The following is a 57,671-nucleotide window of genomic DNA, read 5'->3' as shown; positions in this document are numbered from 1 at the left end:
GATGTGAATATATCAAGCACAAAGACTGATAATACAACAAAGAATTTTTATCTATATAGATTATTAATGTTAGAAATATTGCTCTAGTACTACAGTTCTGTTTTTTTCAGTACCAGAGTACGTCGATTTTAGGGTTGACTTATTCAAGAATGTGCGTATCCCTCAAGACATCGTTCAGGAGAACGAAAGCAGATGCGTACTGACTACGGATGCCCAGATTTTGCTGCTTCAGCAACAGCAACACTTTTACCTGACTCTAAGAATGACAGGGCAAAAAAAGGCACACTTACACTCATGAGTGTGACTGGTGTGTTGATGATAGCAGAGATGTCCGTCCACAATATATTGATGGGTGGATTTATGATTGCGTCTGCCATCGTCATTGCCTTGCCGAAACAGTCACAAGCATTATTTACTAACTTCGATAAACTACAACGAAAGTATGGAGTTAATCTCTATGCTGTCTTGTTTGCGCTGTTAGCAGTAATTTGTCTAATTGATTTTGCGGCGGCTCCAGCTAATGCTCAGTTTTTCAATAATGCTCAAACTTGGATGACCAACACTTTTGGTAATGTCAGCAATGGACAAACATCAGCAGTTATCGCACTTTTTTTCAATGTATTGAGAGCTTTATTCCTATTATATGTTGGTATCAGTCTAGTTCGGATTATTCAATCTGCCCGGAATGATGAAGACTGGCAGACACTAGCAAGAACTCCATTAATCATAGTTATGGCAGTTTTTGTTGGAGATTTAATTACTGGTTTGATTGTTCAGTAAAAAAAGCTCTTTGGGTTATCAGTTATTGATAAATACGCATTTGGATTAATAGCTGATAACTCTTTATTAAATCGATAAATATGTCAGAGAAGCATGATTTTCGGACAGTAAATCGGATTTTAGGAGAAAGACCAAGACTAGGGCCATTCCCTGCCGACCAAATATTTCCCTGGACATTAATAGCAGTAGTCAATGTATTTATCTTTAATTATCTACTGAAAACAAGTTGGTTAGGTACAGGATTAAGTATTGCTTGGGGATGGGCAACATGGTGGACAATTTCTACAAATAAAGACTTTTTCGGTAAATTCGTCAGCGTCCCTCGGATTAGTAGGGGATATATGAAATTTCAATCAATACAACAGAAGTCGTCAGAAAAATAAGTTCTAAGTTCTAGTTAAATTTCAGTTATTGGTAAAGTTATGCCAAAATCTTCTAATCAGGCTAAAGATAAATTAGGTAAAGTCGCATTAGAAAACGAGCAGATTAGTGTTGTGAAAATGCTCACTCCCTTTGAAGATATTATCCATTTAGCGGGCATTTGTGACCTAAAGTTAGGAGGTAGGCAGGGCGTAGGCGCATTAATTCTCAAAAAAGGTGAAAATATTCAAATCAAATTCTGCTTTGATTGTTTAGGGATTCATCCGAATTTACAATCATCGCAAATGCTGCCTATCTTTGAGGGGATAGAAGCGGGGCTAAAAGAAATTCCCGAAGGGGAAAACTTAACAATACATTTAGGTTCTTTTACCTCGGATTATCACCGACAACAAGAACTGTCCAAGCTAGAGAGTAATTGTCATATTGACCAATTAAAATTGTTAATACGTAGTGAAAGATTAAGGACTAAAAAACTAACGCAAAGTGGAGCTAGAAAGAATAAGTTTTTGAGACTATGGTGTACTTACACTGTTATTGATGACGATGAACGGTCTAAGGATTTTATAGAATCTATTATTAGAAAATTAGAAAAGGGCTGGTTTCGCTTTACAGGTGAAATTCACGCCCATAACAATACTAGAATTGAAAATATTCTGCAAAATTCATTTAACGATGGATTTTTACAGTGGTCAGCTATCCTGGGCAACAAGATGAAGTTGGGGATTAAGGTTTTAAGTGCTGAAGAAATCTGGGAGACAATTTGGCAACAGTTTAATCGCTCTACTCCCCCGGCAATCCCTAATCCATTAAAAATTGACCCAATAGATGGAATAGTAGAAACTCAGACGAGTGATTTTCACATCCGTCACCAGATGTTAGAGAATGAGGAGTCTGTGCCATTTTTCGATAGAAAATGGGTAAGGCTACAAAATAAATATATTGGGGCGCTCAACTTCAGCCAAAAGCCAGGGGGATGGTATGACGAACAAGCCCAATTACGTTATTTGTGGGAATTAATCTCTAGAGATAGTATTTATGATACAGAAATTATTTGTCAGGTAACAAAGGCAAATCAAACTATCTCTAAAACAAATCTTCAACGCATTACCAAACAATCAATTACCAGCACTTCTTTATCTACAGATAAAGGAAATATTGATGTCTTGTCAGGGATGAATATTGAAGAAGCGGTAGAGGCGCAGAAGACAATATATAAAGGTAGTGTTGTAGTGCATACCGCAGTTGCTTTCCTCGTCCACCGCCCAACTATTAGGGAATTAGACGAAGCTTGCCGATATCTTGCCAGCTATTTCTTGCGTCCGGCGGTAGTTGACCGAGAAATAGAATACGCTTGGAAGACATGGTTGCAGTGTTGTCCATTTGTTTGGGAGCCGTTGTTAACCAAGCCTTTTAACCGCCGACTGCCATATTTTAGTTCCGAAGCACCAGGGCTGATGCCGTTGATTAGGACTGCCACAGGCGATTGCAGTGGCTTTGAGCTAATCGCAGAAGAAGGTGGCACACCAGTACATCTAGACTTATACCAGAATCATAAGAATTTGGCAGTCTTCGGCGCAACTCGTTCAGGTAAATCTGTGCTGGTGGCAGGTATTCTTACCCCGGCGCTTGCACAAGATATTCCGGTGGTGGCGCTAGACTATCCCAAACCAGATGGTACTTCTACATTCACCGACTACACAAATCTGCTGGGTGAGGAAGGGGCATACTTCGATATTTCCTCTGAATCAAACAATCTCTTTGAACTACCTGATTTGCGCTCTTTGGATGCAGAACTAAGAAATGAGCGATTGAACGATTTTAAGGAATTTCTCAAATCAGTGCTGATGACAATGGTGATAGGAACGAGCATGATTGGTGTCAGCCCAACGATTACCACCAATATTGAGTCAATCATTGCTCTGAGTTTGAAAACATTTTTTAATGATGACGAAATTAAATTGCGCTACAAGTTAGCAATACATTTTGGATTTGGAACTCAATATTGGAGCGAAACTCCGACGCTCAAAGATTTTTATAATTTTTGTTCTCCAGCTTTCATACAATTAGATTCTATTGCTAGTAAGAGTCAAGAAATTTCCGAAGCCTTGCAGCAAATCAGGCTGAGAATAAATTATTGGTTGAGTACCAGGGTAGGACAATCAATCTCACGCCCATCCAGTTTTAGAACTAATGCCAAATTGTTAGTATTCGCTTTACGTAATTTATCAAGTGAAGCTGATGCTGCCATACTCGCTCTTAGTGCCTATGCTGCTGCATTACGTCGTGCATTATCATCAAAAGCCAGCATCTTCTTCCTTGATGAAGCGCCAATCTTATTTCAATTCGATGCGATCGCCTCGTTGATTGGGCGATTGTGTGCCAATGGTGCTAAGTCTGGTATCCGCGTCATCATCTCTGCCCAAGAACCAGAGACTATATATCAGAGCAAAGCTGCACAGAAGATATTTGCCAATATCACTACACGTTTAGTAGGCAGGATTCAATCATCAGCCGTTGACCCGTTTATTGTTCGCTTTAAATATCCTACTGAAATCATCAGGGTCAACAGTACTGAAGCTTTTTATCCCAAAAAGTCGGGAATTTATTCACAATGGTTGCTTGACGATAATGGCAAGCTAACTTTCTGTCGCTATTATCCTGCTTACTGTTTATTAGCCTCAGTTGCAAATAATCCAAATGAGCAGGAATTGCGTACTCTGTTTCTTAAGGAATACAAAGATAATCCTCTGCTCGGTTTAATCAAATTTTCTGAGGATTATATCAGGATGATTCGGGGAGAAGAGTTGTCAGAATTGGCTAAAACATTGCTCTCAAATTTACATTTAAAGCAGGTGGCGTAAGATGAAACCAATCATGAAGAAATTGACTCTTAGTGCGATAGCTTCTGCGACTTTTGTCAGCTTATTTATTGCTGCACCTAGCTATGGCATCAGCATCAACGATTTTTTTAGTTCTATCGTATCGGATCTTCAAGGAGAAGTTTCGGAAATTCAAGCATGGGCTAAGGATGAGATTAACAGTGCTTGGGCTGACCTGACGGAAAATGCTAATGCGGCAATTGATAGTTCTATCGGACAATTGGGTGCGCCTGACCCAGTTGCTTCAGCTGATCAATTGAAGGATTCACTTAAGGACGATTATTCTTATCCTGTTGCTCAACAGAACGCACAAGAACTAGAGCGTCAACTTACTTTGGCTTCTGTCGCTAGCGTCGTCAGCCTTACGGGGCAACAAAAAACTCAAGCCAAGATTGATACTACTGCACAAATCGCCCAGCAAGCAAAAGATATTTCTGATGAAGCTCAGAACATGGATGCCTCTCAAAACGTTCTCAAAGCGATCGCCGCTCAGAACGGCTTAATTGTGTCAATGTTGGCACAGCAGCGTACTGATTCTTTATCAGCCCGACAGGACAATGCTTACTCTAACCTGATGCTGACGCAAGTGGCAGATCATCTTGACTCCCAACGGAAAAAGGAGAACTCCGAAGAAGATGGCAGATTGTCTCTACTACATGAAGTCGTACTTAATGCACGGCTAGATCCTACTTCTGCTGACTGATTAAAAGGGTATAGAACCACAGTAAAAGGTAAAGTTACAAGAGCTTTTCCCTCCTATACAAACAATCAATTAGCGTTCAAATATCAGACAAAATTACTGTATTGAGCAAGGATTCAAATCATGTTTTTACTAGCCAAACTCTTAGGGGGCGATTTAGCTGATTTAGCAAAAGAAAATGCAGCTTCAATAGCGCAAGGATTTGATGAGCTTTGGAACGAAACTATTACAGGTGGTGTTTATTCAGCAATTTGTACAGTCGGAGCTTTATTCGCTATAGCAACACTAACTTTCTTCGTCGTTGAATGGACAAAAAAAATGATGGCGGGGGAAGAACAAAGAGCTTATACAGACTTGATTTGGCCGTTAATAGTAATTGTTTTACTCAGCAATAAGGGGAATGTACTAGGAAAGTCAACTTTGGGGATTAGAAACTATATTAATAATGTAAATAATATAGTTCTTAGCGAAGCGGCGGCAGGAATTGACCTCAAGCAAGCATTTGAAAGTGCATTGGGAACTGAAGCAGCACGTAGCGCTATTGGTATTGCTGTAAATAAATGTAGAAATTCATCTTTAAGTCAACAAGAACAAATAAACTGTTTGGCTCAAGCTAAAGAAGATTTAACCAAAAAATATCCAGATAAATTTTTAAAAAATGATGGAGTTTTTTCTTGGTTTATAGATGCGGTTGATGGCGCTATCGATGCTTTTAATGATGTTAAAGATGGTCAAGCAAATGGAATTGATTTAATTTTATCTCCCATTAATGCTTTTGTTGGGTCTGCTGTTACTGACATAGTTACGATAATTTTAGTCGGGATGAATGGGGCTTATCAATGGGGAATTGAACTGACTATGCTCGTAACAGCACTGCTGGGGCCTGTAGCTGTTGGTGGTTCTCTGCTACCTTACGGAGCTAAATCAATTTACAGTTGGTTAGTAGGATATTTCAGTGTAGGTTTTGGCAAGCTCTGCTTCAATATCATTGTTGGTTTCGCCGGGCAACTAGTCGCTGATTCTAAATCTTATCAGCCAATGTTCTTCCTATTTACAATTGGTATAATTGCGCCATTTTTAGCTACAGGTTTAGCGGCTGGTGGTGGCGTTTCTGTTTTAGTTCAAATTAATAAAGCTGCTGAAAATTACAGTGGGATTGCCATTGAGGTTGCTAAAGGGGTTGCTACTAAAGGTGGTAGTTTAGTCGGGAAATTAGCTAAATAAAACCTATGCTGAATCAAAAAAATAAAACTCAACCAAAAGAACCATTACAATTACTTAGTTACAACAAATATGTAACAACACGAGTAGGAATAATCTCTTTAGTTGGGTTTTCAATGGCGGGATTTTCCCTCTTATTACAATTCCTGAATTATGGGGCAATCAGCATACTAAATCAAAAGCAATTAGCCCTGGTACAACTCTCATCAGGAGAGACAATTGCCGCTAGAGCAGTAGACCCAAAAGAACGGTCTGATGAAGTAATTAAAAAATTTGTATCTGATACGTTTATTACTATGTTTAATTGGGATGGATTAGTAAAAACATTTAATGAGAAAGGAGAACCTATCACTAAGCAAGATACTGGGGTAGAAATAGGTAGACTTAATAATAAATCTAATAGTAAGGTTACGACTAGAGCCTATGATGCTGCATTTGCTTTAAGTGAAAATGAAGGATTTCGCCCCGCCTTTCTCAAGAAATTAGCATCAATCACTCCGACAGGTGTATTCAATGGTGATACTCAAGTATCTTTAATTCCCAGATTCATATCCCAACCACGCCAAATTAAATCAGGGAAATGGGAAATAGATTTTATTGGTACACTGGTAACTTTTGAGCGTGAGTATAACTCAGGTAAAGGAATTGCTTTCAACAAAACCGTTACAGTTTCTTCAATTTCTAATCCAGAATATATCCCAGCTAATACCACTGAGTTAGCTAAGAAGATTTATGCAGCCCGTCGCGCCGGATTAGAAATTACAGAAATTGTAGATTTAAACTTCGGGAGAAAGAAATGAGTGAAGAGAATAATAAAAATGGGTCTGTATCGACTTTAGAGGATTTGCTTAAAATAGATGATGCTAATAAAACTAATGGTAATAAAGCACCAGAACCGGAAAGTTTATTAGTACCGACTAAGCACACATTTGTCACTTCTCCTTGGTCAAGACTAGCAATAATTGCTGTCCCTTTTGGAGTTGGATTTTTAGCTATATTTTTGATGCTCAATGGTGTTTTCAATCCCGCACCAGCACCAAAGATTGCTCTGAAAACGCAGGAAATACCCACCACTGAACAAGCCCAAGAAAGTGATGAGGGAGACGGTGATGCGCGTGCAAAACTCGCTCTGTCGGATCTTGAATATGAGTTAGGTCGCATTAACAAAAATAAAAAAGACCAACCAGCGCCAGTACCAGTTTCAGTAGACCAAAAGGTCGTGCCATCTAGCCCACCATCTCCACGACCTGCGCCACGTCCTGTTCAAAATACACAACCACGTCGCGTAACTCAGACTGCACCACAACCTAGAAGAACCTACACTCAGCCACCAGCACACACGAGTTTTTCTCCAAGACCCTCTATAGCAGCACGGACACTCACGCCCCAAGATCCACTTGAGCAATTGAACAAACTCCGTACCATCGGTTCTTATGGCAAAATCGCTTATGCCGAAACTAGCACCACCCCTTCATTAGACCCGGCACAAAATCAACCAAGTGTATCTGATCAAACTGATTTTCAGAATGTAGAGAATGATACTCCTCTCCAAAGCACACTGCAAAACTCAACCGACTCAATTGAAAAAATCCGCCCCAGGTGGCAAGCCCAAACTCAAGCTAAGTCGGGTAAATATCTAGACCAAGAAATACAAATACTTGACGGTCAACAAACTCGTTACTTGAGAGTAGGTGAATTTGCGAGCGGGATTTTGATAACCCCAGTAATAGGACAACAGCAACTTGCACCTCAGGGTCAGCAAAGACAAATTCCATCTAATAAACGATTCGTCGCTAAACTGACTCAAGATTTGCATGACAATGAAGGTGAAGTAGCGATCGCTGCTGATAGTTTATTAGCGGTAGAGTTAGTTTCAGTAGATGGCGGCGGCTATGCAAATATTCAAGTCACGAGCATCATTAAAGACAACAATGAATATCCAATTGCTCTAGGAGCAATTTCAGTATTAGGAGATGGGGCCAAACCTTTGATTGCGAAGAAATACCAAAACAAAGGGGGGGAGGTGTCCAACGATATAATGTTGGGTCTGTTTAGCGGCTTAGGTAAAATTGGTGGGGTCTTGAACCAATCAGATACCACCAGTATCATCAATTCTTCTAGCAATAGCTACAACACCTCAAGTAGTTCATCATCTAGACGTGATATAGGGGGGGCATTCTTAGAGGGTGCATTTGGGAAACTGAGTGACATTCAGGGGAAACGTACCGAGACTGCCAATACAGAAATTGCTGCTGGGAGCAATATTTTGTATATACCCAAAGATACTAAAGTCACGATTTTAGTGAATCGCACTCTGGAGTTGCCATGAAAAACTTTTTGATTGGTATACCGTTGGCTCTCGCAGTTGTTTGTGTACCACTATCCATAATTGCCGCACCTGCCGCACCAGTTGTTCGCACCATCAAACAAACTCAAGCTAGTGGCCAAGGTGCAATTTTACAAACTATCAACGTTTGGAATGGTCACGGTGTAGCAATTTCATTTTACGAGCTTGGCGAAACTATCAAAAAAGTCTGGTTAGACGACCCATCGCAAATTCTGCTTGACACAGATGGTTGCTTAGAGGGACTGGATCAGAATTGCTCTAACCCCGGCGCTGGGCTGATTCATCTGCGGCGGATCGAGAGAGTGAACATTCCCGGAATTCCGCAAACATCTACCACTTTGTTAACAGTAGTTACACAATTATCCTCTGGTGAACGCAAGACTTACAGTTTTCGGCTAGCAACAAGTAATGGCACTCCTAAATATAGTCAGGTAACGATCCTTCTTGATGTGGCACGAGAACAAACAGCCCCGAAACCTCAATTGCAATCATTAGTTAAAACACAGCAAACAATTAACCAAATTCGAGGCGGTATTGTTGTCGCTATTAAAAGTGGATGGATGAATCAGCAAGATGAACTACACCAACGGTTGCAAAAGTTAATCGGTTATTTACAAGCAGGTGATGACATTTCTACTGCTACTAATAAGGCTTCTGTATCTCAAGACTTAGTTAATAAATTAATTGCTTTGAGTAATAGTTCTGATAATTTAACACAAGGTAATGGCTTATGAAATCATCTTTACGACTCAATGATAACGCTTTACGTTACTTCATTTTTTTTGGTTTAGTAGGTAGCTTATTGATTCATAGTTTCATAAGATATGGGCTATTGAACTCTTTTGTAGGCTTTTTGCTGCCCAAGGCTTCTGCACAAGTACCCGTTATCAATTCCCCTAATGGGTTTACTCCTGATTGGTCGCGTTTCAAATTCAGCGACATGATTATTTCTGAAAGTGGCAGTGTTACCTACCCAGGCACAAGAGATACAGAAACTAGAACCTGGACGGCAGGACAAAGCATTAGCGAGTTTATGGAACTAGGAGATTTTGAAACACCTCAATTAGCAATAGAAAATTTAAATCTCTCAACCATAGCTTTAGTACAAGGAATCAATTTAAATAGGTTAACATTAGATGATTTCCAATTAACTCAATGGCAAACTTTACCATCTTTAACCAAAGCGATCCCTAGCTTAGGTAATAGAAATGTCATAAGTGTTAAACCTGTCAGCGATTTTTTGAGAAGATTTGGAATTACTGGGGGCACAATAGGTAACGCCAGCCGAAATTCTCGTTTACGTGACGTTCAATTAGGAAGAGTAATAAATTTAAAAAATTACTCACTAACATCTATTTCCGACATTCAAAACACATCTATTAATCGATTTGAGAATTGGCAAGACTCCAAAATTAATGGAGTACCTGGATTGTCCACTCTCACTTGGGATAATTTGCCAGGGCTGCAAACACTCGACCTTTCATTCATCGGGAAAGTTGACATTGTACTGCGAGACATAGAAGCAAACCGGACTCGCTCAATTTCTGGTAGTTATCAACAAGGTTTTAATGTCCCTTGCCTACAGAATAATTGCGCTCATGCAGAGGTGGCAGGTATCGGCAGGACTACAGGTACTCAATGGATTTCTGGCAAAGTACAGAAGGTAACAGGTGGCTTTGGCATCTTGAAAGCGCTTAACGATGGTCAAGAACCAACTGGTAGAAATCCTTTTGGCTCGGCATTTAAACAAGTGATTTGGGATATTGATGAAGCAAGCGGTTCTATGGAAACTGCCATGTTCTTCCGTATTTGCAAAACCATTCCCTTTGTTGGTCGCACCTGTTCGCCATACTTTATCGGGCCTGTTCCGTTTATCGAATACAAAGAAAAAGACCCCATTATTTTCGGTCAACCCTCAACACTTCCAGATTAATTAATAGGTTTGCCGTTAACAAGCGTGCCATTTGTCACTGTAATGTCCAAAAATGAAGAGACATTTTTACTTCAAGAATTTTCGACTAGAGCAAAACTTGTAGACCTTCGATTTCCAATACCTTTATGAACAAGTTTTTAGCGACAACTAACACAACTACTAGTCAAAGATTTCGATTTGAGCAATTGCAGAACCCTCATGACAGCATCGGCAAATACACTCATCATTTATTTACCCCCAATGGGCTAACAGTTTTGTCCTTACTTGGTGCTTATATTCTGACGAGGGTGTTTTTTGGCGATGGTAACAAAAAGAAAATCGCTACCAGTTATTGGGGTGGTGGTAAAGAAACTGCTACTGCTCAGAAAAAAGCCATCTTGCAAATTGCCAATCCCCAATGTGATAGTGCGGCACTTTACATTGGTAAGCATCAGGGAAAAGGTGCTAATACTACTTTTTATATTCCTGATGTGCAACGAGGTACGGCAGTCATCGGCGCTCCCGGTAGTGGAAAAACATTTAGTGCCATTAACCCGATGATTTACTCGGCAATTGATCAGGAATTTCCATGTATAGTTTATGACTTTAAATACCCTTCTCAGGCGAAAGTTGCTGCCTATGCTAAATATAAGGGCTATGATGTTCACATCTTTGCACCTGGATTTCCTGAATCTGAAGTTTGCAATCCTCTAGATTTTCTCCGGGATAGTAGTGATGCCGAATCGTCCCGACAAATTTCCACTGTTATCAATAAGAATTTCCGACTTCTGGGCAATTCAACTGAAGATGGTTTCTTCGGGCCTTCAGGGGATCAGCTGACTCAGGCAATTCTGATGTTAGCTAAAGAGTTCGGTCAATTCGCAGATGTTATGACTTGCGCCGCGATACTTTCTAGTGAGCAAATGGTCAAACGCCTCATGGCTGCTTCTCTCAATCCTTGGGTAAAAATTGCCTTTGGGCAACTGTTCAGTTCTGCTGCATCTGAAAAGACTGTTGCAGGCATTGTTGCTACCGCCAGTATTATGTTTACCCGATTCATGGCGAAAAACACATTAGGATGCTTCATCGGCAAGACAACTTTACCTTTGGAAATTAGAGGAAAGCAAATGATTATTTTCGGGTTGGACAGAGAGCGCCGGGATGCAGCAGGGCCTCTCATGACAAGCATCTTACACATGACCATCGCTCGAAATATTGCTTCTAAACGGAAAGATCCACTCATCGTTGCACTGGATGAATTACCCTCGATTTACTTACCTGACCTGTATAGATGGCTCAACGAATCACGCTCTGAGGGGTTCTGCGGTATTATCGGCTTCCAAAATATGGGGCAGCTTGAGAAAAATTACGGTAAGGATATTGCTAAGGCTATCCTTGGCGCTTGCAGCACTAAATTCATCTTCAATCCTGGTGAGAACGAGTCGGCGCAATTGTTTTCCAGCTTCTTAGGTGATGAAGAGATTAAGTACAAGCAAAAAAGCCGTTCTACTGGGGGTAAAAATAATAGCACGAGTATCAGCGACCAAGAGAAAACTAGAAAGCTTTTTGAATCGGCTCAATTTCTTAAGTTAATTGCTGGTAAATGCGTTTTCATTAACCCTGCTTATGCTAATAAAAAGGAAGGTTCAGTTCCACTGTTAAAAACTATTAAAATTTCTCAAACTCTCAAAAATATTGAGAAATACAATCAACTTAAATGGGCAAGAATTGTCACTTTACTAGCTAGAAAGAGTACACAGAAATTTCCCTCTCAGCAAGATTTAGCTTTGCGAGTTAAGCAAGTTGAGTTACGCTTCCCCATTCCCCAAAATCCTCAAGCTGTTTCTAATAATCCCGGTCTGACATCAAAAGACGTTGGCAGTATGGTTAATCAAGACCAAGTTCATTCTGATATCGGGTTTTAATATTATGAAAATGACTATTGAAGAATTGAAGATTGATAATTTTGACTTAATTAAAACTTTATCTCAACAGTATATTCTCGCTAATGGTAGTTTCATTGACATTAATCTTCCTCTAACTCAAATCATTGACGATTTTAATACCTTGTCTGGAACTAGACCAAGACTTAAGAGTTTGGGAATCTATATTGTCATCAGTTTGAGAAATATTTATATCAAGCTAAATCAACAATTATGTATTCAAATTGTTAATCAATATATTCACGGTATTGGCTGGCATGATTTGCAATACATTTGTTTTGTTAATATTAATCCAAGTAACGTTTACATTCATATTGTTTTTAATCGGGTTACACCCCAAGGTAAGCTCATTGATATCAAATACTTGGGGGCTAAGTGGCAACAATATGAGGTTTTACGTCAATCTTGTTCTCGGATCTTAGAAAACCCTGTTAATAATAAATATTTGCAAATCCGCTGCAACTGTTGTTCCTAAACAAGAGTACAGCACAAGGCACAGTGTATAAATAAATAATTAACAAAAAATATGTTTGATGAACGACATCTACAACTCACTTCCGCTTACGCTAGAGCTAGTCAGCATTTTATTAGAGCTTTTATTTATCCTTTAGGAGAGTTTATTTATAAATCAATAGAATCAGCTATTGATTTAAAATGTCGAATTGAAATAGGAGAAGAAACTTATTTCCTTACTCCTGATGAGGATGGTGGTTGGAAATGGTCTAAAGGTAACTTTGAAGGTGTAACAGATGAGGAAATAGAACAAGTAGAAGAGATGTTGGCATATTTATTGCCTAAACTTCTCCCCGGTAGTAATGATATAACACCACCGAATTTTCCTCCTGATCCTGATTTACCTCCAGTTTTACCCAACCCGAATTTTCCCAAAAACCTTCCTCCTTCGGGTACAGTCGTTGACTTTTTAAGTATACAAGTTGAAAGCAATAATACTCTGGAATATCAATATTTTACAAACAGAAATGATTCCGTCACGGATGCAGGTGAAATCAAAGATATATCATTTGCTCTTATTGTAGATAATTCCTCCATTTTAGAAGAAGATGTTGTGCAAAAGAATGACATTCATGAAGACTATGAGCAGAGTGAAGTGATTAATTCTCATGAAATTGGCGATGAGCATTTAACAGTAGAGTTGATTAGCGACCAGAAAATCCCAATCAGTAGTGAAAAACTTAACCCACAAAATACTCAAGATATCCCGGCTCACCCAGAACATATTGATCCACAACATTGGCACGAGCTAGTAGTAGGCAGTGCGATCTCAGGAGAGATTGCACATCTCAACTTCTCTAGTCTTCATTTTAGCTATGTCGGTGGCGAACATGAAGCTTGGGAACGGCTCATGATCAGCGACAAACTCTCACGTACAAATACAGGTAGCCTGTCCATTAGGCTTCTAGAACTCTATTCCAACTTAGATGCGGGTGGTTGGTGGTGTAATTCAGGAGTAGACCCGCGCACATTTGCTAATCTTAACCCTGGTGAGCAACCTCAAGTTAAAGAATGGGGATGTTATAAGCCAAATCGCCCCAGACCCAAAACCGTAAAAAAAGATGGTAAATATGTGGTGGTTGAAGGGAAATTCGTCAAATATGAGCATCCACCATCGGTAGAATTGAGTATTTTCCTGCTAAATGTTCCGCTCGTTATTGCCCAAAATATTTACTCAAAGGCTGGAGTAAACCCCACCGATAGCGATCGCTTGAGTGGTTTTTGGTATTGTGTGTGTAAACATAACATTCCCATCACCATTACCGAGGGGGCCAAAAAAGCAGCCAGTCTGTTAAGCCAAGGTTACGCAGCCATCGGACTACCGGGAATTTCCTCCGGCTATCGCTCACCTAAAAACGAGTGGGGCAAGAAAATTGGTGATTCCTATCTGGCAGAAGAGTTAGCTGTTTTCGCTACACCTAGTAGAGAAATCAAAATCTGCTTTGATTATGAAACGAAGCCTGAAACTAAGCTCAATATCCAAAGAGATATTTGTCAGACAGGAAACTTATTGCAAGAATTTGGTTCTGTCGTGAAGGTAGTAACGCTGCCAGGCCCACACAAAGGTGTAGATGATTTTATAGTGGCACAGGGAGGAGAAAGTTTTGAAAAGCTATCTGCCGGGGCTATATCTCTAGAGTCATGGCATCAAAATCAACTTGATAGTTTACGTTTTACTATCAAGCTCAAAGATGGCACAGTCAAAACAATTGCTCAACAAAAAGGAGACTCTACTGTGACAGATGCTCCCGAATTAGAACCAAACATGAATGTATTTCACAAGAATCGTCGTCAACCATCTATTGACCTTGGTTCACAAATTATAGATATAAAAGTTATTGATTCAGACATTATTCATATAGATGTTGCCCCTGAGCCAGCCCAGCCAACTGAAACTCCTGTAACTAGTTCTTCTTGGGCTAAAAAAGAAAATGTTACACTTTATGAGCCTAATTTTTTTAGAAAGCGCTTGTCAGCTAGCGAGAATAAACAAATAGCTTTTGCTGCTTATACTTTGTTAAAAAAATATGGTGTTGAGGCTAAAGATGAACAACAGCAGACCAGTAGCAAAATCTACCATGCTGATGCTTTTGTAATTAAGAATCATGGCGCTGATAAATACAGTATCTATCGTCGTCATGACGATGTAGAGTTAATGACTTTTCAAGCTGATAAATGGGGACACGTAGGCAATATTAAACTTTCTTACACAGAAATAGAGGATGAGCAAAAAACTTGGATAGAAAAACAAATTAACATTCTGCCTATTGAAAGGCAGGAGTTTTTGTTAGTGGCTGACTACCTCAAAGCTGGTAAAGAATTGCCCTCTGTTGATGAAGACCCTCGCCAAATAGCCTCTGTCGTTGGTTCAGTCTCTCCTAAAGGCACACACAATATTTTAGAAAGTTTCAAAGAAAACGAGGTATTAAAAATTCTCACACAAACTATTACTAGCTTCGAGAAAGACGATTTAATCTTGGGCAATTACCGGATTCTTTTTCGGCAAACCACTGACAATACATCTACTCTGCAATTACTCAAAACTGAACACAATGGTACTACTAGGGAAGCTGTTCGCTTTCAGTTTGAGAAAACTGACACTGGTATGACTCATCAAGTCCAAGCGATGGCTATCACTGAAGGTGATTTGGAGAAGTTAAGATTATTGGCTCAAAAACTTCACATTAATTATCAAGGCTTGTTCGGCGACCCGACACACACCCCCGATCTCGACTTGTCCCTTCATCCCGAAATTGCCCGTAATTTAGATTCTCAGCAGCCATATCAATCTACGCCGAATGGCACTGATAGCACAACACAATCACACAACAAGAGTGCTGTATCACGCTCAACTACACCAACACCTAAAACCACAACACCATCACAACCAACAAAACGACCCAAATTTTCTTCTGGGTTAGATAACGTTGTACTACCACTGCATCCTATATTGAAACAATATTGGGAGCAGTTAGAAAAAGATAGTTCTTGGAATGAGGTTGTAGCTCAAGGACATTCAGAATTTCAATCTAAAATTCAGCAAACTGGAAAATTAACTGTTGGTGAACAGCGTGAACTTTACCAGAAAATTCTACTTCAAAGTCAAGTCGTGCAGCGCAACAAAGGGCAAACGAATATCTCACTTCCTCCTTTGAGTGATGTGATTCAGGATTTGCTCAATACTCGTAGCCAGATTATTAACAATACCTATACGCCCAAGGTTGAAGTACATTTGCAAAAATCTCACACTCCGCAACAACCTACTACTAATTCACAGGAATTAGAATTGTAATACCTATGCAATCTAGCTCAGTGGCACAAACCATCACTATCATCAACCGCAACAGTGGCTTTTCTGACAACCAAATGGCCTACAGACTGGCGCTGATGATGGAGAAACACCCACCTTCACCGTCAATAACCCCCGCACTAGACCCCACACAGCGCGAAAATATTATTGGTGAGGTGAGAAATACTTTATCTGTGTCCCAAAATGCTCAAAGTACTGAAGATTACAGGCAATCCCTTAAGGAAAAATACTACCAAGAGTACGCTCAAAAATTTGGTTTAAATAAATCCGAGGAAACACCTGATATAGATAACTCAACAAGAGTTGAAGATTTGATCAATGAAAAGAAAAAGACATTCTTGCAGCAGATATTAGAAACTAAAGGGCGCAAACTGCCTTTTGTTGACAGCCAACAGTCAAAATCGGTTGAGAGTGAAAATGATGAGGTTGCTAAAAAGTCTCTCATTCCTGCACTGATGAATATTGTAGTCACAAAGGGACAAGATACTATTGGCGGTCGAGTCTATGAAGGCATGGCTTATCGATTAAATTTGTTGATGAAAGAAGGTATGCAGCGTCTGACTGTTTGGCGCAAAAGTGATAATCAGAGTGCTTTTAGTGCTTATAAAGTAGATGCTAAGGAAGAATACAAGGTAATACACAATCACCTTTCACCACAAGAAACACAAAAGCTGATCAACTTTGATATTAGACAGCAACAGCAACAGCCACCGTCACAGCAACAACAAAACGAGCGATCTTCTGACGGCCCAGAGTTAGACTAACTAAAATACCCGACAAACAACCCAAGAATGTACGCACTTACTAAAACATATCGCTTCGTCACCCGCTCGAATTGTGACCAGGGCGAGATGATGACAGCTAATACTATGTAAAACAATGCTTGTAGAAAATCGTTGTGGCCCAGTTTGATGATTGCCGCTATCATCAAAGCCACAAAAATTAGAAATTCAACTCCTGTTTCAATCCTGTCCCAAAGTTTCACATCATATAGGTAACGCATCTTGTAACCTCTGTGACTTGGGCAACATCCTATCATCAATCCCATAAACCCCGTTATCTTTGTAAGGAAATATAATGGTGAATTTAGTTCCTTGTCTAACTACTGAGTTTACGCTTATCCTCAAACCATGAGCATGAGCCACACATAAGGCGATGTACAGTCCTAGTCCCATCCCTGATTGATGTAATAAATTGCTATTTGGCGATGAGCTACGCTCCACCGTAGACGATTGCCATAACGGGATAAATATATTGGAAATTTGTTCGGCGGCAATCCCACAGCCGGTATCTTCAATCTCAACAATTAAATCATCTTCTTGATTGAGCAGCCTTAAAAAGATATCTCCTCGCTTGGTGTACTTAATAGCATTTGTCACAAGATTACACAGCATTCTGTCAATACTTATGCTGTCACCTTGTACTTGCGTTCCATGCTTGTATGTTACTTGTGTTTCATAGTGGAGATTCAAGGAATGATACTGCGCTATTGGTTTGAATCGAGAATAATTATTTTGTAAAAAACTTAACATATCAAACTGAGCTACTGTTACTGGTCTAGCTTCTTGAGAGACTCTGTTAGCTTCAACCAAGCTCATACCCCGGTCATTAGTATCCCGTAGGGCTATCAGAAATGGTCTGATTTCTTCTAGAGAGTATCCATAAGCGCCATCAATTAACTGGTTTACAATCAACGATGCCCCTTTAAAAGAATTTGACACATCATGGAGTAAGGCTGAGAAATCCAACTGTTTGCTTAAAACTTCCTGTTGCATAACTATGCTACCAGCGAAAGATTGTTATTTTGGCTACTTTTATGAATAAATGCTAATTATGTTTAGAAATTTTAGGTAAGAATTCAGTCCTTCTGAATTCAGGAGTCAGAACAGTAGAAGAATCAGGGACTCATTTGACCCATAAATGTACTTGGAATATCAAACCTTTTATAAATTCTGACTTCTGACTCCTGTACATGGATAGCGGGGCGTTTAGCCCGTGCTGAATTCTTACAATTTTAGAATATTTTTATTTTAACCATCAAAGATTTTCTATACAAGCAAGTTTTAATACTAAAAATCTTTTTTCATTTATTTAGCAAGAATTTTTCTTACCTGCTTATATTTTATGATTACATACACAAAAAGTAAAATACTTAATATCAATAACTATGTTATAAATATTTAAGTATCTTACAGCCGAAGTAATTAAAGCCCTATATGATTCGATTAGTAATTATTGAGGATGAGGAGCTAATCCGATTAGGAATAACTACTGCTATTAATCAACAACCAGATATGCAGATGGTAGGGATTGCTCGGACTGGGAATGAAGGAGTTAAACTAGTTGAAGAGTTAACTCCTGATGTGGTATTAGTAGATATTGGCTTGCCTGATGTCTCTGGGGTCGAAGTCATTAAACAAATCAAAGCCAATACAAGCAACATTAAGATTGTTGTTCTTTCTTCTCATTATTCTCAGAGTATTGTCCAGTCTGCTTTAAATGTAGGGGCTGATTCTTACATTCTCAAGAAGAATAATGTTCCCCTGATTTTAGAAGCAATTAAAACCACCTTCTACGATAGCAAGTCTTTTTTTGACCCTGATATTAGCCGACATAATTTTTTTTTCCAGCAGAAAATTAAGGGGAAGACTTACCAAGATCATCTTAGCGCCACTGAGATGCAAATTATCTCTTTGATGGCAGCTGGTTTTTCTAATAAGCTGATTGCCGAGCAGTTATTTATTACTGAAAGTACCGTCAAAGGCCATATTAACAAGATTTTTGCTAAGTTAGATGTCAGGGATCGCGTCAATGCTCTGATTGAAGCTAGTAAACTTGGATACATCGAACAAGATTACCTGAAAGTAGGTTAGCTACTTACTCACTTGAATTAAACAATAGCCTTGGGTTTTACTCTGCTGTGTTTGACAGGCTTCAATTGCTGCTTGATTTTTTAAGATGATTTGATACATCTGTTTCCCCTCTTGGGATTTTGCCCATTGGAGAATCTTGATCTCGTTACGTGAAACTACTACTGACTGATTTGTTCCTAAGTTTGAAACAACATTCCACGTTGTCAAGGAACCCAACAAGGTACTGCCAGCCGCTACTAATCCACACACAAGAGATACTGTTCCCAATCCCCAGCCTCCCTGCACTTTCATACCTGTGCCGATGGGCTTGATTTTTTTGATCTCATCACGCACGGCACTAGAGACAACTGTATAATGCATTGACTCGGCTTGTTTGCTTGTCTTCTCCAGTTTTTGGTCTATCAGTGCTGCCCACGCTTCTATCATTGCCTCCATTCTTGCCTGGAGGTCTATCATCGTTTCTTCATATCTGCCCAGTGTCGCCATCATCCTAAACGTTGGATCGTCTGGCGTAATTCCTAGTTGATATGCCCCTTCAACTATGCGTTTTTGTTCTGATGGGGAGTAGCCTTGTAATGTGTCTTGTAGTGTCATCAATCAAGCCCTAGATATTTAATAGCCAAATTATTATTCATCACTGAATCACGAAACTTTTTAATCCACTGAAAAATGAAGCTTCTCCAAAATAAAATTATTGATAGATCCTGACAAACTTGTGAATATGGTTTACCAGTCTTTTCCATCGCTTGATAATGATGACGATGTAGAGCCATTAATTCTACTTCTGTCCCTCCTATTATTAACAGCTTCTTCCGTATATTTTCCTCATATTCTCTAAATTCTGGCGCAAAATGGTAATTTTTCACCACCACGTAGTTAGCGTTATTGGTCGCGTTCTGGATGATTTCATTTAAGTAATATATACAGTCTTCCCTGTGAGAAATAGGTTGAAGAAATGTTAAATTCCAACCAAATTTTACTACAACCTCAAATAAGCTAGCACTCTCGATATATTGAATTATTTTTTCAATATCTTGTCCGGGCATATCAACAATCATCACATCTAGCTCAGGATGATTTAAGTCATCTGTTATTGCATCAGCATCGTCATTTGATAAATTAAACTTTTTAATGGTTGCTAATTGTTCATAAGCCTGAAATACAGGGAATGATTCTTGGTTATAAACCTTTATCCGTTTTCCTTGTTGGGCTAACATTTCTAGCAATAGCTTGATAACTGTAGACTTACCCACCCGCGCATCTCCTACAGTTATAATCATTCTCTTTGACATATTTATTCCTATTCAGATAAAATCTTCTCTATGCCAAATAAATCTTTTTTTGGCTTTATTTGCCCTTTAAAATTGTTCAGCCAGCTTAAGACTCTACCAAATACAGACGGATATTCATCTTGTTCAAGTCCTTGTCTAAATGTCAGATTTTTAACATCTAAATAATCGTAGGATTTTTTCGCTAGTTTTGGCATATTTATACTTGTGAAATCATGCCCTGTTGCTTTTGCTTGCTGTTCAATTGCTTTTATTTCTTTTGAACTATCATAAAAAGTAAATTGTTCTGTCTCTCCGTAAAACAAGTTTTTTACTATTACATAATCAACACGAACGCCGCAAAAACTATATAGTTCTAGTAGTTGATTTATACAATCAATTATTGTGCTAATAACTACTACTATCGTCACCTGCATCTTACATTTATTATTTATTACATCTAAAAACCCCATCTCGGTTATTAAAATTTTTAAAGTTGGCAGAAATTGTGATGGCGTTTCTAGTAGTATTAAAGATTGTTCATCTTGATTTTTCCCAGATTCATTTGATTTTGGATACACTAATTCTTTTAAATTATCTACAAATTCATCTAATTTATCTGAGTTAGATATATCTAAACGATGAATGTTTGCAGCTTTTTCATAAAATCTGATCAAGTGTGGATTAGAATTATCTGCGTCTAACCCAACAAATTTTACTGCGTTATCGATGTAAGTTTGCGCTAATCCTCTCGCAAACGTTGACTTACCAACACCTCCTTTATCTCCTGTCACCATTACTAATCTTCTTAGTTGTTGGGGATTATTTTTATTGTTGTTATTTCCATTATTGTCTGTGGTTGCTAAATTCTTAGGGTTTGTATTAATAGGGACTGTTTCTGTCGTATCGTTAGACAACGGCTTAGTTGGCTCTGTGTTACTAGTGCTTATTTCTGGCAAAGTGCTACTCATATTTTGGTCGTTTTCTTCAATGTGAAATGTCATTTTCTTTGATTCCTTTTGATATTTATTATTTTTTACTAAGAAGGGGAAAAGGGGAACGGGAAAGGGCACAGAATTTAGAACTTTTCCCCACAAGGTATAAAGCCCCTGTTTTTAAATCTGGAGAGCAAAAAAAAGAAGATTTTTGAGACACGTAGTGCGATAAAAAATTAGCGTCTTTATTTGAAACAAGAGCTTTTAAGTTACTGTTTCCCTTTCCCCTTTCCCCTTTCCCCCTCTTCATAGATACTGTTTTTGAAATATCGGTCGGATTGTAATTCTTACCCAATGCAAAAAATTATTAATCAAGTCCGCTTTTACAATCGTCTTCAAGCTATTGATGGCTGTAAAATTTAAAGTTTTTATTTTTACTACCTCTTCTTGAATAACTACATAACGTTCTTGACTGTGAATATTCATCAGTACTACCTTTTCATTATTTAGTTCTGCTGCAACGATGTTGAACACATCTTCGGCAAATATCTCTAGCCCTAATGGGGTAGAGATTACCCGCACCATGCTACCCAAAGGGTGATCAAATTCCCAATATGTCCATATTCTTCCCATAAATAGATTGCCATATTTGATTCAAGACATGAAGCTATTTAGGTACTGTTTTTTTCAGTACTATAGTTTCTTGATTTTTAAAAAATACGTTATAAAATTACTAGCGATTATTTTTGGTTCTCAAAGAATTGCCTCTGTCAACACTGATATTATTCTTAGGCAAAACTGATAACGGTTGAATGTTGAGCTTGTCCCCTACTTTGATATTGGCAGCGCCACGGACAAGCTCTAGCACTTGATCGGCAACTTTCCCCTTGTAGATGGGACAAGGGGTTTTGTGACACGGTTCGGCATTGTAAATCGCAGTTGTCACCACATTGTCCTTAAGATAAAAGATGTCTAATGGAAAATTTACGTTGTACATCCAGAAAGGCACGTTGTAAATTTCTCCTCCCAGGTTGAATAACATTCCGCGATCGCTGTTTAAGGATGCTCGAAATTTCAGCCCTTTCTCTAATTGCTCTGGTGTAGAGGCGACTGAGAGGTTAAATGTGCGATCGCCTTTCGTGAGAATGTGCGTAACTGGTAAATCTTGGGGACGAGTTTGGACGTAACCGATCGCTACAGTGCCAATAATAATTGATACTCCAGCAACAGGGCCTAGTATATTCAGTAACTTGAAAGCAGCAACGTATAAATCCTTTTCGGAATTAATCTTTAAAGTTTTCATGATCATCCAAAAATATCAACATTGCCGAGACTATATATAGATGAATCGATAGGGCTAGATGGTTGACCTTGCAAAGCCGCAATGTTACGCATACTTTCAACTCGGTCAGCTTCACGGATGGACAGAGGATTCATACTCTGCCTTGCAGCCAGCAATGCCGATAATGTAATCTCAAGTGATGGCAGTTCGCTAGCTGGTGCAACATCATCACCAAACATTTCACAGAAACTAAAGACGGCGGCGCGTTCTACAATGGCTTGAATCTCCGCCCCCACACATCGCTGTGTAGCTTTGAGTAACCTTTTCCATTCTTCTTCGCTGTACCCATCGCCCCGATCGTGGAAACGAGGATCGAAACGGGCTAAGTGAATTTTGAATATTTCGTGCCGTTCGCCATAGTTTGGGAGATCCACCTTGAAAATCTCGTCAAAGCGCCCACTTCTGGTTAGCTCTGGTGGTAGCCATTCAATGTTATTGGCAGAAGCGATAATTAAAACCTCACTAGTACGCTCTTGCATCCAGGTCAGCAACATCCCCGCCAAGCGCTTGGATAAATCATCATCCCCAGCAAATCCTTTGTCGAAGTCGTCCAAATACAGGATTACACGGTTAATTCGGTCTACGAGTGCGAGTAAATTCTTGAGCTTATATTCAGCAAGATTGCCGTAGCTGCGGAAATTCCCCCACTCCAAGATAATCAGAGGTAGCCCCAATTGTGCCGAACAAGCTTTAGCCGAGTAAGATTTTCCTGTACCCGGTGGGCCGATTAGTAAAATCCCCTTGGGTAAGCGCAGATTATACGCTTTCGCCAGTGTTGTTAATAACCGCTTATAAGTTTTAAATGCCTCCTGCATCAGTTCCAGCCCCCCGATAGGAGTGCTAGGCGGTTGGAGAAATTGAATATTATAAATTCGCTTAAACAGTTCGATTTTGTAAGCGGACAGTTTTTCTACTAACTCATCCGGTGTAATTTCATGATTTGCAATCGCCTGTCTAATTCCATAGTCAATGTCTGCCAAGTACATGCCTAAGCCGGCGATCGCTGTCGCATGAATATCGCTGCGGCTGTAATCAGGTAATACTTGAGCTAAGTAACTGCTTATTTCCTCTATAGCTGGCAGTTGTTGCACAATGGTGGGAACTTCGGGGGCAATGTCAGATGACACAGTGGCGTTTGACCCTAAGAGAATCGCTGTCTTGTTGTAAGAGTGATTGCACAGCTTCAGGTTAATGAGGGCTGACTTAATCCACTCGGAAGTCAGAAAGAAATCGGGGTCAGTGGTAGCTGACCCCAGCCAGGGGAATATACCTTCTAGTATCAGAATTCCTGATAAATCAGTAGTTTTCCAAAACCGCAGAATTTCAAAGTAATGTTCGCGCCTGCTTTTGATGATCGCCTGATACTGGTCAACAGTTTTTAAACTTAATCCCTCCTCATTAGTAGATAATTGGTGTAGCGCATCATCTTCCAGCACCCACAGGTAACAGTTAATGTCCAGGCGAAGGCATTCACTAGCTAGATTGATGAGCAGGCTGATCCTCTCTTGCAATGGAGACTCGACAGCAATCAGCTTATTGTTAAGCTTAATTAATCCAAATACTTGCTTGATTAACTCATTATTCATTAAGGTTTTAGCTAAATTTCACCCCAATATTATTGATAGCTAAATCTCTTTACTAGCTACTTGAGTACTGAAAAAATCGGTACTAGAGTAGCTTGACTTTTAGAATAACTATAGTTCTAATTCTTGATTGTTTTGTTGTGAGTGTCGTTGTTGTAATTGACGAGAGAAATTGACTAACTGCGTATTCCAATCCCCAGTTTCGCACTTGAGTAACTTCGAGTGTGGCAGTAGTTGTTTAACAGCCTGTGCCACTGTTGGTTGACTAAAAGCTACCTGTACATGAGTCACATTACGTAATCTTTCAACAGGTAAATTTGAAGTGTCATCTACTGCCATGTAAACTGTTCTGTTTTCTGGTATTCCTTTAACCTGATATTCCAGCATGGCTACTGAAATGGCATCAATAGGAGAGTCAGACAGTACAGCAGTGCTAGTTTGTTCGCTAGGCTTTTTCCCCAAAGTAAAGTAAAACCAGCTATCACGGCGAACTGTACCTAACTCATATCCAGAGAATTTATTGGTTGTACCTTCTAAAAATGCTCCTTTGGTCTTTCCGTTGAGATCCCGCATCACAAACACTACATTTGCTTTTGAGTCGGCATAAACTAGCCCCTGGTTATGTAACATTTGTACGCAATCATCAGGTATGCTTCGTTTCTGTTTGAGGTAATGTTCAACGCCTGACCAGTTAGCTTTATCCTCAACGGGTGGGGTGAATTGGGGTGCTGGTTGAGTTTGGATAATGTCAGCCGCAACTTTTTGAGCATGAGCCTGAGCTGCACGTTTTGCGCCGACTTCACCAAATCTCTCCCCCAGCCATGCGATCGCAGTTGCTTGGTTGCATTGATTAACGTGCTTGACTAAATCGATAGCACTATTACCCCCTAACGAGGAACCATTGCCAAAGTCAGTAAATTGAGAGGCATCTATATTAATGATGTGGTTTCCTCCTACCCATTCATTCCCTTTACGCCACAGTCCCAATTCCCAAGCAACATCATCCAAAGCTAAATCAGTTGACCACTCGGTAAGCTTTTGTAATTGTTGATTATCTTGCTCTAATTGTGCAATTTGTCGCCGTAACTGTTCATTTTCAAGAGCTAGAGCTTTGGCTGTAGCTTCCATCTCTTGCTTACGGTGATTCGCCCTGTCCCGGTCGGCAGCTTTAGCCTTCAATTGGTCTGCACTTAGCTGATCAACTTCTAAGTCGCGCCCCTCCTCCACAATGCGGTAAAAGTCCTTGATGTTCTGGTGCTGCGCTCTACTTCCCTTGATACCCCGCTCTAGTCCAATTAGCCGCATTGTCTGGTAGTACGAATCCTGAAATTGTTGGATCTTCTGCCGCCCGTCAAAGAAATGATTGCACCGTAGCTGCCCCTGATCATCAAGGGGGACAAAATAAGCGTGAATATGGGGTGTGGCTTCATCCAGGTGTAACTCGGCGCGGACAATGCGAGATCCATATTCATCCGCTAACCACTGGTGAGTCGCTTCTAGCCAATCATCCAACTTTTGTGGTTCATAGTAACCGGCTTGGGTGGGGCAGTCGGGACGGAAATAACTGGGCGATGCACTCAACAGTAACTCCACGCAGTACACCGCATCAGTGCGAATCTTTCGTCTTTGTTCATGCTCGGCAATTTTGGCTAAGACTAAATCCTCTAGTCGTTCCTCTGGGTTGAGGCTACCGATGAACCGAATATTTTTTTGAGTGGGATCTGCATTAGGGGTTTCTCTTTCTCGCGCGGTGTGAGATGCACTCCCTGATATGTTACCCCGCTTTAATTTTTTTAGTCGCGCGATCGCGTATGCCATTTTTTCTTTACGCTAAAATTTGGAAATACAAGTTTTTGGGCTGACTGACTGAGAAACAAATATTACTCAAATTATTGCTGTTTTTTCTCGATTTCACGCCTTTTTTAAAGCCAAATCGCTCAAATGCGAAAATGGGTAAATAACCGTAGTAGGTACGACTATTTTAAGCCGCCCTACAGCATTTCACAGGCAATTCTCCCGCTATGCCCAAGATTCCCTTAGTAGCATAGTCACTGTTGACACAATTTTAGCCTAAGTAGATAACATCCGACTTTCTGTGATTTGGACTAAAAAACCACGCAATAGCAAGGCTTTCGGGCTGTTTACCTGTCAATAACTCTTGATTAATGAGAATTAATGGGCTGCTCACAGAATTTTTTTGAGAATTACTCAAGGTTTTCAAAGCCAATTCAGAATTTTTGGGAGTTTTTGTAGTGCAAAATCAACAAGCTTGTAGTACGTATTCTCAATAAGACCCAAGCTTATTGAGAATAAAAACATGGCAAAAAAGTGGCTGTAACTGATTAATGATAAGACTTTCAAGAGAAAAAATGCAAAAAGAGTGGACGGCCAAGGGGACAGAAAACGGCATTTCTTGTCCCCTTGGCCGTCCAAACGAAAGTCATGAAATCTAGATATTTCCAATTCGGGCTTGTGTGAGGACGGCCAAGGGGACAGAAAACGGCATTTCTTGTCCTTTTGGCCGTCCAAATTCATAGTATTTATTTTTACTAAAAGCGTACTGAAAAAGAAAATAAACCCGACTTAAATAGTGTAGATTCAATATTTTGAAGGAATTGCGTTATGAAGTCTAAAGAAAATGATTAAATGAACAAGTAGAAATAAAATTTAAGCACTTCAACGAACAGGAGTCAGGAGTCAGGAGCCAGAATTCAGAATTGAATTCTGTACGAGTGGCAGATGAATAAACGGGTTTAAGTCCTCCATTAAATTAGAGATTTAGGGTCTTTAATAAGTGGTGGATCTGAATTTCCCACTCATGAATTCTGACTTCTGAATTCTGACTTCTGAATTCTTCTTCAAGATTACTTCATAGATAAAAAAAGTGAAATTGAAATCCCTCAAGGCGAAAACTATTGAAACTAAATTTTAAGAAAAATAAAGTTCAGCAGCATTAAAAATAAAGTGTCATAATTTTTAAGTAAGAATTCAGCACTCAGGTGGTCGCCGAGCGCAGCCGAGGTGAGTCAGAAGTCAGAATTTATAAAAGGTTTGATATTGCAAGTAGATTTATGAGTCAAATGAGTTTCTAATTCTTCTACTGTTCAGACTCATGAATTCTGACTCCTGAATTCAGTCCTCCTGAATTCTGACATTTCTAAGACCTGCATTACCTCTGTGAGAAGCATAAAATATGGCAGAGATAGAACAAATAAGAGTTTCGATTAAGCGCCCAAAAGATAGTTTAGATGGAAAAGTGGTTGGCTACATAAGGTCAAATCCATTTGGTTTAGAAGCAGATTATTCGCAAGTTATAACAGCAACGCTAAAAAACCACTGGCTACCTCTTGCCTTGTTTTCTTCAGGACTGAGGGGAGAAGAATTAAGGCAGATTGGCATTTGGGCAATAGGCCAGTTAGAAGCGCAAATTAGTGTAATTCGGAGAATTTGTGGGATAGTACCAGACCCGCTAGTAGTGACCTCAAATACATCAATGCAAGCATCAGACATAGTGGCATCGGATAGTCCATCTATCTTAGGAATTATTTCCGCAGATCAGCAGATAAGCTCTACTGATGAAGACGATGAAGAAGATGACGATGACGATGAATTTCTTTCCTCGCAAAACTATCAAGAGATGACCGACATTAAGCGGATGTTTGGCTGGGACAAACAAAACGGGGGCTGAAGATGAATAAAAAGAATAATTCTAAAGACTACACAAAAGTTGCGATAACTATTGATTTAGGGACAAGTTCTCAGAAGGGGATAGCACAGATTTATCCAGATGGGGTTCCAATAGTTTTAGCAATGGAACCAGAAATAGCGGATTTAGGGGTAGAGTCAATAGAATATTTGTCAAATCAACTTGTACAAGATACGACGGTGTGGATAGGAATTGGGGAAGAATACTATGTCTTGGGAGCATTAGCCAGAAGTATGTTCGCGGGGACATCAGCCATTAGAGATTTGAAGTATCAATATGCCTTACCGAAAGTAGCAGCTATGTTATGGTTGGCAATTCGGCGGCTGGGAGTGAAAAACCCAGATATAGAGCTATACGTACATTTGTTGTTGCCAGTGGGAGAAGCATCGGATGGGCAAACGCTCAGAGCAAAACTAGCACAGAACTTAAAAACAGGAATAATCACGCCAACAGTCAGGTTAAAAGCAAAATTACGTAGCTTTGATGTCAGTCCAGAAGGGGCGGGTATCATGGCATATCGCAGTCGCAACGTCAACACAAACTATTTCCAAAAAAGTATAGGAATGCTGATGTTAGGCTATCGTAATGCCAGTTTTATTCTGTCGCATAAGGGCAATGCAATAAAAGCTGAATCTACAGATTTAGGGATGAATTGGGTGGTGCATCAGTTTGTAGAACGTACTGCTGTAGGTTTATCAAAAGATGACTTACGCCTAATTTCAGCCTTAGCCGAAACCACGAATAACAATTTTGATGCACTGCGGTTTCTATCGCGCAAAACTAAAATCGAAGAAATCAATGCTGATATGGAGTTGTTTTGGCGGATTTTACCGATAGTTCGTAAAGAGTACTGCCGTGCTTTATGGCGCTGGTTGAGAAATATTGCTCAAATGGATGAAATTTTAGTTTGTGGTGGGACAGCATCCTTTATACGCCAAGAGCTAACCGAACATTTTGATTGTGAAGGCATCCCCATTTGTTGGAATGGCGGAATGGAACTACCTAAATATTTAGACACAATGGGATTAGGTGATAGGATAGCCGATGCTTGGGCATCCCATATTAGCCATATCAAGTTTTTGGATCATGAATTTAGCTATGACCGCCAAGACAAACCCCTAGTTCCTGATTATTATGTTCAACCATTCAATAGTTCTAAACCAGACACGGAGATTTGGCAAAGGAACGGTTATATCACTACTAGCCAAAAATAGGGTGTTGGGTGTAGTGAAGACGGCATTGGACTGAGATTGGAACTCCGACCAATGCAAACCAGAGTGAAAAGACAGGGCTTGTAACGAAGAAGGTTGTTGGGGCTATTTCCAACCTGCAACCCCACACCCTACACCCCACACCCCGCCCCAACGGGGCTTGGCCAAGGGATTTAGACTAGTTTGCATTTGTACGACAACTGTTGCGACTAATGCTGTCTGATGTTAGACAGAATGTCTGTCTAACATTGCCAAAGCCAATAAATGTAAGGGTTTGGCTTTGAATGGTGTTTCCCTCCGCAGGCGATCGCTCTTACCAATCACAGAGTCTGTTTCAACACCGCAGTACTGTTCAAAACCATTGAAGCATATATCCAAATCCTAGAAAAAAGGGAGTATATTTAGCCTCAATTGACTCGCGCAAGATGGTTGGGTCAAACAATAAACGCGAACAATTAACCTTAGTCAACCCCTCTGGGGAATTCAAAATTCAAAATTATTAATTCAAACATTTTAGACAATCATCGGGGACTTGAACCCCCCACTGATAGCAACGCGGACTCGCTTTCCGCGTTAGCGAGTCTTCGAGCGTCGCGTCTTGTAGACCACTGAATAAAATTCATCGGAGGCAAGAAATAGTGAATTAATTAATTTAAAATTATTCTTATTCTTCCTAACATAATTTTGAATTTTGAATTTTGAATTCAAACAATGGTCAACTGATATGTCAAAGACGACACAATTACAAGTACAAGAATTAGCCCGCTTTGCCCAAGAGCAAGACTTCAATCAGCAATATCGTCAGTATTTTGGCGATGTCTGGGAAGAAGCTGGAGTTAAAGATATCTCCAAAATGACCATCCAAGATGCCGAGCAAACCTTGAAGGTACTAGCTGATAGTGAAGCATCTCCCCAATTCATCAAATCTCTACTAGCACAAGCAGCAATTGATGGTGCTACACCGCAGGTTTTGGAGTATTTCTTGAGTAGTGACATTGACGGCGATGGGCGGACTCTGGCACAAGAATTATTTCAGGATGGGACGAACCCATTGCAGCCGGATACACCCCAGCCACCACCCAAGGCACAGGTTTTATCTCCATCTCCAACTGAAGATTTTGACTGGGAAATATAGCATACATTCTCAAACTTTACTAGCAACCTGAGTTTTGATTTTTTCAGTACTCAAGTTGCTAGTTCTTTTTTGAAAGCATATTTAAACTTCTTAAGTTAGATATGAGTTCCATTTTTCAAAAAGCACAGTAGGGTGTAATTGACGTAATCGATTACACCTGTTCCCTCAACTAACCCAACAATTAAATGAGGCCATATTTATGACTTTATTAGGTATTGATAAACCCACCAATACAATCCAAGTAAAACTGTGGGATGAAAAAGATTTATCTACAAGCGATCGCCGCCAAGAGCATCTAGAAATTCTCCTGTGCCAAAAAGTACAAATAGGTGAAGACCCTGCCTTGTGTGAACAAGTTTTGAATTATCTATATTTGTCGGCATTTCAGCAAAAGCTCAATCGCATTACTGTCCAAAAGGAAAAAGAAAGGTCAGTATTTACCTCCCTACAGCAAGTGATTATTACGTCTTTTGCTATTTTAGGGATGTTTGCGTTCCTTGCTGCCGCTTCCAACAAGTCAGTTGTGCGATCGTCTCGGGTAATCCCTCCAGCTATAGAACAGCAAGCCAATTAACCAAACAATTCGCTTTTTTGCCCAGTCGCAATACTTCGGCTACGCTCAGTACAAGGGGAGCAATTGCGGATGTAAAAGGATGCCACTAAAAAGCTGAAAGCGCTGTTTGATGTGCGATTCGTTCAGTCAAAACCTGAAAAGGAGGACGGCTGGCTTTGGTTGAGTAACCCATTCCAGGGTAGAGTTCGCACTTTAATCCTCAACCAATGACAACTCAATATCCATATAGGTGAGGAAATCTAGCCGAGCCAGCAGCTAAGAAAGCTAGAAGAAAAAAGGGAAAGATTGAAGTTACCAACTTGAATTATAACCCAATCAAAATACACCAAGTCCTACTATCCCGGTGCGGGATTAAAAGCACACAAACTACCAATTTGTATTGGTAGCCCCTACATCCAAGACTGATTATCAAAGGTGTAAAGCGGGGGTGAAAGCAGGAATAGGCGGTAATAGCTGAAAGCGTCTACTGCAAGCAAGAGTCTATGGGTAGAACAGGCAAAGTGTCGTTTGAACCACCGTTAAGCGCTGCCAAGGGTAATAAGCTAGTGGTTAAATACCACACCTCTTGGGTTGGAAATAACCGACAAAGGTAGAGACTATCAGGATTATCCGACCGTGATAGCGCACCACTCATAACCTCGATGGATAGACACACCCTAAAGGCTCAATGATGGATATTGGGAACGAAACAACCCTTCATGTTCTCCTGAAATTGGTAACAGGTAGGCATCAGCCATAAGGCATGAAGGCGCAGGATGACTCAAGAAGCAAATGCCTAACCCGAATTAACGGGTAATGCCTTAAAAGGGATGGCGTAACTTCCAGGATAAGCTGACGTGAGCCGCAGTGTGGGAAAGCTAGAGGTAACATTAGCTATGAATAAGCCTAATTCGGATTTAGTAATGAATACCGAGGGATGGAAAACAATCAAATGGCGACGAGCCGAAAGATATGTTTTCAAGTTGCAAAAACGCATCTATGCTGCTTCCCGCCGAGGTGATGTCAAGCAATGCCGTAAACTCCAAAAGATGCTGATGAGGTCTTGGTCTAATAGGGTGTTAGCGGTACGACGGGTTACACAAGATAACCAAGGTAAAAAGACGGCAGGTGTGGACGGTATTAAATCACTGCTCCAAAAAGCACGTCTTGAACTGGCAGGGCAATTAAAACTTACTGGCAAATCCAAACCTACCCGTAGAGTATGGATTCCAAAACCAGGAATAGAAGAAAAACGCCCATTAGGAATACCCACAATGTATGACCGCGCACTACAAGCTGTATTAAAAGCTGCACTTGAGCCAGAATGGGAGGCGGTGTTCGAGCCAAATTCCTATGGTTTTAGACCGGGAAGGTCATGCCACGATGCGATAAGACAGATTAAAATCTGTATTCAAGGCAAGGCAAAATACGTGCTAGACGCGGATATAGCCAAATGTTTTGACCGCATCAACCATGAAGCACTGCTCCAAAAGTTGAACATCAAGGGTAAGGTCAGGCAACAAATTAAAGCTTGGTTAAAATCCGGGGTAATAGACAAAGGAGCATTTACTGCCACATCTGAGGGTACGCCGCAAGGCGGTGTTATTTCACCACTCTTGGCAAACATAGCCCTCCACGGCTTAGAACAACGGATAAAACAGGAATTTCCAGAAATGTCCCACACGGGGAGGAAAACCTGGTTTCACCAAAAAGGGGTTGAATTTAAAACTCCTAACATCATCCGTTACGCAGATGATTTTGTGATTCTCCATGAGAATAAAGCCGTTGTCCAAAGATGCCGAGAAATTACCTCGGAATGGCTATCGGGCATTGGACTTGAATTAAAGCCTGAAAAAACTCGGCTAACCCACACATTTAAACAAGAATTAAGTGAGGATGGTGTGGCAGGATTTGATTTCTTAGGTCATCACATCCAACAATACCCTGCCGGGAAATACCGAAGCAGTAAAAATCGCTACGGAGAATTATTAGGCTTTAACACCCTTATCATCCCATCCGCGAAGGCGAGTAAGGTTCACGCTGAGGAAATCGGAAGAATTATCACAAAACATAGGTCATCGCCACAAGCGGCTCTCATAAAAGACCTTACCCCTGTTATAAGGGGATGGACTTCCTTTTACTCACATTCCGATGCCAAAACAATCGGAGAATTTGCAAAACAAGATAACCTCACCTACCTGAAACTTCGACGATGGGCAAAACGTCGCTGTGGAAACATTAATGATGGACACATCAAATATTGGACTTCCATTGGCGGTAATAACTGGGTATTCGCAACCAGGCAAGGGACAGCGAACCCCTTCCGGTTACTTAATCATAGTGAGTTTTCTTGCAGTAGCACTGACTATGTAAAAGTTAAAGGCGATAAAAGCCCCTACGATGGCGACACAGTTTACTGGAGTAAAAGACTAGGGATACACCCCCAAATGCCTAATCGTAAGGCTAAGTTGCTAAAACTTCAAAAGGGTAAGTGTCCTTGGTGCGGGTTAAGCTTCCAAGAATGGGATGTTTTAGAAGTAGATCACAAAATCCCCAGAGCATTAAGAGGCAAGGATGAGTATAAAAATCTGCAATTATTACATCGGCATTGTCACGACGAAAAGACCGCACTTGACCTAAAAGAAATACGGAAGAAAGACCGCTCCAAATTCCGAGAGAAACTTTCTCAATTTTGGAATAAATTTGATTGGGAGTGGATTAACGACATTCCATTTTTCATAGGTCAAAAGGTCAGGGAGTCCGATTTGACAAATGGATAACACACTGAGTAGCCGTGTGCAGTGAAAGTTGCACGCACGGTTCCGAATGGGAGGGGTGATGCAGTAATGCACACCTCGACCCTACCAATGCTTTCAGCTTATATTATCACTCGCTCTGCTTCGGTGAGCCTAATATGCTGTGTCCTTGTCGAAAGGCAAACTGTCAACATCCTCAAAGTTACGCAGGTCTTGCTCCATCTGCTGCCGACGTTGTCCGTATGTTCTGCTGTTTCCAATCCTTCCTCTCATCAACCATGCACCAAAGTTGATGCCTTGTTCTATGTGATCGGCAGACACTTTATTGTAATTATCAACCTCGATTTTCTTGCGACGTTCCATTTCTTCTAGCCACCCAAGGCTTGTACCCTTTTTAAACTCAGATTCAAAGTATTCCTTCCTAAGAGAACCGTCAGGGTTGAACTGTGTTTTCTCTATTGGGGTGAAGAAGTCGTATGCCGTGTAGAGAATCCAAGATTCTGGGTCGGTTTCGTCTAGATGTTTTAACTCAAGATACCTATCCTTCAAAATTTGAGCGTGTTTATTGATCATTTCAGGACGCATATTATCAGCAATTAATTTCTGAAGATACTCTGGTTTTAAAGAACCATCTTCACTGACTTTTTCTTGGTTCATGTTTAACCAACGTTTTAATCTTGACATATTTACCCCCCCCAAGAAATTTTCCAAATTTAAATAGATGTATGACTCTAGAATTCAAACACTTTGATACCAGGTTGAATCAATGGATTCATAATGACGGAGACAAAAATAATCCTAATTCAATTTTAACTGAGAAAATAGACAATACTTTATTAGAATCATACTTTCCTGGTCAAGAGTTTTCTTTCGGACATATTGATGAATATAGTAAGCCAGAAGATTTACAAAATCACCCAGAGGGACATATTATTTTATTATCTTCTAAAACCAGGCTCCTGTATGGTTCTCCAGAATGCTTAGAAGTAATTGATAAATTATGCCCCGATAGAAAAGATAGAGGTGCTTACGGTTCAATTTTTTTAGGTGCTTGTAAAAATTCAATTAATGAACGATTAAATATTTTAGTTATAGATGATAGTACGGGAGAAAATGGAGGATTTATTAAAGACCAAGATGCTTTTAAATTAGTGGGAGACTGTTATGGACAGATTTCAAATGAAGCTTATGTTAAATTAACTAAAATAAAAGAACATAAAGATAAAAGTTATCGAGTAATTCAGCATCGCTTTGGTTGGAGAGAAGGCGATGGACAAGATACTAAATACCGTTTTGGTAAAGGAACTCTACGACCATTTAAACTAGAAGAGTTGTCTTGGCAAGAAAATACACCAAAAATCGACTTAATCATTCCCATATCTAGTTTTAAAGGTACAGACAAAGATAACCCCAATGGTGCTAGTAAACCCCAAATTAAACCAGGGCTATATCAACAAAAAATTTGGTTAGGTGAAAAATCGCAGTCACAGCGAGGTCATACTGCCATATCACAACTGCTGGCATCATTTCCCCAAGGGATCAAAGATTTCGCTGAGGAGCTAGAGGCACAGGCTCAAAAGCTAGCCGAAAATCAGGATGACCCAAGGATTGTTGCACAACTTTACTGTGAGAAATACGAAAAGCGTAAGGCTTTCACCGAGTCACAGAAAGCATCTTTAGAAAAACAAATTACTTTTGCATCTGCTAATAATGGCTCATTAGCTAAACAATTAGAACTAGTAACATCGAATGATGCTGATGGAGAATATGAGACAAGCGATGAAAATAATGAATCCCCAAAAGATGATTTTTTAATGTATAAACTCATAAAGGCTGATTTGGTTGGGGGACATAATCAGCTTTTGGAAACTGAAAAAGTCAAACAAGAGCTGAGTAAATTTGTCCAAAGTGAGTGGAGAGATATAGCGCTTGGGAGAACCTTAACTTTTGACCGAGGAATGATTATCCCATCTAAAGAACTGAAAAATGGTGAAATCTGTGTCTCTTGGATGGATGAAAAGGAAAAAGTATTAAACTTTCGCTCTCCTTTCCTCAACTCTAATGGTTTGTGTGTCTCTACCAATAAACACGTTTTAGACCGTCTTGCTCCAGATGGTGAACCATTAGAAGGCATAATTGTAGTCAATGACGAAGACCACAAGCGCATACAGCAAAGAATTACAGAGTTAGAAGCACGAGGGGTTGATGTTGATTTTATCGACCCAGCAGAAACCGAATCAGAACGCCAAGCACGAGACTACGATGGTGACTGCATTGGTGTAGCAAGAGCTAGCTTATATCCCAATTTAACAGCAGAGGCAGAGCGAAGAAATTTTCCTCAAAACGCCTATTCGCCCACGGTTAAGCTCAAAAAACAATCATTTTATGATCCCACCGATGGAAGCCAGCCCCCATTTGAAAAAATTGCTATCCACATGAGCGATAGCATCAGCGTGGGCATAATCAACAATCAAGTGACGGCACTGGAAGCATTAGAATCAGAAATTGAGGTACTAAACACTTATGGGACTTTAGAACAAAAATCAGAATATTTAGAGCAAGTATCTAGCCATTATCAAAGTTTATTTGAACAGGAATATGGCGAGAAGCCCAAACCAATTAGACCAGAGTACAAACCTTTCATGCAATCTGTTGTAGCTCTAGCAGAGAATCCTAACAGAACGCCGGAGATTATTCAGCAGGCGATGGATGTTAACCGCCTGATGTACCGAGAAATGATTGGTGAGGGGTGTTATCAAAACCAAATAGCAGTTGATTTATTCAAAAGTGCTAAAAAACCTGAAATGGATAAAATCCGGGAAAACAGCCGCTATTTGTATCGTGATGTTAATTATATTAAAGATAAGAAATCTTCGTCAGTTTATTTAAGCACGGAGATAACACCAAAGGGCTACTCACCAGTAGAATTATTGATTAGCCAAACCAATAAATATTTCCAAGAATCACAGTTAGAATCGCGTCCCATAGTCCAGTTTAAAGACTTATTCAAAGGAGTAGAATTTACACCACAGCAAAAATTCGCAGCGATCGCTGCTAAATACGAGTTTGATCTGAAATTCAACGCTGCGGTTCGTGCCTCAAGGCGGCGAGAAACAGAGTCTGGCCCTAGCGCAATTGTTCAAACGGATTCAGGAACGCAACTCGAAATTACCAACCTCACCCGCTACGGGCATCCCCTAATCTGGAAAGCCCAGACACTTAATATTCGCCTAGATGAGATTAAATTCACAAACAGTGAACGCCCCCATAAATTATTAGCGGTTGCACAGATAGATGGTGAGATTGGGGAAAATGGAAAACCCGCCTACCGCAACCTGGGGACAGTTAGCCAACAATCTGTGACTGACCACAACCTCAAGGCAGGGATGACCATGCAGGGAGCTAAACTCCTAGAACTAAAACCAGAACTTACTAGAAGCCAAACTAAATTACTTTTCGACAAGGCACAAGAGGCGGCTCTCGCATTTTACGCTTCTATCCCAGAGTCAGAAAAACTTGCTCTATCCGCCGCCGCTTGGAACATCTGTGCATCTCGCCAGGATGAACTTGAAGTTGCAAGAAAAGAAAACGCAAACCCCCAGGCGATCGCTAAAAAAGTATCTAACTTCGCCTTTGCTGCTTTCCCCAATGAAATTATCTCTCGCCTGGAGCAACTGCAATTTACCGAACCGAAGTTAGTCACACTAAATAATGAGGCAAATCAATTTTTGGGTAGAAAGTGGAACCCAGACGAAAAGCACCCGATAGAAATCAGAGCTAGTCACCACCCACCGGGGCATGAACGCCACGTTTCCAGACTAATGTTTGTCCAGGATAGTGATGGCGAATATAAGGAATTCGCCATGTTCGAAACCAGAACTGCACAGCTTCCCATTGGAACGAAAGCGCTCTCTTGTATGGTTGGGGTAGAACCTGCCACCGCCAAAGCAACTATTGGACTACCAGGAAACGAGCCGGTTGAAATTACTATCCGTGAACTCAAGAACTTCTCTTATGCAGGACTTGTTTTTAACGCCGAACCCGTAAACTTAGAATTTGGCACTGTGCCGATTCCTGATAAAACAGTAAAAATCAAAATTGATGCTTTGACTTTGGGTGAGTTAGACAGTGATTCTGCCCAACAGTTAAAAGAAATTAATTATCTCAAAAATGGTAATCCCCTAAAATTAAAGCTCACGTCAATCTCTGAGACAGGAGATCAAGCTTTTGTCCTGGGTGAGTCTCCCAATGGAAATCTCCTCAAAATTAATAAAATTAACTTCTATGATTTTTCTGGTCAGACATTCAATGATCAAGATTACCGAAAACTGAGTATCGAAACCTCAGCTTCTAAAACTAGAGATGCTGTGTTTTTGAATGGTGAAGCCTTGGGGGTATTACATTTCAAGAAAGACAAAGACGCGCTCAGACAACTTGGGCTACTCAAAACCGGACAACTTACCCCAGCACCCGCTATTATTGAAAGTAATTTTTCTGTTATTTGCGCTCAAATAGACCCTAAGACCGTTGAATATCCCCAGAAATGGACGAAAGAATTCCAAGTTTTTGAGACTCAATCGGTTAACCGCCAACAACAGGAAATGATTGATAGTAGTGCGAAAATTCTACATCATATTAAAGAGCGTCCCACTTTCTTATTTTCTACCCAATCAAACAAAAAACTTGGAGTCATGGGCTTGGCTGTTGACAACCAGAAAGCTGATACTGTGACTAAATGGTTAACTGCTCAAAAAGTTGAATGTCAGCAAGTACCAACAGAAGATGTTATCAGGGAAACTAAAAAAGGTCTAGCGGTATTTAACTTGGTTGATAGCTCCATCCCTGCCAAAACTTTGTCGAGCATGACCAAGAAATTCGGGGCTGTGATTGAAACGGATAGTGACTATCAGCAAAAAGTTAGCTCCCTTGCCACACGACCGCAGTTTTTGAAACCACCAGAACAAACAGCACAATCCCCACCTAACCAATCTATAACTCCATTACTCTCCACTACTCCTTCTACACCAGACATTAGTAATAATGTGAAAACCGAACCTTTAGGTGTAGAGAAATACCCGACAGTTACTATTGATGACTTGAGAAATTGGTATAATGCCGCCGATAAGTTAGGGAAGTCGGAAAATTACAAAAAACGCATTGTAGAAGTGGCTAATGGGTTTAAAGCTGGTGAGCAATTATCAGCCGAAGCGTTGACAATAATGAAGAAAGATACATTTGAGCTTGAAGGAATTAGTCGGCTGACTCAAATTGCTCAAAGAATTGGCATGGTCTGGGGTAAGTCTGATGAAAATGGCATTCAAGTTCTAGGAAAGATTTATGACTTGGCTTTCAATACCCAGCAGAGAGATTTAACTATTTCGCAGAAAAATGGAGAGGTAATTTTAAACTTACAATCTGGTCAAGTGCAGACTAATAAACTAACTCCACAGATATTGCAAACTTTTGAGGATGTTAATACTCAAATTGATAAAATATTAGCTAAATCTCAAACACAACAAATAGACTTACAAAGATAGATTTATCTGCCTCCGGCAAGGCAGAAGGCAGAGGGCAGTTCTTGCTGGAGGAAAGAATAAGTTTTAAATTTTGCCTTTTTGCCTTGCTAACTTGGGTTTAAGATCCCCGCTAAATCGTAGATTTAGCGGTCTAAAATTACTGTTCTTGTCAGAATCCCCTGTAATTGACCTCCTGCCTCCTGCCTTCTTCAACTTAAAATAGCCATTTTCAGCAATAAAAAAGGAGAAAAAAGCTATGGAGACAGCTAATCTAGAGCTTGCACAGGTTTTTTATTTGCAGTTGAAAGTGGGATAGTCAAATCGAAAAAGTAGCCACTTTTGTTGAGTGGCTACAAATTTCATCCAAGAATCTGAATCACAGCAGCTAAAATTGACGGTGCTTTATCATTAGTTGGAATGAATACTCGCTTTTTCCATTGAATGATTTCGGTAAAGCAACCAACAGCCACAAGCCTGTCAGCCAACGATAAAGCATTCACTAGCTCAATCCGCCGCTCATCAGCAATAGAGGAACAGCGTAAGGTTACTCCTCCTGGTAATTGTTGTGAATACCGCTTATTAAGCACAAGGCTTACTAATTCTTGTGGACTTAAGAGCTTATTCTTCAATCCCAATTGTTCAGCAACAGCACGAATATTCTCCGCACTGATTACACGACCCAGTACTTTCTCTCCATTAGTTAATTGCAATCGAAATACTCGATTGTTCTGCTGTGGCAGGATTTTCCAGATAGGTAGAAGTATTCCTGTTATCAGGTGAATGTGGTCGGTGGTAAACTTGGGCAATTGATCTACTTCCTTTGACCACGCCGCGACGAACGCCTCTGTTGAAACCTGCTTCCAAGTTGACGATAAAAGATTGTCAACAGGTACGCGAGTTTCTTTCTGTGGTCGCACCAGCAAAACCCGTGGCACTACCCCACCTTCAGCATCAAATATACTGTGAGTAGGAATAGATACTGCGGCTTGACCAGATTTCTCATTTACCATCAGCCGTCCCTGGTACTTGGTAGCCGAATCCACTGCTTCAAGAGCAGTTTGAATGTTGTTCTTTTGAAGACGCTCAATCAAGAGATAGTTGGTCACACTACCAGTAGCAGGATAAGTATAAACTGCTTCCTGGCTTTCGATGGTAAACCGTTCAGCCCGAAGAGTTTCAACACCAAGCTCAAAGACACCTGCGGCGATCGCTGTTTCAATCTGTTGACTTAACAGCAATTCAAACCTCTCAAAAATTAAGTTCTGCATCCCAATTCTCAAAGCCAGCAGCCGATTCAGGAACTGACGCAAAGGTGGTAAGTCGATTTTCATACCGCCTTCGTGGGAGGTGAGGCTAAGTCCAGTCATTGCCTCAAACATTCCTAGTGGAACTTGGACAAATCGACCTTGGAAAATCTGTTTAAACAGTTCGTACAAAGCATACTCAGCATACTGAGATTCTAGGTTATCTTTAGCATCAAAGATGCCATTACCCCCAGTTTGCCTCTGTCCGCGAGTGAGTGCGCCCAAACTGTCCAAGCGTCGAGCAATGGTAGAGATGAATCGGCGTTCACCTCTGACGTTAGTAGTCACAGGACGGAACACTGGTGCTGATGCTTGGTTAGTCCGGTGCGATCGCCCAAGCCCTTGAATCGCATTGTCCGCCCTCCAACCGGCTTCGAGTAGGTAGTGCGATCGCCGCCGACGATTCGCCGCGTTAAGGTCAGCATGGTAACTTCGCCCCGTCCCTCCCGCATCAGAGAAGATGAGAATCAGCTTATCTCCCCCCATGAATGCGTTAGTCTCGGCAATGTTAGCACCCGCACCCCGTGAATCCACAAATAAACGCCCGGAATCATCCTTGAGGACTCGCTTACTCCGTCCGGTAACTTCAGCAACTTGCTTGTGACCGAAGTGCCAAAGCAATTGCTCTAATGCACCGGGAATAGGGTCAAGACTTGCTAACTTATCGACTAAGGCATCGCGTAAGGCCATAGCTTCAGCAGATACAATGGGTGAGCCATCAGCATCAAAGGCTGGTTCGGAGCGTTCTTCACCTTCAGACGATGAATGAATCTCATGTAAGTGGACAGGAAACGCACTTAACAGGTAATCCATCACATACTCCCTTGGTGTTAAATCAAGGTTCAAATCCTTCCATTCCTCTGCGGGAACCTGATTGAGTCGGCGCTTAAGCAACTCCTCATTAGTCGATACGATTTGGATAACAACGGCATGACCTTGGGCGATATCCTGCTCGATAGCTTTAATTAGCTGTGGGCATTTCATACCCGTGAGCAAATGGTTAAAGAACCTTTGCTTATGTGATTCAAACTGAGACATTGCAGACATTTTAGCGGCTCGATTATATGTTTTCGAGCCTGAGATGTTACAAGCTTCCAAAGCTTTGTGTAAGTTATTATGAATAACCTGAAAAGCGTCTGCATAGCTATCGTAAATCCTTTCCTGAGTCGGTGTTAACTCAATTTCTAATGTGTCATATTCTACGCCGTCGAATGAGAGACTCCGTGCGAGATACAGACCTAGTGCTTTTAAATCCCTAGCAACAACCTCCATTGCTGCAATACCGCCGACTTCGATTGATTCTACAAAATCCTCACGGGAGGTAAACGGGAAATCACCAGTCTGCCAAAGTCCCAAGCGATTGGCGTAGGAGAGGTTTGAGACTTTTGTGGCTCCGGTTGCCGACACGTAAATCACCCGTGCAAGAGGTAGTGCATTTTGCAATCGCAGCCCGACAATGCCCTGTTGTGATGCACTCACTAAGCCAAGTGTCCCCGACTGCGCCATCGCATTGCCCATGCTGTGGCACTCATCATAGGCTATTGCCCCATCAAAGTCTGCTCCTGCCCACTCAACAATTTGCTTGAGCCGACTTTTACCATTATGAAGTGAGCGCAGAGTCGAGTAGGTGCAGAATAGGATGCCTTGGGTGAAGGGGATGGGTTTGCCTAGCTTGATGTTGCCCAGGTCAATGATATCTTTTTCACTACCTCCAAGCGCACACCAGTCTCTACGGGCATCCTCAATTAGGGCAGAACTTTTTGATACCCAGATTGCTTTCCTTCGCCCCTGACACCAATTGTCAAGAACGATACCCGCAACTTGTCTACCTTTACCAGCGCCCGTGCCATCGCCCAAGAACCAGCCGCGACGGAATTGCACAGCGTTTTCTGAGCCAGTTGCCGCTACAGTTACATTATCCCAGGAATCGTCTACCAAGTAAGAACCTGAGAGAAATTCGCTATGTGCAAGACCTGCATAGATCACGCTCTCAAGCTGTGCTTCTGACAGCAAGCCTTGAGTCACAATATGCTGAGGTAGATGCGGTCTGTAAGTGGGAGCCGGTGGAGACACTAGGGCTAAGGCTGCACTTTCGCAAAGGAGTGAAGGGTGTGGTAGTGCATTCAATAGTTTCAAGCGCTGTGGACAATAGGTTTCGTAAAGGGTATCTTTCAACCCTTCGTTTGCAGCCCACTCAATCACCTCATAGTTTAAGGGTGCAACATCAAGAAATTGGGATAATGTTTGAGTGACTGGCGCTGATAGAGTGGACTCCGGCTTAACGGGACTTAAACGAACCGCTTTTGAAACCGAAGCTTGAGTATTTGGAGTAATTCGTTCCCATACTGGTCGCGGTGGTAGTTGCTCAATCAGCGTCCCCAATTCTCCCAGTTCAACGGTATCATCAATACAAGTTATGTCTGTTGAGTCAGCAGTCGGAACTTTGTCGATGACCGTCAATCGAGTATCAATGTGAGTTCCGTGTTTGCCGTAGACCTTGCCGTTGATTCCCACCGAAAGCACTACTGTTGCCTTCTCCTGCATCTTAATAAAGGTATCTCGCCAAGTAGGATTAGCTGGAGAAAACCAGTTAGCACTAATAGTTACGAGTCTTCCGCGATCGCACAACCTATGCAACGCCGAGTTGATATGCCGTGGCGTAGCATCAGGATTGCGACTGTTGACTTTGGGTGATGCGGAAAAAGGTGGATTCATTAAGACTACAGAAGGCTGAGTTTTACCAGCCAGATAGTCGTTAATCTGCTCGGCATTTACCGAAAACAAAGGAACGCCAGGGAACAGCCGACGCAGAATCTTCGATCTATCGGGTGCAAGTTCATTCAGCATCAGACTCGCGCCCTGTAGTTTAGCAAATTGGGCTATAATCCCAGTACCAACACTGGGTTCAAGCACTAAGTCATTGCTGGTAACTTGCCCTGCCAATGCCACCAAGTACGCCAAAGACAACGGGGTAGAAAACTGCTGAAGTTGCAATTGTTGTTCGCTGCGGCGTGTGTGCGTCGGGCAGAGACTTTCAATTAGTTGCAGTTCCTCTAACGGATTGGTGGACAATCCTTTATGCCGCAAGTACAAGATTGCCGCCACTTCCACAGCTTCGTAAGCATCTTTCCACTGCCACGCCCCCTCTGCTGCAGTGCCGTGGAAGTGGCGATTCATTTGGGCTTGAATCGTTTTGGTGGAAATAGCCCGTTGCTCAATCAGTGATTTGGCGAGTTCTTGAGCAATATTTAGTATAGATTGCCCATAGTCCAGAACTGTTTGCAGGTCAAAGAGAGTCCCTTGTGTAGCGATGAGGCTGACCATATCTATATATATGAATACATCACTTTCGCTTCGGCGTAGCCGTTTGTTGACAGTCGTTAAATCAACAAGAGTGATCGCCCATTGTTAAACCAATTCGCAATTCGCGCATGAGCGCAATTCGCTTTTTCCGTGTTGTGGCAGGGTCTAATACCAATTCACTAAAATTATGAAACAGATGTAAACCCTAAAAGGCAAGTATCTCTAAGTTTTTTAATTGCGAATTGCGAATTGGTATAAATCCCCGTTACAACACTTGTGGCTTGATAGAAACCGGGGATTTAAACCCCTACATTTTGTGCAGTTATCTTGCGCGATTTGGTGGGTTGGCGCTTAGTACTCGTTGAGGCGGATTTGGGAGGCGTGGACGATTTTGCTCTAGCCCTCTTGGGTTTGGATATCTGTACTTCTTGGGCTGGTGGCAGCAGTCGCAGTGTAGGGAATGAGATAATAACCGATTGTGCAGAAACGGGATTTACTGGTGCTGCTTCCAAACTCCAGGGGTCAGGAATTTGCTCGAACTGTGGAGCTAGGGGAGTGACATGAGGAATATTCTCTTGCAGAGTAAGTCGTGTTGCGACTCCTCTCTCGGTGGACTGTTCAATAACGGGCGGTTGCCATCTAGCAGGGGGTAACGGTACAACCCACAAGCCGCCAACTAAATCGAAAACCATCAGCGCGACAAAGCTCATGACGAGTGCTTGAATCATGAGGTTAAGAACTGATTGAATATCCATGATTAACTCCGAAGATTTGTAATTTTTCAATGTGTTGAGAATTGCAGTTGGGTTTGAAGCGTGTGTTTGGTCGCTGCAACTCTCACTTTTGCTTCGGCGTAGCCGTTTACATCTAGTTGTAAAAGTGAGTTATTTTGTTGTATATAAATTTTTGGCAATCAAGAAAGAGCGATCGCTGTCTTAAATGTTCATGTGATCGCCTGATATGACAAAGCGATGATCTTAACTAGTTCAATTAAGACTGTTTAGGTGTTGCTTCCACTCTTGGTCTTGTTGGACTTCTACAGCCCATACACCAGCAGTTCCTCCTAAACCATTTTTAGAGGCCAAAATTTCGGCTTCATCTTTACAACCAGCCTCGACAACGCCTAAGACTGGATTCCCCATTACCCTTGCATATTCGCTATCGTCATAATAAATGTTAAATTTCATTTTTCCCTCCTAAAAAGATATGTATGTTTTTTCTTCCTCACCATGTAAGGAAGATTTGGATAAACTACTATTCACTAAATGGTAATTAGCCTCATGCCAACAACTATCACTGAGGCTGTTGTCTGCCCAGCATTTGAGTTGGTGAAAAAGATCAATATCACTTACGGCAGCTAATTTTTCCTCATCAGTCCACTCTCGTTGACTACCATCAGAAACAGCCTCAAAGATTGATTCAAAAATGGAGTCTTCTAATTGTTTTTGATTCATCTGGATGTATCGGTTCAAGAATTTTCACTTTCTTTTTCGCAAAGCGATCGCTCTTAAAGTGGCGCTTGAACCATCGCACAGAAACTTGTGTAAAATAGGCATTGCTGTGCCATTCGGAACTGTACGCGGCGTTGAGTACACCAAAGCCAGAGCGATCGGCCAGATTCAAAAATTAATTTAGATCATCGTTGACTCTTTGATTTACACTTTACCGTCAAAATCTCTGTTACCAATTTATTTTCTTGCAAGATGGCGAGCTTTGGCTCTGATACACTTGGAATTTATCTACGAGAAATTGGTCGTTTCGAGAGGCTATTGCTTGAGACTTGAGATTTTTTATGCAAGAGAAGTAATCTAATCGCTGTTTGCCTCTTTTGAATGAATTAGTTTAGGAATGCTGATTGCCATAATAAATGTAGTTTCAGTTATCATCGCTGCTTTCAACTAATAAGGCTTCAAGTTCTACTAATATTTTTTGTAATCGCTTGTGCTGATTGGGATTATCCCAAACCTTTGATTTTTTTACTTTACTGTAGGCTTCATCTATCTTCTTTTTTAAAGAAGATGATTTTTTATCTGTATTTGCAGGCATGTTTGCTTGAATTTCAGCAAGACGCTCTTTAATTTGACTTAAAGATAAATTACTTTGAATCGCATCAGATAGTAATGATTTACGTAGGGCTTCATCCTTAATCCGCGCAATCACTTTAGCTTTAGTATACTCGATTACTCCTGACCGGAGAGCTTCCATAACATCTATAGGAAGTTTTAGTAATGGGAGACGATTGGTTCTAAAACTTTCGGGGGAAAACTTTCCGATTGTGTTAAATACCTCAAGTAGAGACTGCCATTCTTGGCTGTGGATAACGTTATCCACAGCCTCTCGTTCTGGATGAGCTGCTGATTGAAGTAAAGCAACTACTGATTCTGTAGTTTGATTAAGTTTTAATCCTAAGAGAGCAACAATACTCTCTGTTTCCTCAATTGGGTTTAAGTCCTCTCTTTGGAGATTTTCCGAGAGTGCTAGCTCAAGTGCTTCAACATCTGTCATTTCCCTAATAACAGCAGGTACAAATTCTAATTGAGCAGTTTTAGCCGCTTGGAAACGACGTTCTCCTGCAACTAGTTCATATTTCCCATCCTTTCGAGGACGGGCGAGAAGGGGTTGAAGAATTCCATGCTGTTTAATTGACTCTACTAACTCATGCATGGCTTGAGGAGCAAAGTAGCGGCGAGGTTGTTGATGTGGTAAAACAATTTGTTCTATTGGGATAAGGAAAGCAGCACTACTATTGTCTACTGCTTCTTCAACTCCAAATAAAGCATCAACTCCTTTAATTTCATAAGGTTGACTAACACGCTTCTTCAGACTCATGGCAACGTCTCCAAACTTTGAGCAATCTGTTTGAGAATAGTGACAGATGGATGCTTAGGATTATAAAGAGCTAACGGTATATGCTCTTGAGCAGCATCAGCGAAAACTACTGAGCGAGGAATAGCTGAATAAATCGTGCCAATTTTTGACAAAGAATTAGTAATTGATTGTAAACTTTGAGAGCCTTGTCCAGTTCGATTATCATACATGGTCGGAACCACTCCGGCAATTTTCAATTTTTTATTGGCACGTGAACGAACACGAGCAATAGTTGTTAACAATAGTTCTGTTCCTTTTAAAGCTTTATATTCAGTTTGAATAGGAATGAGTACGTGAGTGGCAGCCACCAAGCTAATATAGCTAAGAATACCGAGGCTTGGCGGACAATCAATTAAAATGAAGTTGTATTGTGTGAGAACTGGTTCAAGTGCCTCTTTCAGGCGAATATCTCGCATATCTGCTATTACAAGTTCTAATTCTGCACCACTTAAGTTTATATTTGCGGGGGCCAAATCCATCCCATGTATATTCTGATGAATTGGTAATGGTTCTTCTCCGATAATAGCTTCATAAACTGTTTTGTCTAGATCAGATGGCTCTAATCCCATAAAAGCAGTTAGTGAACCTTGGGGGTCCATGTCCACTAATAAAACTTTCTGCTTACTTTGAGCCAAATGATAGCCTAAATTCATTGTCAGAGTGGTTTTGCTGACACCACCCGACTGATTAAAAACTGCAATGATCTTGCTCATTGACTGAACAAAAATAATAAAGACATCAACTTAACAATATCGGTATCAGTGCATTCTAAAAAAAAATTTACATCAATAGAGACTAAACTTTAATATTTCAACTGTAATTTTACTCATTCCATTACCATTGCTAACTCTTTCAGTCTCTACCCTAATGGTTTGTCTTGTGTAATCTATCGTAAACAACATGAGTTCAAGGAGTATTAATTAATTAATGTTATACTCTTGTTTCGTTTATATAAGTCAAGACCGCTTTCCCAAGACTGGAAACAAATTGCCACTCCTGTCAAAAATTACTCCAATCACGCACTCGTAATTATGACTCCTGTATTTTTCATTGAGGAGTTTTCGTTCAGATTAATGCTGAGTTGGTAAGCTAGTATCGATGTACTAGATTAACTTTATTTCCAATACTATAAGGATGAAGCGATACCTTCGGCACGTCTTCGACGAACGCTACAGTAACCCATAACCCCTACCAGCTAGCAGCCGATATCTATGGGATCGGTTTTCTGACTGCTGATAAAATTGCCCGTAACTTGGGAGTTGCACCAGATAGCGAATTCAGATATTGTGCTGGACTTGTTCATGCTTTGAGCGAAGCTGCCGAGGACGGGCATTGTTACTTACCTCAAGTAGAACTGATTGAGTCAGTGATTAAACTGCTGACTACTGAGGATCACCAGCCAACAGAAGATGCGATCAGCGTGACTATCAAAGATATGGCATTAAGGGATGAGTTAATCAGAGAGAAAATCCCAGACCAAACCCTACTGTGTTACAAACCAACTTACTTTCATACTGAACAAAACCTAGCACAACTGATATCTGGGCGCTTAAGTCAACCGATTACAATTGACATTCCTCGTGTTCGTGGCTGGATTGAGCGCTTTACTGCTAGTCACAAAATTCAGCTTTCAGAGCAACAACAGCAAGCAGTCGAGATGGCAGCTTACTCCCGAGTGATGATACTGGAAAGCGATGGGGAAATCTATTGCTTTGGCTGCATTGATAATATGTTTTGGTTCTTCAAAATAGAAAACTTTATTGAGCTATTTGATTTATACTTTTAAATTCCTTGGTTTAAAAAAGCGTTGAGTTTGTATGTCCAGCCTGAGTTCAGACATGGTTCGCATCTATTTGCAGGAAATTGGTCAGTATCCTTTATTGAAGCCAGAGGAAGAAATTGCTTATGCAAGACTTGTACAACAGATGATTGCCATTGAGCAATCTAAAAATGAACTCACCCAACAGCTAGACCGGGAACCAACAATGACAGAATTAGCTAATGTTGTCGAAAAAACCGAAGCACAAGTCCGAGCAGCACTACACCTTGGACAAAAAGCCAAACAAAAAATGGTAACAGCTAACCTGCGATTGGTAGTATCTGTTGCCAAGAAATACCAGAACCGCAATTTGGAATTTCTAGATTTGATCCAAGAAGGAGCGATCGGTTTACAAAAAGGTATAGAAAAGTTTGATCCCAACCGGGGGTATAAGCTATCAACTTACGCCTACTGGTGGATTAGTCAAGCTATAACCAGAGCAATTGCAGAACAATCCCGCACTATTAGATTACCTGTTCACCTCACTGAAATACTTAATAAAATTAAAAAAGTGCAGCGAGAAAGCTTTCAAAAACTCGGTCGTCATGCCACTGCTGAAGAAATTGCATTAGTATTAAACATAAGCACAGATAAGCTTCGAGAATATCTCACCGCCTCTCGCACAGCCATCTCTTTAAATAAACAAGTCGGAGATGAGAAAGAGACAGAATTGGGCGAAATTTTAGCAGACGTTGGCGCTTCACCAGAAAAACTGCTCACCCAAGAACTTCTATCGCAAGACGTAGCTAAATTCTTAGAACCATTGACACCGATTCAGCGTCAAGTGTTGACTTTAAGCTTTGGACTAGAAAATGATCAGCATTTCAATCTCGCTCAGATTGGCCAACAGCTAAACCTCAGTCGAGAGCGCATTCGTCAAATCCAGGTCAAAGCTATAAGTATTCTTCGCCATCATCAAAATGACATTCAAGAGTATTTATTTGATTAAGTAGAATTACTTTAGTCAGATGACGCACGGATCTTGCAGAACTAATATGAAAAACTATATTGAAGAAGTAAGACGACAAAGGTAGTCAATGCCCAGCAAAACAATCGATGTCCCTTCGTACACCGTCAGAGCGCACAAGCGGGAAATTCACACCCGCGTTTTCAACTTTGTATGTAAGCAGTGCGAACAACCCACACAACGAGAAACTTTTGGGGTTCGACCTCTATATTGTGAGAAATGCCGTCCGCCACAAGCACCCAAGAAATCAGTAGTCCCTCTCAAGAAGAGAAAACCCAGAGCTATGAGCTACAAGAGTGGCAAAGACATCGCGGGATGATTTGTTGTCTGAAGATAAAAACGATCTCCAGTATGTTTGGTCATTGGGAACAGCTTCGCGCCAAACATAGCCTTGCCGACAAGTATCTGGGCCATAAGGTAATCTTTGGGCAATAGCAGAATCAAAGTTTAAGAGAGTTAGCACCGACTGAGGCGATCGCCGAAGGAGTAACATCAGTTGTATTTAAATTTTAAAGGGGAGCCAGGGGGGTCTTCTCACATTGAGATTTGTATATCAGATTTCATCATCTCTGATTCTGTTGATTCGGAGTATATGTAATACTATTTTATAACTTAAAATTTGCAATACTTTAGCTAGCGATCGCTACACATAATGAAAAAAAGTTATATATTATTGACCAAGTTATCTAAAGCTGACTTAGCTACTGATTCCGCCCGTGACGATGTGATTTTCTGGTAGCGTAAGGTAGTTTGGATATTTTCATGCCCCATCAGCGCCCGTAGCTCCTCAATCGCCATTAGTCCCACCCGCTCAGTCGCAAATGTATGGCGGAGGTCATGCAGCCGAATGCCTTTCAGTTCATGGCTTTGGTTAATTACTTTTCTCCAGTCTGCCAGAACTGCTTCATAACTTACTGCTGTTATAACTTTGGTCGTTGGGTGCTGGGCGGTGAATAATGCCTTGGATGCGGAGTGGCGATAATATTTGATATAGTCTTGTAAAGCAATTTCCGCATCTTCACTATAAAAACACCAGCGTTGTTTGTTACCTTTACCTACAACTTGGAACTTGCGTTGCTCCATATTTATGTGTGCTAGCTCTAAGGAGAGTAATTCTCCAATCCTGGCTCCACTTCGATGCAGTAAGCGGACTATTGTCTCCAGTCTGGCATTAGATTTTTTGACGTTTGTATACAAAATATCTAACTGTGATGGCGTGAGATAGCGTATTATCTCGTCTGTCTTGTGTTCTCCCCGTTCTCGTTCCGGTTTCCTGGGACTTAAACGGCTAGCTGGGTTTGATTGAATGTAGCCGGAATCTACAGCAAAATTAAACAGAGCGCTGATTATCGCTTGATGGCGATTATGGGTTGTGTAGTTTAAGTCATCTAAGCTTTGTAGATAATCCTTAAGTAGTTGACGGTCTACTAATTCTACAGGTGTTTTGCCGTGTTCTTTGAGCAAAGATAGTAGCGTTTGTTCGTAAGATTTAAGTGTATTAGCGGCTAATCCATCTCGTGAGAGGAATGCTGTAGCGACTTGTGCTAATGTAGTTGTCATATTTCACCATTTTTCGGACTAAAAGTAGCGTATAGTATTCCAAAAACATATTTAAATAAGATAATTAAACATATATATTAATACATACTTCATCATGGACAATACCCCTCAACCCCAAGAATCACTGGCAGAGTACGTTAAAAGAATACGCACGAGCCTTTCGTTAAGTCAAACTGAACTGGCCCTAAAGGCAGGGATTCATCTTCAAAGCCTAGGTAAGATTGAACGAGGGATGACGACTAAGCTCAATAGTAAAAGTCAGCGTGGGCTAGCTGTCGCATTGCAGATTCCATCTGAATACCTGGATGCGGTTGGGTTGTCCGTGGGGTTGCTCTTGGGGCATCAGATGTTCTCAAATTTTGTCCCCACTGTTGGCAGCCTGGAACAACACTTGAAGATATTTGGTTGTCGCCGCGCTCCAAGTTCTGTTTTCTATGCGGGACTGGGTTACGTAATAGTTGCGCTTCGTGTAAGGAACCGATTACGTCAGTAAAATTTCGCTTCTGTCCTTACTGTGGTTTTCCCTATAAGGAATCTGTTAGTTCTGATGTGATTTGAAAATTTTAAAAGTCATTATCCGTAAAGGGAACTATCGATGGTGAAAACCTTTTTAGCGATGGGTAAAATTCTAACGTTGCTGCATAATCGTCTGTTTGTGATACTTCTAATTCAATTATTTGCTGATTTTTATCATCAAAGAGTAACTGGATTTGATAATCTGTCCAGAATTGCTCACCTAGTTCATCTTCTAAATCAAAAAGCTGTTCTTCATCACCCCAAATATCTGACCAAAGGACTATCCGATTAGCACGAAAGTGATTTTGACCTTTGACATCTGCAATTACAAAATATACTTCGACATTTAAATTAAACCCAAACTCATCAAGCTCTGTCTCTTGTATCGCACAGTTAACCACAATTAAGCTATCAGGGTTAACATTCACTACAGAAGTGTTGGCGCTGTAACATTTCTTGAAATACCAAATCAGGTAGCAGCTTTGAACTCTCTTCAAGTACAAGTTTTTGAGTTTCTGGTGAGTAACGAGTTTTTAATTCTTGGGTTAGTAGATTTAAGATATTACCCGTGGCTAAATTGACAACTATCTTTTTATTTGTGGAATTAAGGAAACATCCGTGATTAAGTAAATTATGTTTTTTAGCTGCCATGATTCTTTAAAAACCTTCTCTGCTTGAGTGGTATCCTGATTTATCAAATAGCCTATCGTAGCAAGGCAATGGCGACTGACAAGCTTTTTCTTCTACTCAAAATCCGCATATTGAGGAGGACTAGCCCCAATGCGCTTAGTGATCCTAGGATACTTGTGCGATTGGGCTTTGTCTTTTATGTCTATGATTTCATCCTTTTGAGTCGGTTTGAGTTTTTGAAATTAAACCGGAACTGTTGGGTATAAATCTACTTGCACCAATCGTTATTGTAATTGAGTGTAGCGTTTTGATTTACTCGTTCCACCCGCTCAATCGCCAGTCGAGCATAATATTTTACCCGCTCCCACCAAGAATCACTGAGTTGTTCATCTGTGTCCATACCCAAGCGATTATTCCATTAGTTTCAATTACAGCTTGGGAAGGAATGATTGATCGGGCCAAGATTCAGCCAGGGCAAAAGGTTTTAGTTTATGGAGCGACTGGGGGTGTAGGTCATATTGCCGTTCAACTGGTAAAGTGGGCAGGAGCAAGGGTATTCGCCTTGGTTTATAGTAATGAGAAAGGGATAATCGCTCGTCGGTTGGGTGCAGATGTCATCATCAACTATCAGCAACAACCTGTTGAAGAATTTGTGGCAGAGCATACGGATGGGGAGGGTTTTGACGTGGTGTTTGATACAGTTGGTAACGACAATCTTCAGAATGCCTTCAAAGCAGCAATTCTCAACGGAACAATTGTTTCCATTGTTTCGCTATCCCATCAAGACTTAACTTTACTGCATGTAAAAGGGTTAACGCTGCATCTAGTTTTTATGCTGATTCCCATGCTGTTTGGTAGAGGTCGCGCTCATCATGGCGAGATTTTGTCAAAGTTGGCTCAATTGGTGGATGAAGGCAAGGTACATCCACATCTGGATAAAATCTTCAGTATGGCTGAAATTGCTTCTGCCCATCAATATGCTGAGTCAGGTCAAGCAATTGGGAAAATTGTGCTGACACAATCATTCAACCTTTAGCTGCAACTAATGCTCACACAGAGGTACATTGCAGCTTATTTTCTATCCTAGCACTGCTAAAAGATGGTTCAATACAACTCCTCAGAGAAAGTCAAGGTATTAATTAATACTGCTATGGTTTCACTAGGAGCCACCCGACTTTACTGTTGCTATTGAACATCGCAAGCAGGGGAAAAAATTTATAACTCGTTGGGTCAGTTAGAATAGAGTCAGTGTGCGAATAGACACGGGTATTAAAGCTTGGTACATTGAAATGGTTATTGAGGTTTCTCCAGAAAAAGTTCAAATGACCTTTTAGCGATCGCGATCCGGAATAAATCACGCCATTTATCTAAATGTTGTCAGATAATTTTTAGAACAAAGGTTGCCGGAATTGATTGGGCTCTGCTGCTAGTGCCGCAAAGTAATCTTCCACAATGCCGCAGGCGATCGTCCGAAGCATGGCTTCAAGGATATCGAAAGCCCTGCTGATATGGGGTACTGGGGCTAGAGCCGCGTACTGGACTTGACACGAATTCTTTAATCTGGGCGGAACTTCATCTGGGCGAAATGGCTTTGCAGCAGAAAAGTGGATGAAGCAATAGTGGCTATCGACTCGCTCTTTGTAAAATCCTCGGACGTGCAGTAGCGGGGGAAACGGGCATAGTTCCAGGAAACGCGACTGTTCAAGTAGAGGATGAAGCAAACAGCTCCCATATTGTCTAAAGTATAAAATAGTACATTAAGTAGATAATCACCTCTATAACCTAACCTGCGGGTTTGTAAAAACTACCTATTGAAGGATGTTTGAGTTTGTACTGTCTAACAGAATATGAGTCACGGAAGTAGCCTTTTATAAGGAATTAAACCGGCAAATGTATAAGTTACCTGCTCTGCCAATGGCTTATTCCTATTCATCAGCCAAATTAATAACTTATTTATAAATGAGAATTTCCTAAAAGACTTTATTTGTAAACCAGCATCGAGATCTGGCTCAAAGTACAGCTGATAAAGACGCTGCCAATTTTCAGATGCTAATTCTGGACTAGTACTCATATTAATCGCTTGCGTCACGTATAAGCCGCTGAGAATAGCATTTGCGATCCCTTCACCAGTCAAAGGATCTGTCAGATTTGCAGCATCACCAATTTTAAAAACCTTGCCATAACTGACTGTGTTAGCTCGTTTTGCGGTAGCTAAGGGATAAGCTTTAGGTTTTTGCTGACTAACTACTAGACTTAAGAGTTCTTTTGTAGCCTGATTACGCTGCACAAATTCATTGAAAAGCCGAATAATGTTTATGTTGCTCTTTTGATATTCATCTATCCATACTCCCACACCAACATTGAGCTTGACTAATTCTGAGTCTACCGCTACGGGAAATATCCAACCATATCCATTAACCCCAAGAGTTTTATCAAAGTAAATTTGAGCTTTTGAAAGATAGGTTTTTGGAAAATCTGCCACTCTTATACTCCAGTAAGCTCTAATTGCGATCGCATTGGCTTCTCCTGCATAGACACCGCGTGCATCAATTATGTAATCAAAATCACTATTAAGCTCTTGGTGATAGCGTTGAATATCGCTAATCCTCTGCGTTCTTTGTACACACCCTGCATTGATTGCTTTTTCATAAAGAAGATTGTCGAATACAAATCTAGGTATGCAATAGCCTTTAAGCTCAGTGGGGCACAGATGGCTAATATCGTTTGAAACTCCGAGCAGAAAGCTATCGATTTGAGCGTACTCAGAGGCTAAACGTTTGATGTCCTGTGGATATATTCCCATTGTGGATAATGCTTGAACCGATCCAAGGCTGACTCCATCTCCACAAGTCTTATCTCTGGGAAAACAGTCTTTATCTATAAGCATGACTTCATGTCCGCTTTTAGCCAAGTGATAACCTGCGGAACACCCTGCTGGCCCTGCCCCAAGGACTACAATTTTAGACATTATTAAATTATCCTTATTAGAATTTGTCTTTATCCATGAACATAGTTTAAAAGGATGCCAACAATTTTACAAACTGATGAATTGCTTTCTTATTTTTTAGACAAGTAATAAATAACAGACTTATATTGGACTTTCAGATGATGGATACGCTTGCTTCTTTATAACTAATATCTAGTTAGTTTTTGTATCGTTTAGTACGTCGGACTAATTATGCTAAGATTTTCCGATACCGAATCCGAGCCATAATCATAATATTTCCCAGAAAAAAGAGTGATGAACCGCCACATGAACGGATAATTTTCTTTGCAGTTTTTTTGATGTTTTTCTGTTCGTTAACTTTTTCATCAGCTAGATAAACACCTAATAAAGCTCGATTAATCATTCGATGAAAGTGCTTATGTGGTAAACAAGCAACAGCTCGATCAGCCTGTTTAAAAAAATAAGCAAACCGTTCACTTATTTCTTGTCCATTATTATAATAAGCACAGAAGTTTAAATCTCCACCTATGCGGTCTTCTTCTTGGTCGATAAAATAGTCAAGTAGGATATGAAGTCCTTGAACCCAAGGGAAGTAGCTGGTTTTAACTTTTGTAGCTAATTCCTCGGAGCAATCTGGATCGCTTGCATAGGCCACAAGGCAAAAAATTCCTAATGTTGAGCCAGTAGAAGCTGAAAATTCATACCACTTCATTTGAGGAATTTGGTTACGATGTCTTTCAAACCATGCTTCTAAGCGAGGAACTCGCTGGTTAACTTGAACGTGTTTATGAACTTGTAAATCACAATAATAATCAGCCAGATGATGTAAACTAGGGGCAATTACGTGATATGACGGTAGCTGCCTTAATACATTTTGACAGGTTTTTACTAATTCCATCAGATAGCCGCCATCGTCTTGCTCTTGACGAAATTGGTAGTAATTAATGCATTTAGCACCAGGTGTCAAAGCGTCTAAACAAGCTTGATGGAGAGTACGAAAATCTTTCGGATCTAAGGAAGTACTGCGATCGCATAGGTTATCTAAATAATCGCTAATTGTTTGATAAGCAACAATAAAGCAGATTATTTGCTCAATTTCTTGTTTGGCAAGCAATCCATAGATAGAACCACCTTCACAGTGGAAAGCTTTAGTTTTTATACTTAGTAAAGCCTGTTTACGTAATTCGGGATTAGGAATTCGTTCAGCTTTTTTCTTCCAGAATTCTAAATGCTTATGAACTCGTGGAATCACATCATAATAAATTCTCAACATCAGCATCGCAGAACTAGATGGAACTTGCAATAACAAAGCTTTTGGGAGAAAATCTTTGATATTTTTATTATGATTCTGATCCTGAGCTATGAGCATTAGTATTTTTTATAAAGGTTAATCATTAGCTGTTTTTCACATTAAACTTTAAATAATTAAAATCCACCTATCCTTTGAAACAGGTTGGATTAAAATGCTATGTATAATTAGACATACTTAATAAGTTATGAATAGTAATTTGTGGAAAAACTGGCTTGCTCAAGGCTTTTGAACGCTTGGAATCTCCCACTAATTTTTGGGATAAGCATCCTCAAACTTCAGTATCACGGCGCAATGCTCATTAATCGTTTGCTGATTTTGTAGAGACACAGATTATCTGACCGTAAACCGTAATCTGTCACTCTGGTCAAATAATTCGTCGATCTACAGCCATCCTGCAATAGGTTTAATTTTAATTAAACTGCAAAAAACTCTTCAAAAAATGGATAAAACTTGTTCGCTAACAACTCAAACTTTTCTCCAATACAATCAGGGCGAGCTATTTTATAACCTTTGCCATTGTACCAATCAGGATTCATCGCTGGAGAATAACACAGATAAGCCGTGCCATCTTTGTAGTACCCAGATATAGTTAAGATATTTATTTTAGGTAAATAATTTACTTGAAAATTTCCTCCAGCACGGTTTCCACTTTTAAAAGTAATAGCTAAATTATTATCAACAATGTTTTGATAGTCTTGGTGTAATGATTTTAAATAAATTTGTGGTACAACTAAAGCTGCATGAACCTTGCCGATTTTTCGAGCAGATAACTGAAACTGAGTTTTGCTAAAAACTTGTCCAGCAATCTTAGTAACCTCTGTTTGAAAATCTATTTGTACTGCGTAAAGAAGTCGTTCTAAATCTATATTGAGCATTACTTTACCTTTGAATATTCAAATATTGTCAAGAAATATTACGAGATTTTTAGTATCTAAAATTTTGCTGAGGCAAAAAAATTAATAAAAATGAAATTGACAAAGCGATTAATCATTAGATCCTATGGATCTAAATTGATATTTATCTTAGATACATACGGCACAATCTGTTTTCCAGAAATACACTGGAAGTAGATCAACTTGCTAGTGTCCAATCTGTTCTTTATTAGCTCACCATCAGCCACGCCTACAGCTTTAGCGACGAGAGACAGATTAGCTCTTGGTCGAATGGCAGGGGAGTAATGTTTTTCGGGAGCAACGCGAAAAAGTGAGATCCTCGTGAAATAGGCTTTCTTGGGCAGGGGGAGCAGGGGGAGCAGGGGGAGTAAAGAGAGAAAATAGTAATTTTTGCTACTAGAATACTCTGAAATATACTTTTTTTTTCTCTCCCCCTGCCTTCCCTGCCTCCCCTGCTTGCCTACCTCACTGTTAGAGCATTGCTCCCTGTTTTTCAGTGGTTGCGGCAACTGATGAAGCGCAATCGCCCCACTTTGGTAACGCCCCACATTTTGATTTACTCTAGCGTGGCAAAACTTACTAGAGAAGAGCGGAAATCCTGTAATCTTGACCTTGTAGCGAAATAATGGTGCAAAAACTTGGCAAGAAAAAGTTTAAAACCAGAGGCAACATCGTTTGAAGTACTCGA

50 protein-coding genes and 2 pseudogenes are annotated in these 57,671 nt (G+C 40.5%); 27 read left to right on the top strand and 25 right to left on the bottom strand.

The window, feature by feature from the left end; all coding sequences use genetic code 11:
• Positions 1-192 precede the first annotated feature (192 nt).
• The 13 genes from LC653_RS13060 (at position 193) to LC653_RS13000 (ending at position 16,750) form a co-directional block, all read left to right on the top strand.
• A complete protein-coding gene (locus LC653_RS13060; protein ID WP_229494884.1) occupies positions 193-780 on the top strand; it encodes a hypothetical protein in 588 nt (195 codons plus the stop codon).
• Between the two features lie 80 nt (positions 781-860).
• Complete coding sequence (locus tag LC653_RS13055) at positions 861-1,163, top strand: hypothetical protein (protein ID WP_229494883.1); 303 nt, start codon at positions 861-863, stop codon at positions 1,161-1,163.
• 39 nt (positions 1,164-1,202) lie between these two features.
• The gene (locus LC653_RS13050) at positions 1,203-4,022 is read left to right on the top strand and encodes a putative type IV secretion/conjugal transfer ATPase (RefSeq protein WP_229494882.1); all 2,820 of its coding nucleotides are present in this window, start codon (positions 1,203-1,205) and stop codon (positions 4,020-4,022) included.
• A 1-nt stretch (position 4,023) separates the two neighbouring features.
• The gene (locus LC653_RS13045) at positions 4,024-4,743 is read left to right on the top strand and encodes a hypothetical protein (protein ID WP_229494881.1); all 720 of its coding nucleotides are present in this window, start codon (positions 4,024-4,026) and stop codon (positions 4,741-4,743) included.
• A 120-nt stretch (positions 4,744-4,863) separates the two neighbouring features.
• Positions 4,864-5,964, top strand: coding sequence for a hypothetical protein (locus LC653_RS13040; RefSeq protein WP_229494880.1), 1,101 nt, complete (start codon positions 4,864-4,866; stop codon positions 5,962-5,964).
• 5 nt (positions 5,965-5,969) lie between these two features.
• The gene (locus LC653_RS13035; RefSeq protein WP_229494879.1) at positions 5,970-6,761 is read left to right on the top strand and encodes a hypothetical protein; all 792 of its coding nucleotides are present in this window, start codon (positions 5,970-5,972) and stop codon (positions 6,759-6,761) included.
• On the top strand, positions 6,758-8,290 hold the full coding sequence (locus LC653_RS13030) for a TrbI/VirB10 family protein (RefSeq protein WP_229494878.1): 1,533 nt from the start codon (positions 6,758-6,760) through the stop codon (positions 8,288-8,290). The genes LC653_RS13035 and LC653_RS13030 overlap by 4 nt, the downstream gene beginning before the upstream one ends.
• Positions 8,287-9,042 carry a hypothetical protein gene (locus LC653_RS13025; protein WP_229494877.1) on the top strand — a complete coding sequence of 252 codons (756 nt, stop codon included), beginning with the start codon at positions 8,287-8,289 and terminating at the stop codon, positions 9,040-9,042. The genes LC653_RS13030 and LC653_RS13025 overlap by 4 nt, the downstream gene beginning before the upstream one ends.
• Entirely contained in the window at positions 9,039-10,241 is a 1,203-nt protein-coding gene (locus LC653_RS13020; RefSeq protein ID WP_229494876.1) for a hypothetical protein, read from the top strand. Before LC653_RS13025 ends, LC653_RS13020 begins: the two co-directional genes overlap by 4 nt.
• 125 nt (positions 10,242-10,366) lie before the next feature.
• A complete protein-coding gene (locus LC653_RS13015) occupies positions 10,367-12,145 on the top strand; it encodes a type IV secretory system conjugative DNA transfer family protein (RefSeq protein ID WP_229494875.1) in 1,779 nt (592 codons plus the stop codon).
• Positions 12,146-12,155: 10 nt separating this feature from the next.
• Positions 12,156-12,638: a relaxase/mobilization nuclease domain-containing protein gene (locus LC653_RS13010; protein WP_229494874.1), complete on the top strand. Its 483-nt coding sequence runs from the start codon at positions 12,156-12,158 to the stop codon at positions 12,636-12,638.
• A gap of 51 nt (positions 12,639-12,689) precedes the next feature.
• A complete protein-coding gene (locus LC653_RS13005) occupies positions 12,690-15,968 on the top strand; it encodes a DUF3854 domain-containing protein (protein WP_229494873.1) in 3,279 nt (1,092 codons plus the stop codon).
• Between the two features lie 5 nt (positions 15,969-15,973).
• The gene (locus tag LC653_RS13000; RefSeq protein ID WP_229494872.1) at positions 15,974-16,750 is read left to right on the top strand and encodes a hypothetical protein; all 777 of its coding nucleotides are present in this window, start codon (positions 15,974-15,976) and stop codon (positions 16,748-16,750) included.
• A gap of 222 nt (positions 16,751-16,972) precedes the next feature.
• Here the strand turns inward: LC653_RS13000 and LC653_RS12995 are convergent, their stop codons facing one another.
• Entirely contained in the window at positions 16,973-17,761 is a 789-nt protein-coding gene (locus LC653_RS12995) for a sensor histidine kinase (protein ID WP_229494871.1), read from the bottom strand.
• A 441-nt stretch (positions 17,762-18,202) separates the two neighbouring features.
• On the opposite strand from LC653_RS12995, the gene LC653_RS12990 reads away from it, so the two are divergent.
• The gene (locus LC653_RS12990) at positions 18,203-18,859 is read left to right on the top strand and encodes a response regulator transcription factor (RefSeq protein ID WP_229494870.1); all 657 of its coding nucleotides are present in this window, start codon (positions 18,203-18,205) and stop codon (positions 18,857-18,859) included.
• Here LC653_RS12990 and LC653_RS12985 read toward each other — a convergent pair whose 3' ends face one another.
• From LC653_RS12985 to mobV, 7 genes are all read right to left on the bottom strand, one after another.
• Positions 18,860-19,453, bottom strand: a complete 594-nt coding sequence (locus tag LC653_RS12985) for a DUF6753 family protein (protein ID WP_229494869.1) — start codon at positions 19,451-19,453, stop codon at positions 18,860-18,862.
• On the bottom strand, positions 19,453-20,151 hold the full coding sequence (locus LC653_RS12980; protein WP_229494868.1) for a hypothetical protein: 699 nt from the start codon (positions 20,149-20,151) through the stop codon (positions 19,453-19,455). The genes LC653_RS12985 and LC653_RS12980 overlap by 1 nt, the downstream gene beginning before the upstream one ends.
• Before the next feature lie 8 nt (positions 20,152-20,159).
• Positions 20,160-21,200 (bottom strand): nucleotide-binding protein, encoded by a 1,041-nt coding sequence (locus LC653_RS12975; protein WP_229494867.1) that lies wholly within the window; start codon positions 21,198-21,200, stop codon positions 20,160-20,162.
• Positions 21,201-21,368: 168 nt separating this feature from the next.
• Positions 21,369-21,695: a hypothetical protein gene (locus LC653_RS12970; RefSeq protein ID WP_229494866.1), complete on the bottom strand. Its 327-nt coding sequence runs from the start codon at positions 21,693-21,695 to the stop codon at positions 21,369-21,371.
• Between the two features lie 100 nt (positions 21,696-21,795).
• Positions 21,796-22,365, bottom strand: coding sequence for a DUF192 domain-containing protein (locus LC653_RS12965; RefSeq protein ID WP_229494865.1), 570 nt, complete (start codon positions 22,363-22,365; stop codon positions 21,796-21,798).
• A 2-nt stretch (positions 22,366-22,367) separates the two neighbouring features.
• On the bottom strand, positions 22,368-23,990 hold the full coding sequence (locus LC653_RS12960) for an AAA family ATPase (RefSeq protein ID WP_229494864.1): 1,623 nt from the start codon (positions 23,988-23,990) through the stop codon (positions 22,368-22,370).
• A 108-nt stretch (positions 23,991-24,098) separates the two neighbouring features.
• Positions 24,099-25,805, bottom strand: coding sequence for a MobV family relaxase (mobV, locus tag LC653_RS12955; RefSeq protein ID WP_229494863.1), 1,707 nt, complete (start codon positions 25,803-25,805; stop codon positions 24,099-24,101).
• Positions 25,806-27,180: 1,375 nt separating this feature from the next.
• On the opposite strand from mobV, the gene LC653_RS12950 reads away from it, so the two are divergent.
• Positions 27,181-27,675: a hypothetical protein gene (locus LC653_RS12950; RefSeq protein ID WP_229494862.1), complete on the top strand. Its 495-nt coding sequence runs from the start codon at positions 27,181-27,183 to the stop codon at positions 27,673-27,675.
• Between the two features lie 2 nt (positions 27,676-27,677).
• On the top strand, positions 27,678-28,907 hold the full coding sequence (locus tag LC653_RS12945; protein WP_229494861.1) for a ParM/StbA family protein: 1,230 nt from the start codon (positions 27,678-27,680) through the stop codon (positions 28,905-28,907).
• Positions 28,908-29,129: 222 nt separating this feature from the next.
• Here LC653_RS12945 and LC653_RS12940 read toward each other — a convergent pair whose 3' ends face one another.
• Positions 29,130-29,282, bottom strand: a complete 153-nt coding sequence (locus tag LC653_RS12940; RefSeq protein ID WP_229494860.1) for a hypothetical protein — start codon at positions 29,280-29,282, stop codon at positions 29,130-29,132.
• A 346-nt stretch (positions 29,283-29,628) separates the two neighbouring features.
• Between LC653_RS12940 and LC653_RS12935 the strand changes: the two genes are divergently transcribed.
• The 3 genes from LC653_RS12935 (at position 29,629) to ltrA (ending at position 33,372) form a co-directional block, all read left to right on the top strand.
• Entirely contained in the window at positions 29,629-30,039 is a 411-nt protein-coding gene (locus LC653_RS12935) for a hypothetical protein (RefSeq protein WP_229494859.1), read from the top strand.
• A 199-nt stretch (positions 30,040-30,238) separates the two neighbouring features.
• Entirely contained in the window at positions 30,239-30,613 is a 375-nt protein-coding gene (locus LC653_RS12930; RefSeq protein WP_229494858.1) for a hypothetical protein, read from the top strand.
• A gap of 875 nt (positions 30,614-31,488) precedes the next feature.
• Positions 31,489-33,372: a group II intron reverse transcriptase/maturase gene (gene ltrA, locus LC653_RS12925; RefSeq protein ID WP_229494857.1), complete on the top strand. Its 1,884-nt coding sequence runs from the start codon at positions 31,489-31,491 to the stop codon at positions 33,370-33,372.
• A 129-nt stretch (positions 33,373-33,501) separates the two neighbouring features.
• On the opposite strand, the gene LC653_RS12920 is transcribed toward ltrA, so the two are convergent.
• Positions 33,502-34,032: a hypothetical protein gene (locus tag LC653_RS12920; RefSeq protein ID WP_229494856.1), complete on the bottom strand. Its 531-nt coding sequence runs from the start codon at positions 34,030-34,032 to the stop codon at positions 33,502-33,504.
• 41 nt (positions 34,033-34,073) lie between these two features.
• Here LC653_RS12920 and LC653_RS12915 point away from each other — a divergent pair, with 41 nt between their 5' ends.
• Positions 34,074-38,885, top strand: coding sequence for a hypothetical protein (locus LC653_RS12915; protein ID WP_229494855.1), 4,812 nt, complete (start codon positions 34,074-34,076; stop codon positions 38,883-38,885).
• 338 nt (positions 38,886-39,223) lie between these two features.
• Here LC653_RS12915 and LC653_RS12910 read toward each other — a convergent pair whose 3' ends face one another.
• The 4 genes from LC653_RS12910 to LC653_RS12895 form a co-directional block, all read right to left on the bottom strand.
• Positions 39,224-43,492: a strawberry notch family protein gene (locus LC653_RS12910; RefSeq protein WP_229494854.1), complete on the bottom strand. Its 4,269-nt coding sequence runs from the start codon at positions 43,490-43,492 to the stop codon at positions 39,224-39,226.
• Between the two features lie 278 nt (positions 43,493-43,770).
• Positions 43,771-44,226: a hypothetical protein gene (locus LC653_RS12905; RefSeq protein WP_229494853.1), complete on the bottom strand. Its 456-nt coding sequence runs from the start codon at positions 44,224-44,226 to the stop codon at positions 43,771-43,773.
• Positions 44,227-44,457: 231 nt separating this feature from the next.
• Entirely contained in the window at positions 44,458-44,658 is a 201-nt protein-coding gene (locus LC653_RS12900; protein WP_229494852.1) for a hypothetical protein, read from the bottom strand.
• Between the two features lie 9 nt (positions 44,659-44,667).
• The gene (locus LC653_RS12895; protein WP_229494851.1) at positions 44,668-44,925 is read right to left on the bottom strand and encodes a hypothetical protein; all 258 of its coding nucleotides are present in this window, start codon (positions 44,923-44,925) and stop codon (positions 44,668-44,670) included.
• Positions 44,926-44,929: 4 nt separating this feature from the next.
• Here LC653_RS12895 and LC653_RS12890 point away from each other — a divergent pair, with 4 nt between their 5' ends.
• A complete protein-coding gene (locus tag LC653_RS12890; protein ID WP_229494850.1) occupies positions 44,930-45,106 on the top strand; it encodes a hypothetical protein in 177 nt (58 codons plus the stop codon).
• A 240-nt stretch (positions 45,107-45,346) separates the two neighbouring features.
• On the opposite strand, the gene LC653_RS46200 is transcribed toward LC653_RS12890, so the two are convergent.
• Positions 45,347-46,300 carry a ParB/RepB/Spo0J family partition protein gene (locus LC653_RS46200; RefSeq protein WP_267923037.1) on the bottom strand — a complete coding sequence of 318 codons (954 nt, stop codon included), beginning with the start codon at positions 46,298-46,300 and terminating at the stop codon, positions 45,347-45,349.
• Entirely contained in the window at positions 46,297-47,052 is a 756-nt protein-coding gene (locus tag LC653_RS12880) for a ParA family protein (RefSeq protein WP_229494849.1), read from the bottom strand. Before LC653_RS12880 ends, LC653_RS46200 begins: the two co-directional genes overlap by 4 nt.
• Positions 47,053-47,507: 455 nt before the next feature.
• Here LC653_RS12880 and LC653_RS12875 point away from each other — a divergent pair.
• From LC653_RS12875 to LC653_RS12865, 3 genes and pseudogenes are all read left to right on the top strand, one after another.
• A pseudogene (locus LC653_RS12875) lies at positions 47,508-48,060 on the top strand (helix-hairpin-helix domain-containing protein); the annotation flags it as partial.
• Positions 48,061-48,156: 96 nt separating this feature from the next.
• Entirely contained in the window at positions 48,157-49,107 is a 951-nt protein-coding gene (locus LC653_RS12870) for an RpoD/SigA family RNA polymerase sigma factor (protein ID WP_229494848.1), read from the top strand.
• Positions 49,108-49,195: 88 nt separating this feature from the next.
• Positions 49,196-49,444: a hypothetical protein gene (locus LC653_RS12865; protein ID WP_229494847.1), complete on the top strand. Its 249-nt coding sequence runs from the start codon at positions 49,196-49,198 to the stop codon at positions 49,442-49,444.
• Here the strand turns inward: LC653_RS12865 and LC653_RS12860 are convergent.
• On the bottom strand, positions 49,373-49,618 hold the full coding sequence (locus tag LC653_RS12860; protein ID WP_229494947.1) for a hypothetical protein: 246 nt from the start codon (positions 49,616-49,618) through the stop codon (positions 49,373-49,375). The two genes, LC653_RS12865 and LC653_RS12860, sit on opposite strands and share 72 nt — an antisense overlap.
• A gap of 170 nt (positions 49,619-49,788) precedes the next feature.
• Positions 49,789-50,685, bottom strand: coding sequence for a tyrosine-type recombinase/integrase (locus LC653_RS12855; protein ID WP_229494846.1), 897 nt, complete (start codon positions 50,683-50,685; stop codon positions 49,789-49,791).
• Positions 50,686-50,779: 94 nt separating this feature from the next.
• Here LC653_RS12855 and LC653_RS46815 point away from each other — a divergent pair.
• Positions 50,780-50,926, top strand: a pseudogene (locus tag LC653_RS46815) (helix-turn-helix domain-containing protein); the annotation flags it as partial.
• A 164-nt stretch (positions 50,927-51,090) separates the two neighbouring features.
• Positions 51,091-51,243 (top strand): double zinc ribbon domain-containing protein, encoded by a 153-nt coding sequence (locus tag LC653_RS46810; protein ID WP_308189080.1) that lies wholly within the window; start codon positions 51,091-51,093, stop codon positions 51,241-51,243.
• Positions 51,244-51,248: 5 nt separating this feature from the next.
• On the opposite strand, the gene LC653_RS12845 is transcribed toward LC653_RS46810, so the two are convergent.
• The 3 genes from LC653_RS12845 to LC653_RS46195 form a co-directional block, all read right to left on the bottom strand.
• Positions 51,249-51,629: a hypothetical protein gene (locus tag LC653_RS12845; RefSeq protein ID WP_229494845.1), complete on the bottom strand. Its 381-nt coding sequence runs from the start codon at positions 51,627-51,629 to the stop codon at positions 51,249-51,251.
• Complete coding sequence (locus LC653_RS12840; protein WP_229494844.1) at positions 51,619-51,852, bottom strand: hypothetical protein; 234 nt, start codon at positions 51,850-51,852, stop codon at positions 51,619-51,621. The genes LC653_RS12845 and LC653_RS12840 overlap by 11 nt, the downstream gene beginning before the upstream one ends.
• Before the next feature lie 247 nt (positions 51,853-52,099).
• Entirely contained in the window at positions 52,100-52,231 is a 132-nt protein-coding gene (locus LC653_RS46195; protein WP_267923036.1) for a hypothetical protein, read from the bottom strand.
• Between the two features lie 45 nt (positions 52,232-52,276).
• On the opposite strand from LC653_RS46195, the gene LC653_RS12835 reads away from it, so the two are divergent.
• On the top strand, positions 52,277-52,867 hold the full coding sequence (locus LC653_RS12835) for a zinc-binding dehydrogenase (protein WP_229494843.1): 591 nt from the start codon (positions 52,277-52,279) through the stop codon (positions 52,865-52,867).
• Positions 52,868-53,219: 352 nt separating this feature from the next.
• On the opposite strand, the gene LC653_RS12830 is transcribed toward LC653_RS12835, so the two are convergent.
• The 4 genes from LC653_RS12830 to LC653_RS12815 all read right to left on the bottom strand — a co-directional run bounded on the left by LC653_RS12830 (position 53,220) and on the right by LC653_RS12815 (position 56,965).
• Positions 53,220-53,552 (bottom strand): hypothetical protein, encoded by a 333-nt coding sequence (locus tag LC653_RS12830; protein ID WP_229494842.1) that lies wholly within the window; start codon positions 53,550-53,552, stop codon positions 53,220-53,222.
• A 131-nt stretch (positions 53,553-53,683) separates the two neighbouring features.
• A complete protein-coding gene (locus LC653_RS12825) occupies positions 53,684-54,799 on the bottom strand; it encodes an FAD-dependent oxidoreductase (protein ID WP_229494841.1) in 1,116 nt (371 codons plus the stop codon).
• 208 nt (positions 54,800-55,007) lie between these two features.
• On the bottom strand, positions 55,008-56,147 hold the full coding sequence (gene tbcS / locus LC653_RS12820; protein ID WP_229494840.1) for a tetraprenyl-beta-curcumene synthase: 1,140 nt from the start codon (positions 56,145-56,147) through the stop codon (positions 55,008-55,010).
• 356 nt (positions 56,148-56,503) lie between these two features.
• On the bottom strand, positions 56,504-56,965 hold the full coding sequence (locus tag LC653_RS12815) for a hypothetical protein (protein ID WP_229494839.1): 462 nt from the start codon (positions 56,963-56,965) through the stop codon (positions 56,504-56,506).
• Positions 56,966-57,671: the final 706 nt, after the last annotated feature.

Origin of the sequence: Nostoc mirabile CHAB5784 (assembly GCF_020829645.1) — a bacterium.
Classification (GTDB): Bacteria; Cyanobacteriota; Cyanobacteriia; order Cyanobacteriales; family Nostocaceae; genus Nostoc; species Nostoc mirabile.
Note: the sequence above shows the minus strand (reverse complement) of the source record. Positions and strands in the feature narration are given on the sequence as shown.

Bases quoted from the DNA above. Each gene is read 5' to 3' on its own strand.
- LC653_RS12815 (WP_229494839.1), bottom strand. From the start codon at position 56,965: ATGCTCAATATAGATTTAGAACGACTTCTTTACGCAGTACAAATAGAT.
- LC653_RS13035 (WP_229494879.1), top strand. From the start codon at position 5,970: ATGCTGAATCAAAAAAATAAAACTCAACCAAAAGAACCATTACAATTA.
- LC653_RS13025 (WP_229494877.1), top strand. From the start codon at position 8,287: ATGAAAAACTTTTTGATTGGTATACCGTTGGCTCTCGCAGTTGTTTGT.
- LC653_RS46200 (WP_267923037.1), bottom strand. From the start codon at position 46,300: ATGAGTCTGAAGAAGCGTGTTAGTCAACCTTATGAAATTAAAGGAGTT.
- LC653_RS12990 (WP_229494870.1), top strand. From the start codon at position 18,203: ATGATTCGATTAGTAATTATTGAGGATGAGGAGCTAATCCGATTAGGA.
- LC653_RS12910 (WP_229494854.1), bottom strand. From the start codon at position 43,492: ATGGTCAGCCTCATCGCTACACAAGGGACTCTCTTTGACCTGCAAACA.
- LC653_RS12855 (WP_229494846.1), bottom strand. From the start codon at position 50,685: ATGACAACTACATTAGCACAAGTCGCTACAGCATTCCTCTCACGAGAT.
- LC653_RS12945 (WP_229494861.1), top strand. From the start codon at position 27,678: ATGAATAAAAAGAATAATTCTAAAGACTACACAAAAGTTGCGATAACT.
- LC653_RS12950 (WP_229494862.1), top strand. From the start codon at position 27,181: ATGGCAGAGATAGAACAAATAAGAGTTTCGATTAAGCGCCCAAAAGAT.
- LC653_RS13020 (WP_229494876.1), top strand. From the start codon at position 9,039: ATGAAATCATCTTTACGACTCAATGATAACGCTTTACGTTACTTCATT.
- LC653_RS13010 (WP_229494874.1), top strand. From the start codon at position 12,156: ATGACTATTGAAGAATTGAAGATTGATAATTTTGACTTAATTAAAACT.
- LC653_RS12880 (WP_229494849.1), bottom strand. From the start codon at position 47,052: ATGAGCAAGATCATTGCAGTTTTTAATCAGTCGGGTGGTGTCAGCAAA.
- LC653_RS12840 (WP_229494844.1), bottom strand. From the start codon at position 51,852: ATGGCAGCTAAAAAACATAATTTACTTAATCACGGATGTTTCCTTAAT.
- LC653_RS13060 (WP_229494884.1), top strand. From the start codon at position 193: ATGCGTACTGACTACGGATGCCCAGATTTTGCTGCTTCAGCAACAGCA.
- LC653_RS12865 (WP_229494847.1), top strand. From the start codon at position 49,196: ATGCCCAGCAAAACAATCGATGTCCCTTCGTACACCGTCAGAGCGCAC.
- LC653_RS12900 (WP_229494852.1), bottom strand. From the start codon at position 44,658: ATGAAATTTAACATTTATTATGACGATAGCGAATATGCAAGGGTAATG.
- LC653_RS46195 (WP_267923036.1), bottom strand. From the start codon at position 52,231: ATGGACACAGATGAACAACTCAGTGATTCTTGGTGGGAGCGGGTAAAA.
- mobV (WP_229494863.1), bottom strand. From the start codon at position 25,805: ATGGCATACGCGATCGCGCGACTAAAAAAATTAAAGCGGGGTAACATA.
- LC653_RS12960 (WP_229494864.1), bottom strand. From the start codon at position 23,990: ATGAATAATGAGTTAATCAAGCAAGTATTTGGATTAATTAAGCTTAAC.
- LC653_RS13005 (WP_229494873.1), top strand. From the start codon at position 12,690: ATGTTTGATGAACGACATCTACAACTCACTTCCGCTTACGCTAGAGCT.
- LC653_RS13030 (WP_229494878.1), top strand. From the start codon at position 6,758: ATGAGTGAAGAGAATAATAAAAATGGGTCTGTATCGACTTTAGAGGAT.
- LC653_RS12860 (WP_229494947.1), bottom strand. From the start codon at position 49,618: ATGTTACTCCTTCGGCGATCGCCTCAGTCGGTGCTAACTCTCTTAAAC.
- LC653_RS13040 (WP_229494880.1), top strand. From the start codon at position 4,864: ATGTTTTTACTAGCCAAACTCTTAGGGGGCGATTTAGCTGATTTAGCA.
- LC653_RS12905 (WP_229494853.1), bottom strand. From the start codon at position 44,226: ATGGATATTCAATCAGTTCTTAACCTCATGATTCAAGCACTCGTCATG.
- LC653_RS13000 (WP_229494872.1), top strand. From the start codon at position 15,974: ATGCAATCTAGCTCAGTGGCACAAACCATCACTATCATCAACCGCAAC.
- LC653_RS12965 (WP_229494865.1), bottom strand. From the start codon at position 22,365: ATGAAAACTTTAAAGATTAATTCCGAAAAGGATTTATACGTTGCTGCT.
- LC653_RS12930 (WP_229494858.1), top strand. From the start codon at position 30,239: ATGACTTTATTAGGTATTGATAAACCCACCAATACAATCCAAGTAAAA.
- tbcS (WP_229494840.1), bottom strand. From the start codon at position 56,147: ATGCTCATAGCTCAGGATCAGAATCATAATAAAAATATCAAAGATTTT.
- LC653_RS13050 (WP_229494882.1), top strand. From the start codon at position 1,203: ATGCCAAAATCTTCTAATCAGGCTAAAGATAAATTAGGTAAAGTCGCA.
- LC653_RS12825 (WP_229494841.1), bottom strand. From the start codon at position 54,799: ATGTCTAAAATTGTAGTCCTTGGGGCAGGGCCAGCAGGGTGTTCCGCA.
- LC653_RS12890 (WP_229494850.1), top strand. From the start codon at position 44,930: ATGTATCGGTTCAAGAATTTTCACTTTCTTTTTCGCAAAGCGATCGCT.
- LC653_RS12895 (WP_229494851.1), bottom strand. From the start codon at position 44,925: ATGAATCAAAAACAATTAGAAGACTCCATTTTTGAATCAATCTTTGAG.
- LC653_RS12835 (WP_229494843.1), top strand. From the start codon at position 52,277: ATGATTGATCGGGCCAAGATTCAGCCAGGGCAAAAGGTTTTAGTTTAT.
- LC653_RS12985 (WP_229494869.1), bottom strand. From the start codon at position 19,453: ATGACACTACAAGACACATTACAAGGCTACTCCCCATCAGAACAAAAA.
- LC653_RS13015 (WP_229494875.1), top strand. From the start codon at position 10,367: ATGAACAAGTTTTTAGCGACAACTAACACAACTACTAGTCAAAGATTT.
- LC653_RS12970 (WP_229494866.1), bottom strand. From the start codon at position 21,695: ATGGGAAGAATATGGACATATTGGGAATTTGATCACCCTTTGGGTAGC.
- LC653_RS12920 (WP_229494856.1), bottom strand. From the start codon at position 34,032: ATGTCAAGATTAAAACGTTGGTTAAACATGAACCAAGAAAAAGTCAGT.
- LC653_RS12935 (WP_229494859.1), top strand. From the start codon at position 29,629: ATGTCAAAGACGACACAATTACAAGTACAAGAATTAGCCCGCTTTGCC.
- ltrA (WP_229494857.1), top strand. From the start codon at position 31,489: ATGAATAAGCCTAATTCGGATTTAGTAATGAATACCGAGGGATGGAAA.
- LC653_RS12980 (WP_229494868.1), bottom strand. From the start codon at position 20,151: ATGTCAAAGAGAATGATTATAACTGTAGGAGATGCGCGGGTGGGTAAG.
- LC653_RS12915 (WP_229494855.1), top strand. From the start codon at position 34,074: ATGACTCTAGAATTCAAACACTTTGATACCAGGTTGAATCAATGGATT.
- LC653_RS13055 (WP_229494883.1), top strand. From the start codon at position 861: ATGTCAGAGAAGCATGATTTTCGGACAGTAAATCGGATTTTAGGAGAA.
- LC653_RS12870 (WP_229494848.1), top strand. From the start codon at position 48,157: ATGTCCAGCCTGAGTTCAGACATGGTTCGCATCTATTTGCAGGAAATT.
- LC653_RS13045 (WP_229494881.1), top strand. From the start codon at position 4,024: ATGAAACCAATCATGAAGAAATTGACTCTTAGTGCGATAGCTTCTGCG.
- LC653_RS12995 (WP_229494871.1), bottom strand. From the start codon at position 17,761: ATGCAACAGGAAGTTTTAAGCAAACAGTTGGATTTCTCAGCCTTACTC.